Here is a 57,148-nt window from a genome sequence, read left to right on the forward strand (position 1 = left end):
AGGTACTCCCGGCCGCGCACCTTCACCCCGGGCTGGATCCGCCCCGGCGTGTACACGGCCGGTTTGACCACCATGCCCTCGCCGCCCGAGGCGGTCAGCTCCTCCCACCAGCGCACCGCCGCCGCGCGGGACTCGGCCGAGTCGAGCGAGACGAACATATGCCTGGTCGGCGTGATCAGCTCCGAGTCGAGCAGGGCCAGCTTCGCCAGGTGCCAGGCGTGCGGCTCGACCGCCGTGGCCTGCCCGAGCTGGTCCCCGCCGCCGTGGGCCAGGATCTGGAACGGCGCCAGCCGTACCCCGTCGAGGCCCTGGACGGGCCAGCAGTAGCGCGCGTAGGCGGCGCGGAAGAGGGCGGCGTTGTCGTGGCGGCGGCGGGTGCGGGCGGTGAGCGCGGTCACGTCCAGGCCGCGCCCGGCCGCGCGCTCCAGCAGCGCCACGGCCTCGGGCAGCGCGGCGGAGGCGGCGGCGCCGACGGAGGCGTACTGGCTGCGGATCAGCTCGCCCGCCTTGGCCGACCAGGGCAGCAGCTCGCAGTCCAGCACCACCCAGTCGGCGCCCAGCTCGCGCCAGAGCGGCTCGCAGGCCGCGCGCAGCCGGTCGACCAGCTCGCTCCCGCGCGCGTCGTCGAAGAAGGGCCGCCCGGTGCGCGTGTACACGACGCCGGTGGCGCCGTCCGCGACCCCGAACCGCTCGGCCGCGACCTCGGGCGTCCTGGCCAGTACGGCGACCGCCCGCGACCCCATGTGCTTCTCCTCGCACACCACCTCGCCCACCCCGGCGGCGGCGAACTCCTCGAACGCCTCGTGCGGGTGCTCCAGGTAGCCGTCCAGCGAGGAGGTCTCCGGCGGCGCCATGGTCGGCGGCAGGTACACCAGCCAGCGCGGGTCCACGGTGAACCTGCTCATGATCTCCAGCGCGGCGGCGGCGTTCTCCTCCATGATCTTGACCCGGGTGCCGTACCGGGTCTCGACGTGCCTGGTGCCCTGGACGTCGCCGATGTCGAGGGTGCCGGGGTCGCGGTATCCGGGCGCGGTGAGCGGCTTGACCGGCGCGTACCAGACCTGCCGCGCCGGGACCGAGACGATCTCGCGCGACGGGTAGCGCAGCGCGGTCAGCTTCCCGCCGAACACGCAGCCGGTGTCCAGGCAGATGGTGTTGTTCACCCATTCGGGCCTGGTGGTGGGGGTGTGGCCGTAGACGACCATGGCCCGGCCCCGGTACTCCTCGGCCCAGGGGTAGCGCACCGGCAGGCCGTACTCGTCGGTCTCGCCGGTGGAGTCGCCGTACAGCGCGAAGGCGCGCACCCGGCCGGAGGCCCGGCCGTGGTAGGGCTCCTTCAGGCCCGCGTGCGCGACGACCAGCCGGCCGCCGTCGAGCTGGTAGTGGCTGATCAGGCCGTCCATGAAGGCCGTGGCCGCCTGGACGAACTCGGGCGGCTCGGCGGCGAACTGCTCCAGCGACTGCTCCAGGCCGTGCGCGACCTTGACCTTGCGGCCCTTGAGCGCCTTGACCAGCTTCTCCTCGTGGTTGCCGCGCACGCAGATCGCGGTGCCCGCCGCCACCATGCCCATCACCAGGCGGACCACGCCCGGCGAGTCGGGGCCCCGGTCGACCAGGTCGCCGACCAGCACCGCGGTACGGCCCTGCGGGTGCGCGGCGGTGACGGCCCGGCCGTCCACCCGGGTGATCTCGTAGCCGAGGGTCTCCAGCAGCGTCTCCAGCTCCGCGCGGCAGCCGTGCACGTCGCCGATGACGTCGAAGGGGCCGGTCAGCTCCCGCTTGTCGGTCCACGCCTTGGTGTAGGAGACGGTGGCGGCGTCGATCTCCTCGACGCCGCGCAGCACGTGCACCTTGCGGAAGCCGTCGCGGCCGATCTTCCCCATCGACCTGCGCAGGTCCTTGCGCTGGCGGATGACCACGCCCGCGCCGAAGTCGCGGCCCGGCCGGGTCTCGTTGCGGGCGATCGCCACCTCCTCGGGCACGTCCAGGACGATCGCGTCGGCGAGCACGTCGTGCGCCCTGGCCAGCTCGATGAGCTTCTGGCGCGGGCCGTACTGCACGCTGGTCGCGTCGACCACGGTCAGCAGGCCGCGGGCCAGCCGCATGCCGACGATGTGGTCCAGCAGCTCGAACGCGGCGGGGGTGGCCGACTGGTCGTTCTCGTCGTCGGCGACCAGACCCCGGCAGAAGTCCGAGGAGATGATCTGGGTGGGGGCGAAGTGCCTGGCGGCGAAGGTCGACTTGCCGCTGCCCGAGACGCCGACGAGCACCACCAGCGAGAGCTCGGGCAGGCTGATGTCAGTGCTCATGGGTGAAGACTCCCATCTGGGTGGGCGGGCCGAGCTCGGGGTCGGCCTCTCCGACGGGGGCGAAGGCGACGCGGTAGCCGTACTCCGCGGCGACCCTGGTGGCCCAGGCGGTGAACTCGGCGCGGGTCCACTCGAAGCGGTGGTCGTTGTGGCGCAGACCGGTGAGGAACTCGTAACGCGGGTTGTACTCCACGTTGGGAGTGGTGACCAGCACGTGCGCGGGCTTGGCGTGGCCGAACACGACGCGCTCCAGCGCGGCCAGGCGCGGCGGGTCGACGTGCTCGATCACCTCCATCAGTACGGCGGCGTCGTAGCCGGCGAACCGCTTGTCGGTGTAGGTGAGCGCGCCCTGGAAGAGGGTGAGCCTGGCCCGCTTGGTGTCGGGCATGCGGTCCAGCTTGAGCTTGCGGGCGGCGATGGCGAGCGCGAGCGGGGAGACGTCGACGCCGGTCACCCTGGTGAACCTCGGCCTGCCCAGCAGCGCGCCGACGAGCTGGCCGGAACCGCAGCCGAGGTCGATGACGGTGGCCGCGCCCAGTTCCTCCAGCTTGGCGAGCACGGCCTCGCGGCGCAGCGTGTTCAGCGGCACCGCCTTGGGCTCCTGCTGGGGCTCGGGGGCCGGCTCCTCCTCGACCGCGGGCTCCAGGGCCTCCTCGGTCTCGTCGCCCAGCTCGGCCAGCCGCGCGAACGCGGTGCGCGCCAGGGTGGGCCGCCGCCCGAGGTAGCGCCGGGTGATCAGGCCCCGCTCGGGATGCCCGCGCAGCCAGCCCTCCCCCGCCCTGATCAGCTTGTCCACCTCGTCGGGCGCGATCCAGTAGTGCTTGCCGTCGTCGAGCACCGGCAGCAGCACGTACAGGTGGTTCAGCGCGTCGGCCAGCCGGACGCCGCCGCGCAGCTCCAGCCGCACGTACCGCGAGTCACCCCACTCGGGAAACTGCTCGTCCAGCGGTACGGCCCGCGCCTCGACCTGCCAGCCGAGCGGCTCGAACAGCCGCCGGGCCAGGTCGGCGCCGCCCCGGCAGGGCATGGCCGGCAGGGTGATCTCCAGCGGCAGCGCGGCGGCGGCCAGCTCGGGCCGCGCGTTGCAGCGCCCGGCCCGCGCGGTCCGGAAGACGTCGCCGATGGCCACGGCGAGCAGGGAGGAGGCCGCGTACGGGCGGTCGTTGACGTACTGCGACAGGCTGAAGTCCGGCGAGGTCCTGCCCCGCGTCCGGACCAGCGCCACCGGGTCGACCTCGAGCATGAGCGCCGCGGTGCAGCGTTCCTCTGACGCCTCTGGATAGAACACCCGGGCAGTCCCGTAGGACTGGCCGAACTCCTGCACCCGGTCGGGGTGCTTGTGCAGCAGGAAACCCAGCTCGGTGGCGGGCCGGACGGTGGTCGAGATCGTCAGAAGCACGCCCCACAGTGTGCCGTACCCGATCAGACCACCGCCAAGCAAATATATCTCTCAGACGCGGGGCAGCACCTCGGCCGCGATCAGCTCCAGGTGCTCCCGGTCGGCCAGGTCCATCACCTGCAGGTACATCCGCTCGGCGCCCAGCCCGGCGTACCCGCCGATCCTGTCGATCACTTCCTCGGGGGTGCCCGCGAGACCCCCCTCGCGCAGCGAGCCCAGGTCCTGGCCGATCGCCGCCGCCCGGCGCTCCAGCTCCGCCTCGTCCCTGCCCACGCAGACCGTCAGCGCGACCGAGTAGACGAGGGTACGGCCGGCGGCCGCCTGCCGTACCCTCTCGAAGGCCTGCCGGGTGTCCTCCAGGCCGCGGAAGGGCACGTTGTACTCGTCGGCGTAGCGTGCCGCCAGGCGCGGCGTGCGCTTGGCGCCGACCCCGCCGATGATCAGCGGCGGCCTGGGCCGCTGGACCGGCTTGGGCAGCGCGGGCGAGTCGACGAGCCGGTAGTAGGCGCCCTCGAAGGAGTAGGACTTCTCCGCCGTCCAGAGCCCGGTGATGATCTCCAGTTGCTCCTCCCAGCGGGCGAAACGCTCGGCCTGCGGCGGGAAGGGGATGCCGTAGGCGGCGTGCTCGGCGGCGTACCAGCCGGTCCCGAAGCCCAGCTCGACCCGGCCGCCGCTCATCTGGTCCACCTGGGCGACGCTGATCGCCAGTGGCCCCGGCAGCCGGAACGTCGCGGGCGTGACCAGGGTGCCCAGCCTGATCGTGGAGGTCTCCCTGGCCAGAGCCGCCAGCGTCAGCCAGGCGTCGCTCGAACCGGCCCCCGGGTCCCCCGGGCGGATCCTGGCGTAGTGGTCCGACCTGAAGAACGCGTCGAACCCGAGCCGCTCGGCGGCCTGGGCGACGGCGAGCAGGTCGTCGTAGGTCGCGCCCTCCTGGGGCTCGGTGAAGATCCGTAGCTTCATGGCATCCATTATCCGGTCACACCGGACGTCATCCGGAGAATGCCCACGCGAGCACTCTGCCGCTTGCTAGCGTTCATCGCCTAAGCACTGTGTGTAGTCACCTTGCCACGTAAGGTGGCGTCGAGAGGGTGTGGTCACGATGCCGGTGGCCGACGACCGTCCCCCCGCCGGGCACGAGCGCGAGCCGGGCATCCCGCCGCGCCCCCTGGTCGCGCTGGCCGCGCTCGCGCTGCTGGGCACGACCGCCCTGGCGATCTGGTGGCTGCCCGCCGAGGCCACTCCCGAGTGGGCGCCGCCCTCCCCCAAGCCGCCCACCCGCTCCCCGGCCACCTCGTCCCACAGCGCCGTCCCGGTGGCCCGGACGGCCTCCACGGGCCCGGCCGGGTTCCTGACGCACGTCGACACCGCGCGCACGCCCGGCCTCGACCTGCTGGCCACCTCGGCGCGCACCGGGGTGCGCTGGTTCACCCTGGGCCACCTCACCGCCGGGGACACCCCGTGTGCCCCCCGATGGGGCGGGGTGGTCGAGCCCGGCGACAACCCGGTGGCCAACCGGATCGGCAGGCTGCGCGCCGGAGGCGGTGACGCGGGGCTCAGCTTCGGCGGGGCCGGCGGGCGGGAGCTGGCCTCCTCGTGCACCGACCAGGCCGCGCTGACCGGCGCCTACCGGCGGGCGGTAGGGGCGTTCGACGCCGCCTACGTCGACTTCGAGGTCCGTGACAGCGCCGAACCGGGCACCGTGCTGCGCAGGGCGCGGGCCGTGCGGTCGCTGCAGCGCGAGACGCGCCTGCAGGGGCGGCCGTTACGAGTCACCTACACGCTGCCGCTCGGGGCCGCCGGGCTGTCCGAGCCCGACCTGCGGATGCTGCGCACGACCAGGGCTGCGGGAGCCGACATCGGCACCGTGAACCTGCTGGCCGTGATCGAGCCGCCGAGCGCGTCCGCGGACCGGATGCGGCACCTGGCGACGGCCGTGCGGGCGGCGCACCGGCAGGTGGCCGGGGTGTTCCCGACCGCGTCCGAGGAGGAGGTGTGGCACCGCCTGGCGCTGACCGCGGTGCTGGCGGGGCGACGGGACCTGAGCGTGGCCGACGCGGGCAAGCTGTCGGCCTTCGCGGCCAGGACCGGCCTGGCCTGGCTCTCGCTGCGCGGCACGACCCCGGAGCCCGCCGCCGCCCAGGCCCTGTGGGCGAGCCGCTCCTGAGCCGGAAACGCCGAAAGCCTCGCACATCCGGAGATGTGCGAGGCTTTCGCTGTGGTGGCCGGGGCAGGATTTGAACCTACGACCTTCGGATTATGAGCCCGACGAGCTACCGAACTGCTCCACCCGGCGTTGCGGTCTTGCAGGAACAACATTACCGGACCTGGAGAGTCCTCGTGACATCGCGCGAATGGTAGCACTTTGACTACTTTGGGTAGTTGTTTGATCGTGGTGGTACGACGGGGGCTCGGCTTCGGGGGGACGCTCGTCGCCGTGCTGTTCTTCTGCGCCGCGCTCACCCCCTCCCTGCTGCCCAGGACCTGGCAGATGCAGGGGGTCATCGGCGGCATCACCGCCGCGCTCGGCTACGCGGTGGGGGCGACGCTGGCGGCGGCGCTGCCCGCCCGGTGGCAGGTCCGCAACCGGCGGGCCGCCTGGCAACTGCTGATCGCGATGTGCGCGCCGCTGACCGCCGCCGCCCTCTTGTACAGCATCGGCTGGCAGCGCGACCTGCGCAGGCTCATGGGCATGGACACCGCGATCAGCTGGTCGGCGCCGGTGATCCTGATCGTCGCGGCGGCCGTGTTCGCGGCGCTGCTGCTCTTCGCGCGGACGATCCGGCTGGGCGGACGGAAACTCGTCCACTGGCTCGACCGGTTCATCCCGGTGCCGGTGGCGCACGCGCTGGGCGTGCTGATCGTGGCCGCCCTGGTCGCCGTCTTCGCCAACAGCGTGCTGTTCAACGGCTTCATCAACGTGATGAACGACATCTCCTCGGTCACCAACCGCACCACGGCGACCGGGATCCGCAGGCCGGTCTCGCCGCACGTGTCCGGCGGGCCCGGCTCGCTGGTGCCGTGGCACTCGCTCGGCAAGGAGGGTCGCAGCTTCGTCGCGACCGCCTCCGGCCGGGAGGAGCTGGCCGCCTTCGCCGGGCCGGGCGTGACCGTCGCCGAGCCGATCAGGGTCTACGTGGGGCTGCACTCCAGCACCTCGCCCCGGGAGCAGGCGGCGCTGGCCGTACGCGAGCTGGAGCGGACGGGGGCCTTCGGGCGTCCCGTGCTGGCCGTGCTCGGCACCACGGGCACCGGGTGGGTGGACCCCGCCATCGCCGACTCCCTGGAGCTGATGTACCGGGGCGACTCGGCGGTGGTCGCCCTGCAGTACTCCTACCTGCCGAGCTGGGTGTCGTTCCTGGTCGACCGGGGCAAGGCGGCCGCGACGGGGGCGGCGCTGATCGAGGCCGTGCGCGCCAGGTACGCGACGCTGCCCGCGGACGGCAGGCCCCGGCTGCTGGTGTCAGGCGAGAGTCTCGGCAGCTACGAGCTGGAAGGCGCCTTCGAGGACCTGGCCGACCTACTGGCCGAGGTGGACGGGGCGATGCTGGTGGGGCCGCCCGACGCCAACCCGATCTGGCAGGAGGTGACCGCCGCGCGGGAGCCCGGCTCGCCGGTGTGGCGGCCGGTCTACCAGGACGGGAGGACGGTCAGGTTCGCGCAGTATCCGGCCGACCTGCGCGCCCGGCCGGGGCGCCTGCGGGTGGTGTACCTGCAGAACGCCTCCGACCCGGTGGTCTGGTGGTCGCCGACGCTGGTCTACGACAAGCCGGAATGGCTGACCGGCGAGCGCGGGCCGGACGTCAACGACCAGATGAACTGGTTCCCGCTGGTGACGTTCTGGCAGGTGCTCGGCGACCTGCCGGGCGCGATCACCGTACCGGCCGGGCACGGGCACCACTACGGGGCGATCATCGCCGACGGCTGGGCGGCGATCGCCGCGCCGCCCGGCTGGACCGCCGCCGACACCACCCGCCTGGGCTCCTACCTGGCCACCAGCAGCGCGACGCACTCCACGTGGTGAGTCATCGGGAAGGCGTCGAAAGCCCGCAGATCGGCCAGGCGGTAGCCCCGGTCGCCGAACCAGGCCAGGTCGCGGGCCAGCGTCGCGGGATCGCAGGAGACGTAGACGACGCGGGTGGCCTCCAGCGAGGCGACCCGGTCGACGACCTCGCGGCCCAGCCCCGCGCGCGGCGGGTCGACCACGACCAGGTCGGCGCGCTCGATCTGGAAGCGGTCCAGCGCGTCCTCCACCTTGCCCCGCTCCACCGTGGCCCACGGCAGGTCGCGCAGGTTGGCCCTGGCGTCGCGGACGGCCGTGGCCTCCGACTCCACGCCGAACACCGCGCCCGAGGACCCCACGGCCTCGGCCAGCCCGGCCGCGAACAGGCCCACCCCGCAGTACAGATCGAGCGCCCACTCCCCCGGCTCCGGCGCGGCGAAGGTCAGCACCGCCTCCAGCAGCGTCTCGGCCGCCCCCGGGTGCACCTGCCAGAACCCGCTGCCCGACACCTGGAACTCGCGGTCGCCGACCTGCTCGTGCAGCATGCCGGAACCGCGCCTGGCCTCCACCTTGCCCTTGCCCTGGTTGACCAGGATGGAGGCGGGCGCCTCCAGATCGGGCACGGTCACCGTACGGCGCGGCCTCGGCGTGACCACCACGGCCCGGTTGCCGCCGGAGGAGGCGATCACCTCGACGCCCGCCGCGCCCCGCCAGTTCTGCAGCTCGGCGCCCACGGCCTCGACCTCGGGGTGGGCGATCAGGCAGGCGTCCACGGGCTGCACGTCGTGCGAGCGGTGCTTGCGGAAGCCCAGCTCGCCGTCGGCGCGGGCGGCGAACTGCACGCGGGTGCGCCAGCCCAGGCCGTCCTTGGCGCCGGGCACCTCCTCGACGACCACCTCGCGCTCGATCTTGGCCAGCCGGCGCAGCTGCTCGGCGACCACCTCGGCCTTGAGCCTGCGCTGCGCCTCCAGCGTGGCGTGCTGCCAGTCGCAGCCGCCGCACATCCCCGGGCCCGCGTAGGGGCAGGGCGGGGTGACCCGGTCGGGCGAAGCCTCCAGGATTCGTACGGCGTCGGCGCGCAGGAAGCGGGCGTTCTCGGCCTTCTCCGACGGGATGATCTCCGCGATGACGCGCTCGCCTGGGAGCGCGTGCCGTACGAAGACGACTCGTCCTTCGTGCCGTGCCACACACCAGCCGCCGTGCGCGACCGGTCCTACCGTCAACTCCAGAGATCCCTGTTCCACCTGGACAGACTATGCCTTCGTACGGTCCTCTTCCGCGACCTCGTGCCACGGGCGGCGCACGGACCCGGGCGCGGAGGGCTCGGGACGGCCCTTGAGCCGGTCGGCGGAGCGCAGCTGCCAGGGCACGCTGGTCACCATCACACCCGGCTTGAACAGCAGCCGCGCCTTGAGCCGCAGCGCGCTCTGGTTGTGCAGGAGATGCTCCCACCAGTGGCCGACGACGTACTCGGGGATGAAGACGGTCACCACATCCCGCGGCGAACGGCGGCGCAGCGACTTGACGTAGTTGAGGATCGGCTCGGTGATCTCCCGGTACGGCGAGTCCAGCATCTTCAGCGGCACCGGGATGCCCCTGCGCTCCCACTCCTCCTTCAGCGCCCGCGCCTCGGCGCCCTCGACCCCGACCGTGATGGCCTCCAGGGTGGAGGGGCGGGTGGCCCGCGCGTAGGCGAGGGCGCGCAGCGTCGGCTTGTGGATCTTGGAGACGAGCACGATGGCGTGGTTGCGCGCGGGCAGCATCGACTCGTCCACCTGCTCGGTCACCTCGAGCTCGGCGGCCACGTTGTCGTAGTGGTGCCTGATCCCCTTCATCATGAGGAACAGGATCGGCATCGCGATGCACACGATCCACGCCCCGACCATGAACTTGGTCAGCAGCACGACCACCAGCACGACGGAGGTCATCACCGCGCCGAAGAAGTTGATCACCCGTGAGCGGTGCATCTGGTGCCGCGTCGACGGGGTGGTCTCGGTCTTCAGGTGACGGGTCCAGTGGATGACCATGCCGGTCTGGCTGAGGGTGAAGGACACGAACACGCCGACGATGTACAGGTTCAGCAGGCGGCTGACGTCGGCCTGGAAGCCCCACAGCAGCAGGCAGGCGCCGAGCGCCAGGATGACGATGCCGTTGGAGAAGGCCAGCCGGTCGCCGCGGGTGTGCAGCTGGCGGGGCAGGTAGCGGTCCTGGGCCAGGATCGAGCCGAGCACGGGGAAGCCGTTGAAGGCCGTGTTGGCGGCCAGGAACAGGATGAGCGCGGTCACCGCGGAGATCACCACGAACAGCAGCGAGCCGCCGCCGAACACCGCGTCGGCCACCTGGGCGATGATCGGCTGCTGGTAGTAGTCGGGCCCGGCGGGCTGGCCGTTGATCAGGATGTCCTTGCCGGGATGCTCCGACACCTTCACGCCTGAGGCCAGGCCCAGGGCGATGATGCCGCTGAACATGGTGATCGCCATCAGGCCCATCATGAGCAGCGTGGTGGCGGCGTTCTTGCTCTTGGGCTTGCGGAAGGCGGGCACGCCGTTACTGATCGCCTCGACGCCGGTGAGGGCCGCGCAGCCGGAGGAGAAGGCGCGCAGGATGAGGAAGGCCGCCGCGAACGAGGTGAGGTCGGTCTGCTCGGCCACGATGCCGTAGTCGGCGGTCGGCGCCTTCAGCTCGTCGCCCAGGACGAGCGTGCGGAAGCCGCCCCACAGGATCAGGCCGATCACCGAGAACATGAACGCGTACGTCGGGATCGCGAATGCCGCGCCGGACTCCCGGATACCGCGCAGGTTCACCACCGTGAGCAGCACCACGATGCAGATGGCGACCAGCGGCTTGTGCTCGGCCACGAACGGGATCGTGGCGCCCACGTAGTCCACGCCGTTGGCCACCGACACCGCGACCGTCAGCACGTAGTCGACCATGAGCGCGCTGGCCACCGTGAGGCCCGCGTTCTTGCCGAGGTTGACCGTGGCCACCTCGTAGTCGCCGCCGCCGCTCGGGTAGGCGTGCACGTTCTGCCGGTAGGAGGCGACCACGGTGAGCATGACGACCACGACCGCCGCCGCCACCCACGGGCTGTAGTGGTAGAAAGAGACGCCCGCCAGGGACAGGATGACCAGAATCTCCTGCGGGGCATAGGCCACCGAGGAGAGCGCGTCGCTCGCGAACACCGGCAGCGCGACGCGCTTGGGGAGCAACTGCTCGTGAAGCTGCCCGCTGCGCAGCGCACGCCCCACTAGGACGCGCTTGACGAGGTCCGTCACCTTTGACACGTCTGCAGAGCCTAGCCCTCCCTTTCCCCCTTGCCGACATGGCGCTCCACAAGCGGTCCATACTGGTGGAGAGCAACCGGCCAACCGCAAACGGCGGGGGAGTATGCATATCGTGATCATGGGGTGTGGCAGGGTCGGATCGACCATCGCCCACATCCTCGAGGACAACGGGCACTCGGTCGCGATCGTCGACCGTGACCCGCAGGCGTTCCGCCGCCTGCGCGCCGGGTTCCGCGGGCGCCGGGTGACCGGCGTCGGCTTCGACCGCGATGTGCTCATGGAGGCCGGCATCGAGTCGGCGGCCGCCTACGTCGCGGTCAGCAGCGGCGACAACTCCAACATCATCTCCGCCCGGGTGGCGCGCGAGACGTTCGGTGTGGACAACGTCGTGGCGCGCATCTACGACTCCCGGCGAGCCGAGGTCTACCAGCGCCTGGGCATCCCCACGGTGGCCACCGTGCGCTGGACCGCCGACCAGATCCTGCGCCGCATCCTGCCCGAGGGCGCCGAGCCGCTCTGGCGCGACCCGACGGGCACCGTGGTGCTGGCCGAGGTCGCGGCCAACCCCGGCTGGATCGGCACCAGGGTCCTCACCCTGGAGGCCGCCGCGGGCGTCCGGGTGGCGTTCGTCAACCGCATGGGCGAGGCGCTGGTCGTCAAGAACGACACCGTGGTGCAGGAGGGCGACATCCTGCACGTGATCGCGGCGGAGAACGACATGGACCGGATCAACAAGCTGCTGGCCGCCGTGCCGGAGGAGGAGCACTGATGCGCATCGCCATCGCCGGCGCCGGCGCCGTGGGCCGCTCCATCGCCGCCGAGCTCCTGGAGAACGGCCACGAGGTCCTGCTCATCGACATCGACCCCAAGGCCATCAAGATCGACAGTGTGCCGCGGGCCGAGTGGCTGCTGGCCGACGCCTGCGAGATCTCCTCGCTGGACGAGGCGGGCCTGGCCAACTGCCACGTGGTCGTCGCCTCCTCCGGCGACGACAAGGTCAACCTGGTGGTCTCCCTGCTGGCCAAGACCGAGTACGGCGTGCCGCGCGTGGTCGCCCGCATCAACCACCCCAACAACGAGTGGCTGTTCAACGAGTCGTGGGGCGTGGACGTCGCGGTGTCCACGCCGAGGCTGCTGAGCGCGCTGGTGGAGGAGGCGGTGAGCGTCGGCGACCTGGTGCGCCTGATGACCTTCCGCCAGGGCCAGGCCAACCTGGTCGAGCTCACCCTGCCCGAGGACGCGCCGGTGGTCGGCCAGCGGGCCGGTTCGGTGCCGTGGCCGGTCGACGCGGCCCTGGTGGCGATCCTGCGCGAGGGCCGCGTCCTGGTCCCGTCCGCCGACGACCCCCTGGAGGCGGGCGACGAGCTCCTGTTCGTCGCCAACCAGGAGGTGGAGGACGAGCTGGCCCAGCTCCTCGCCCCCCACTAGTCGGAAGGGTCCTCGACCAAGGCCGCCAAGGCCGCGGAGCCCTCACGGGCGCGGGGTTCCGTCCGGGAGGACGGCGGCGACAGCCTGGCCAGCCCCGCGGCCGCCTCGTCGTGGCCCGAGCGGGCGGCCGGGTCGCCGCGCATCAGCCCTTCGATGATCGGGCGCAGCAGGCGGGCCCGCCGCATCGGCTCGGGCGGCCCCATGAGGATGGCCGCCATCACCGCGACCGGACTCTGCCGCACGTACGGCGGCGCCCCCTCCACGGCCGTGTAGAGCGTGGCGCCGAGCGCCCACAGGTCGGAGCCGGGCGTCGCGCCGTTCCCCTCCAGCCGTTCGGGCGCCAGGTAGGCCGGTGACCCCATCAGCATCCCGGTGGCGGTCAGCGTCGGCGAGTCGGCCACCCGGGCGATCCCGAAGTCGGTCAGCACCACTCCCCCGCCGTCGAGAAGCAGCACGTTGGCCGGTTTGACGTCGCGGTGGGTGACGCCCGCCGCGTGCGCCGCCCGCAGCGCCTCCAGTACCTTCGCCCCGATGCCCGCCACCTCGGCCTCGGGCAGCGGCCCCTCCCTCTGGACCACGGCCTCCAGGGACTCGGCGGACAGGAGTTCCATCACGATCCACGGACGCCCCCGGTCCAGGACGACGTCGTGGACGGTGACCACGTGCGGATGGCGCAGCATGGCGGCCGTCCTGGCCTCCTGCAGCACCCGCCGGTAGGCCAGCTCACGTTCCCGTTCACCCACCCAGGGCGGCAGCGCGACCTCCTTGAGCGCCACGGGGCGTTGCAGCACCTGGTCGCGGGCGCGCCAGACGACGCCCATGCCGCCTCTGCCGATCTCCTCCGCCAGCAGATACCTGCCGCCGATCAGCCGTTCGGGAGAGTCGACCATGCCTCCGACACTACCCGCCGCCCGGAAGGAGCCTCAGGCGGGCGCGGGCGGGTTCAGCGGAGTACGGCCACGGCCGAGCAGCCAGGCCATCGCCGCCAGCGCGGCCACCTGCAGCGGCCACCCCATCAACACCTTGGCGATGCCGAGCGCCGCGACGGCCTCGTCACCGCCGCCGAAGGCGTAGATGGGCAGTTGCACCGCCACCCGCACCACGCAGGGGATCATCAGGATCCAGGTGAGCCTGACGCACAGCCGCACCACGGCGGGATCCTTGCGCCAGGCGGTGGGGTCGCCGGTGATGGAGCCGATCAGGAAGCCCACGACGGGCCAGCGGGTCACGATGGACAGCAGCATGGCCGCCGAATAGCCGGCGTTGTAGAGGATGCCGGGCAGGTAGACGTCCTTGGCGTCGCCGGTGCGCGAGGCGAAGAACCAGCCGATGCCGATGCCGATCAGGCTGTTGATCACGAACTGCGGCGTGGACCGCTGCACCAGCCGCACCACGAGCAGGACGGCCGCGATCGACACGCTGACGATCAGCGAGAGCTGCAGCTTGCCCATCGAGAGGCTGAAGCCGAGCCATTCCCGCAGGTTGTCGGCGGACAGAAAGCAGACCGTGAAGGCCACGGTGGGGATCGCCGCCTCGACGATGCCGCGCACGCCACCCAGCGCCTTGGACAGTTGGACGCGGACGGCGGCCTCGACGGTGTCGTGCGCGGCTGTTTCGGCCGCGTCAGTGGTACCCACCTGCTCGGTCACGTGGTCAGCTTCCTGTCAGGCGCCTGGGCGCAACTCGTAGCGCGGGTTGAACATGACCTTGCGCCCGTCCTGCATGCTGACCAGGCCTTCGGCCTTGACGATGCGGCCCGGCTCGATTCCCGCGATCTTCCGCCGGCCGAGCCACACCAGGTCGATCACGTCGGAGCCGTCGTAGAGCTCGGCCTCGAGCGCCGGGGCGCCGCCGCGCGGGCGCAGTGTCACCGTACGTAGCGTACCGGCCACGCAGAAGCGCCGCCGTCCGCCACACGAGGCGATCGGGGTCGCCCCCGACTTGTCGACGTCTTCCTGCAGTTCTTGAGCCTCCAGCTCGGACTGGGAGGAGGCCAGCCTGCTGAAGAAACCGCGCAGTCCCCCGCGTTTGTGGGGCTGCTCTGCCGTGCTACTCATGATGCATCAGCCTATGCGATGAACCGTTCAGCGTAGCTCACTGATCTCGGGACCTCTCTTGAAGGGGTTCAGCTTCGGCCCTTCGTCGTCGGCCCCGGCCGCCCTGGCCTCGCTGGGCAGGCGTAGCACGATCGCCTCCTCGGGCGCCATCGGCTCCTCGCCGCGCACGACCACCACGTCGCCGATGACCTCTTCGAGTCTGGCGGCGATGGTCTCGTCCAGGGCGGCGCGCCCGCTGATGACGGCGCGCAGGAACCAGCGCGGGCCGTCGATGCCGAGGTAGCGCACCGGCTGCGGGGTGCCGCCGTCACCGGGCACCTGCCCGAACAGCTCGGTCCCGAACGGGCCCTGCCGCTCCTCGGTGGTGCCGCCCGCGTCCTTGACGCCGGCGGCCAGCTTGGTCCTGACGTCGTCCCACAGGCCGGACCGCTTGGGCGCGGCGAAGGCGTGCAACTGCAGCGCGCTCTCCTGGTACAGGACGATCACTCCGACGGGCTGGTCGCCCGCCACGGCGAGCTGCACGTCGAGATCGGGACTGACGGTGAGCCTGAGCCCGCCCAGGTCGACCCGGTCGGCCTCGGGGTGCGCCTCCTCGGCGTCCCACGGGCCCGACTCGCGCGTCTGCGGCGCCGCGGCCTCCTCGGCGACCTGCTCGGGCTCTTCGCGCCGGCGTCGTCGGAACACTTTCCTCACGCTCCTCGAAGGTTGTCAGCGTCCGGTGGAGCCGAACCCGCCGGCGCCGCGCGCCGAACCGGGAAGCCGCTCCACCTCGTAGAAACGGGCCCGCTCCACCCGCTGGATCACCAGTTGGGCGATCCGGTCACCGCGGCGCAGCCGGAAGGGCTCCTTGGTGTCGGTGTTGAGCAGAGTGACCTTGATCTCGCCGCGGTAGCCGGCGTCGACGGTGCCCGGCGCGTTGACCAGGGTGACGCCGTGCTTGGCGGCCAGTCCCGAACGGGGGTGGACGAACGCGGCGTAGCCGTCGGGCAGCGCGATCGCCAGCCCGGTGCCGACCATCGCCCGCTCGCCCGGCAGCAGTTCCACGTCCTCGGCGGCGCACAGGTCCGCCCCCGCGTCGCCGGGGTGGGCGTAGCCGGGCATCGGCAGCTCGGGGTCGAGCCGGTGGATGAGGACCTCTACTGTCACGGATTCACCTCGTAGTCGTGGTGTTCGGCGGCGAGCACGCCCGCGTCTCCGTGTTCGGCGAAGTGCTCCATGGCGACCTCGATGAACAGCGCGGCGGCGCGGACGGCGACCGGCCCGTCGGGGGCGCCGACGCGCCCCTCAGCCTCAAGGTACGCCTTCCGGCCGGAGACGCCGTTGCACCAGGCGCGCAGGTGGAGTGTCGTGCCCACGGGAACGGGGAGGAGGTAGTCGGTTTCCAGCCGTCCCGTGACATACGGCTTGTGGAACAGCCAGATGGACATGCCGATGACCTCGTCCATGGCCGTGGCCAGCACGCCGCCGTGCGCGAGTCCGGGCGCCCCCTGGTGCGCCTCGCCCACCGTGAACTCCGCCGAGACGGTGATCCCGTCAGGGGTGACGGCCTTCAGGTGCAGCCCGGTGGGATGGTCGGCGCCGCAGCCGAAGCAGCGGCTGTAGTGCGCGCCGAGCGAGGCGCCGGCCGGCGGGGCGTCGGGGTGGGCCTTCGGCTGTTCGGCGCCGGGCGGCGGGGTGGTCACGGAGGAACGAGTCACGGAGGACGACATTACCCCTTGGGCTGCGCGGATTCGCCGTCCGGCGGCACAGCCGGGGTGGGAGGTGGCACAGGTGGAGGGATAGCCGGTGGTTTGTGCCTGAGTTCAGGTATCGCCCGGTAGATCACGGCCGCCACCGGTACGGCCACGGCCGCCCCGGCGATCCCGGCCAGGATGCCGCCCACGGCCAGCACCAGGATGATCGCCAGCGGGTGGAAGTTGAGCGCCCGCCCGACGATCAGCGGCTGCAGCACATGGTTCTCGAGCTGCTGCTCGACGATCAGCACGATGAGGAAGATCAGCGCCTTGACCGGCCCGGCGGCGCCCAGCGTGACCAGCGTGGCCACGGTCCCGGCGAAGAAGATGCCGACGATCGGGATGAAACTGGCCAGGAAGATCAGCACGGCCAGCGGCACCCACAGCGGCACGCCGAGCCCGGCGAGCACGATGCCCATGATGACGCCGTGCACGGCGGCGACGGCGACGGTGCCCTGCACATAGTGCGAGATGGTCAGCCAGGCCGTGCGTCCGGCCCGGTCGACTCTGGGCGACATCCGGCCGAACCCCTTGAGGAACCACGACCAGATCCGGTCGCCGTCCTTGAGCAGGAAGAAGGTGACGAACAGCAGCAGCACGATGGAGGCGAGCACCTCGACGGCGACCTGCCCGGCGGTGAGCACGGTGGTGGTGATCGCGGCGCGCTGCAGGTCGAGCTGTTTGAAGATCTCGTCGACCCACTGGGTGAGCTGCGTCTCCTTCAGGTGCAGCGGGCCGGTGATCAGCCACTGCTGCACGTCGCTCACGGTCTTCTGCACCTGCTCCACCAGATGCGGCCACTCGTCGTTGGCGCGCGCCCCGACGATCCAGCCGGTGCCGAAGATCGCGGCCAGCGCGACCAGCATGGTGATCCAGGTCGCGTAGATCGGCCGCAGGCCGGCGTTGCGCAGGGTCCTGGTGAGCGGGAACAGCAGGGCGGTCAGCAGCAGGGCGATCGCCACCGGCAGCGCGACGAAGCTGAGGCGGGCGATGACCTGAACGAAGAAGTAGACGACCACGCCGACGACGATCAGGCACACGCTCCAGGCGGCCACCTTTGCCAGGGTGGGCGGTACGAGCTTGGTGGATCGGTCGGAGAACACGTGTTCAAGACTGGCACGCCGCGAGCCGGAACGCGCGCGGATATCCGGCCGAGGAATGATCGGGTCAGGCGATGGCCGAGGGGCAGGGCGGGCCGTACCCCTCGGCAGGGTCAGCCGAGCAGGACGTCGACGGTGAGTTCCGCGCCCTGCTCCAGGACGAACTCCTCGACCGCGCCGGCCCCGCACAGGTCGTCCTGCGCGAGCCTGATCAGGGCGGCCTCGGGGCCGGTGACGGTCAGCCTGGAGACCTCGGCGCGCATCGACAGCCTGGCCTCCGACTTGGCCTTGCGGACGCGGCCGAGCACCTCGGAGGCGACCGTGAGCACGGCTGGGTCGCCGGGGCCGGGGTCGGCGGCGGGCCACGGCGCCAGGTGCACCGAGCCGTCCCGCCACCAGGACCAGACCTCCTCGGTGACGAACGGCAGGAACGGCGCGAACAGCCGCAGCTGGACCTCCAGCGCCTGGCGCAGGGCCGCGTGCGCCGAGGCGGCGGCCGGGCCGGACTCGTAGGCGCGGGCCTTGACCAGCTCCAGGTAGTCGTCGCAGAAGGCCCAGAAGAACCGCTCGACGGCCTCGATGGCCCTGGTGTGCTCGTAGGCCTCCAGCGCCTGGGTGGCCTCACCGACCGTGGCGCCCAGCGTGGCCAGCATCGACAGGTCGACCGGCTCGGTGACCTCCCCGCCGCCGTCGCCGAGGGCCAGGACGAACTTCGACGCGTTCAGGATCTTGATGGCCAGCCGTCGGCCGATCTTGAGCTGGCCGGCGTCGAAGGCGGTGTCCACGCCGTAGCGGCCGTTGGCCGCCCAGTAGCGGACCGCGTCGGAGCCGTGCTGCTCCAGCAGGCTCATCGGGGTGACCACGTTGCCCTTGGACTTGGACATCTTCTTGCGGTCGGGGTCGAGGATCCAGCCCGAGATGGCCACGTCGCTCCACGGCACGGTGCCGGACTCCAGGTGCGAGCGGGCCACGGTGGAGAACAGCCAGGTGCGGATGATGTCGTGCGCCTGGGAGCGCAGGTCCATCGGGTAGACCCGGCCGAACAGGTCGGGGTCGCTCTCCCAGCGCCCGGCGATCTGCGGGGTCAGCGACGAGGTGGCCCAGGTGTCCATCACGTCGGGGTCGCCGGTGAACCCGCCGGGGACGCCGCGCTGCTCCTCGGTGTAGCCGGGCGGCACGTCCGAGGACGGGTCGATCGGCAGGGTGTCCTCGGCGGGCGCGATGACCTCGTCGTATCGGATGCGTCCCGAGTCGTCCAGGCGGAACCACACCGGGATGGGCACGCCGTAGAAGCGCTGGCGGGAGATCAGCCAGTCCCCGGCCAGGCCCTCGACCCAGTTGTCGTAACGCACCCGCATGTGCGGCGGGTGCCAGACCAGCTCGCGCCCGCGCTCCAGCATCCGCTCGCGCAGCTCGCGGTCGCGGCCGCCGTTGCGGATGTACCACTGCCGGGTGGTGACGATCTCCAGTGGCTTGTCGCCGCGCTCGTAGAACTTCACCGTCCGCCGCACCGGGCGCGGGTCGCCGTCGAGGTCGCCGCTCTCCCGCAGCATCTCCACGATCCGCTCGCGCGCCGAGTGCACGGTCTTGCCGGCCAGCTCCTTGTACGGCCCCGCCTCGACGCCCGCGGGCGGCTCGGCCAGCAGCCGCCCGTCCCAGCCGAGCACCGGCCTGGTGGGCAGGTCGAGCTCACGCCACCAGGTGACGTCGGTGATGTCGCCGAAGGTGCAGATCATCGCGATGCCCGAGCCCTTGTCCATCTCGGCCAGGCGGTGCGCCAGGATCGGCACCTCGGCGCCGAACAGCGGGGTGAGCACGGAGGTGCCGAACAGCGGCTTGTAGCGCTCGTCGTCGGGGTGCGCGACCAGCGCCACGCACGCGGGGATCAGCTCGGGCCTGGTGGTCTCGATCCAGACCGGGCCCTGGTCGCCGTAGAAGGAGATCCGGTGGAAGGCGCCGGGCCACTCCCGGTCCTCCAGCTCGGCCTGGGCGACGGCGGTGCGGTCGGTGACGTCCCACAGGGTCGGGGCCTCGGCCTGGTAGGCCTCGCCGCGCGCCAGGTTGCGCAGGAAGGCCCGCTGCGAGACGGCTCTGGCCCGGTCGCTGATCGTGGTGTAGAGCAGCGACCAGTCGACCGACAGCCCGACCCGCCGCCAGACCTCCTCGAACGCCTGCTCGTCCACCTCGGTCAGCTTGTGGCACAGCTCCACGAAGTTGCGCCGCGAGACGGGGATCTCCCGCTTGCCCGGCTTGTCGGGCGGGACGAAGGCCGGGTCGTAGGGCAGCGAGGCGTCGCCGCGCACGCCGTAGACGTTCTGCACGCGGCGCTCGGTGGGCAGGCCGTTGTCGTCCCAGCCGATCGGGTAGAAGACCGTCTTGCCGGTCATCCGCCGGTAGCGGGCCATGATGTCGGTGTGGGTGTAGGAGAAGACGTGGCCGACGTGCAGCGAGCCGGAGACGGTGGGCGGCGGGGTGTCGATCGAGTAGATCTCCGCACGCGTCTTCGACCGGTCGAAGCGGTAGGTCCCCTCGGCCTCCCAGCGCGATACCCATACCGACTCCAGGCCATCGAGAGTGGGTTTCTCGGGCATGGGGGCATGAGGCGGTCGCTGCTGAGTCATGCCTCCTTATGGTACGGCTTCGCCGGGCTCGGCACGGCGAGAGACTAGGGTTCGTTACACACAGGGGAAGGGGTAACAGTCATGGCCGACGACAAGCCTGACATCGCCTGGCGCGTGATCGGTGGCCTGGTGGGCCTGGCCACGGCCTGGGCGGCCAAGAAGGTCCTCGGGTTCGTCTGGGTGAAGGCCACCGGCAAGGAGCCGCCGGTGGACGCCGAGGCGCCCGAGGTGAGCCTCGGCGAGGCCATCGGCTACGCCGTGGTGATGGGCGTGGGCATGCAGGTCGCCCAGATCGTGGTTAACCGCACCGCCAAGAAGCGTTACGACGCGTGGCGGGCCGTCAAGCAGGTGACTCCAAAGCCGTGAGGAACTCGCTGGCCCAGCGGTCCACGTCGTAGGTGGAGACCCGGCGCCGCATCGTGCGCATGCGCCGGGCGATATCGTGCGGCGTGGCCCGCATCGCGGTCAGCATGGTCCGCTTGAGCCCCTCCACGTCGTAGGGGTTGACCAGCCACGACGCGCGCAGTTCGTCGGCGGCGCCGGCGAACTCGCTGAGCACCAGTGAGCCGCGCAGGTCGTGGTGGCAGGAGACGTACTCCTTGGCCACCAGGTTCATCCCGTCGCGCAGCGGCGTCACCACCATCACGTCGGCCGCCAGGTAGAGCGCGGCCAGTTCCCTGCGGCCGTAGGACTGGTGGAAGTACTGGATGGGCTGCAGGCCGAGCGTGGAGTGCTCGCCGTTGATCCGGCCCACCTGCAGTTCGATGTCGTCGCGCAGCCTGCGGTACTCGTCCACGCGTTCCCGGCTGGGCGTGGCGATCTGCACGAAGACGGCCTCTCCCGGGGACAGGCGGCCCTCGTCGAGGAGTTCGCCGAAGGCCTCCAGGCGCTGGCCGATGCCCTTGGTGTAGTCGAGCCGGTCGACGCCGAGCAGCACATGCTCGGGGTCGCCGAGCTCGGCGCGTATCTCCTTGGCACGTGCCACGATGGCGGGCTCGCGCACGAGGCTGTCGAGCTCGCCGAAGTCGACCGAGATGGGGAAGGCCTGCGCCTTGATCACGCGGTCCTCGCTGTAGACCTCGCTGCCCTTGTAGGACAGGCCGAGCAGCCTGCGGCACAGCCGCATGAAGTTCGCGGCGCCGCCAGGGCGCTGGAAGCCGACCAGGTCGGCGCCGAGCAGTCCTTCGACCAGCTCCTTGCGCCAGGGCAGCCGCCAGAACAGCTCGTCCGGCGGGAACGGGATGTGCAGGAAGAAGCCGATGCGCAGGTCGGGGCGGAGCTCCCGGAGCATCGCGGGCACGAGCTGGAGCTGGTAGTCCTGCACCCAGACGACCGCGCCCTGTTCGGCGGCGTCGGCGGCGGCCTGCGCGAAGCGCTCGTTGACCTCGCGGTAGCACTCCCACATCCGGCGCTCGAAGACCGGCGGGGCGACCACGTCGTGGTAGAGCGGCCACAGGGTGGCGTTGGAGAAGCCCTCGTAGTAGAGCTCGACCTCCTGGGACGACAGCGGAATCGGGATGAGGTTCATGCCGTCCTGGTCGAAGGGCTTGAAGTCCTCGTCGGGCGCGCCCGACCAGCCCAGCCAGGCGCCGTCGCGGCGCTGCATCACGGGAGCTATCGCGGTGACGAGTCCACCGGGACTTCTGCGCCATGAGGCCGTTCCGTCGGGTTCCACCGTCCTGTCCACCGGCAAGCGGTTGGCGACGATCAGAAACGAACTGCGGCCAGTCACGCGTGTCCTCCTAGGATCCCACCTCAGGAAAGCCGCAGGCGCGGCTTACGGCAGCCGCCACCGACTCGGCCCCCGCCCGGGGGACGATCGCGGCGATGTGCGCGTCGGGCCTGATCACCCAGGCTTCGCCCGGCCCGACCCCCAGTGCTTCGGCCAGGCGCCCGGACGCGTCGATCTCCGCGAGCTCGCGTACGGCGAGCGGCGCCGACTTCTCCCTACCCCAAAACTGCTTAAACAAACCGGAATCGCACATTTCCCCCAGGAGCACGAGGAAGCCGTCCCGGCACATCTGCCGCAACCGCCCGCCCGGTACCGGCACATCGGGCAGGATCACCCCCGGCGCCGGCGGGCAGAGCGCCCCTTTGGCCGGCCGCCCGGCGAACGGCCGCGACGGCTCCGCCGTGGTCAGCGGCGAGTCCACGTACCAGTACGGCTCGGCGAACCGCCCGGAGTCCACCTCCGCGACCGCGCCCCGCTCCAGCACGTCGAGCCGGTGCCGCCGCTCCGGCTCCGAGCGCGGCACCAGGAAGCGCATGGTGGCCGCGGTGATCTCCAGGTTCTCCAGCGCGGCGGCGTGCCGCTCGGCGTGGTAGCTCTCCAGCAGTTCCCCGCCCGCCCAGCCGTTGAGCACGAAGGCGAGCTTCCAGGCGGCGTTCTCCGCGTCCGGCACACCCGAGTTGAGGCCGCGCGCCCCGAACGGGGCCACCAGGTGCGCGCAGTCGCCCGCCAGCAGCACCCGGCCCGCCCGCATCCGGGAGGCGACCCTGGAGTGGAAGCGGTAGACCGAGCGCCAGAGCAGCTCGTAGGGCCGGTCGCCGATGATCTGCCGGATCCGGGCGTCGGCATCCTCCGGCGTCGCCTCGAACCCCGGCGGCACCTGCCAGTCGATGCGGTACGTCGAGTCGGGGCACGGGTGGATGAGGACCTGGCGGCCCGGGTTCCACTCCGGGTCGAAGTAGAAGCGCCGCTCGTGCTCCCAGCCGGGCAGGTCGGCCCTGATGTCGCAGATGAGGAACCGCTCGTCGAAGGTCTCGCCGTCGAAGGAGACGCCCAGCGCCCGCCGTACCGCGTCGGCGTGGCCGCCCGCGCAGGCCAGGACGTAGGGGGCGCGCAGCAGCCGGTCGCCGCAGTGGACCGTGACACCCGAGGCGTCCTGGGTCAGGTCCGTGACCTCGTGGTCCCAGCGGACCTCGATCAGCGGAGTGGCCGCGATGGCGGCGTCCAGCAGTTCCTCGGTGCGCGACTGGGAGATGTTGACGAACGGCGGCAGCGGGCCCTGCGCCTCGAAGCTCCAGGAGAACAGCTCCGAGCCGCGGAAGTAGGTGCGCGCGGTCGTCCAGGTCAGGCCCTCCTCGGCGATCCCGGGCGCGCCCGCGGCCGCCCAGATGTCCAGGACGTCGCGCTGCTGGCAGATGGAGCGGGAGCCCTCGGCGTCGCGGCGCGGGCGGCGGTCGAGCAGCAGCACCTCGACGCCCCAGCGGGCCAGCAGCAGCGCCGCGGTCTGCCCGACCGGCCCCGCGCCGACGACGATCACGCTCATGACTGCAGCCGCGCCCACACGTCCCGGTCGCGTTCGGCGGTCCAGATGACCGGGCGCTCGACGCCGTCGAGCTCGTCCCACAGGCGCGAGACGTCGAAGGGCAGGCAGTGCTCGAAGATGGGCCAGCCGCCGAACCTCGGCGCGAGCGCGGCGTGGGCGTTGCCGAAGGCCTCCTTGAGCGTTCCGCCGCGGCCGTGCACGGCGCCGACCTCGCGCAGCATGACGTTCAGGAACTCGCGGGTCTGCGCGATCGCCGCGGCGACCTGCGCGCCGCCCCTGGCCACCGCTCCCCGGCCGCCGACGAGCGTCTCGGCGCCGAATTCCGCGACCCGGTCGAGGGTGGTCGTCGCCCACTCGGTGTGGAAGGCGTCGCCGGTGTACAGGGCGGCCTGCGACTCCACCAGGTCCCCGGCGAACAGCACCCGCCGCTCGGGCAGCCAGGCGACCAGGTCGCCCTCGGTGTGGCCGCGCCCGCAGTACTGCAGGACCAGGTCGCCCCTGCCGCCGCCGAGGTCGATGGTGAGGCGGTCGGAGAAGGTGGTGGTGGGCCAGGTCAGGCCGGGGATGGAGGCGGGTTCCCGGAACAGGCGGGGCATTCTGCCGTACTCGCTGGCCCAGTCCTGTTCGCCGCGTTCGGCGATCAGCTCGCGGGTCTTCTCGTGCGCGACGATCACCGGCGCGCCGAAGGCGGAGGCGCCCAGCACCCGGACCGCGTGGTAGTGCGACAGCACCAGGTAGCGCACCGGCTTGGCGGTGTGCTCGCGCAGCCGGGCCAGCCAGGCGCGGGCGGCCACGGGCGTGGCCAGCGCCTCGAAGCAGACCAGGAAGTCCTCGCCCTCGATCGCGCCGACGTTGGGGTCGCCCTCGGCGGTGAGCGCGTAGACGCCCTCCGCCAGCACCTCCAGGGTCTGCTCCTTCTCCCCCAGGTCGGCCGAGGAGGCGAACGGCCTCACGCGTGCCGCCGGGACTGGACGATGTGGAAGCGCCCGGCGACGTAGCCGGGGTCGGTGAGCGAGGCGGTGGCCGCCGGGTTGGCGCCGGTGCCGTGGTAGTCGCTGAAGGCGGCCGACTGGTTGACGAACACGCCGCCGGTGAGGTTGCAGGACAGGTTCACGCCCGCCTCCAGCGCCGCCCGTTCGGCCTTGGCCAGCACCTGCTCGGAGGTGGAGTAGACGGACGCGGTGAGCGCGCCCCTGCGCGAGATGGTCCGGCGCAGCACCTCCAGGCTGTCGTCGGTGGAGGCGGTGGGGACGAGGAACGAGATCGGCCCGAAGTGCTCGTGCCCGTAGACGTCCTCGCGGGCGGCGTCCACCTTCACGATCATCGGCGTCCTGACCGTCGCGTCCGGGAAGGCCGGGTGCTTGATCGCCCGCGACTCCAGCACCACCTCGCCGAGCGAGGCGGCGGCCTCCACCCGGCCGAGCACGGCGGAGTTGACGATCGCGCCGGTCAGCTCGACCGCCCGCGCGTCGTCGCCGAGCAGCCTGCCGACCGCTCCGGCCAGGTCGGCGGCCACCTCCTCGACGCTCTTGTGCCCCTGGTCGGTGTCGATGCCGTCCGCCGGGAGCAGGATGTTCTGCGGGGCGGTGCACATCTGGCCGCTGTACAGCGACAGCGAGAAGGCGATGTTGCCCAGCATGCCCCGGTAGGCGTCGGTGGAGTCGACGACGATGGTGTTGACGCCCGCCTTCTCGGTGTGCACCAGCGCCTGGGGGGCGTTGCGCTCCAGCCAGTCGCCGTACTCCGTGGAGCCGGTGAAGTCGACGATGCGCACGTCGGGGTGGGTGGCCAGGGTGGTGGCCAGGCCGGTGCCCTCCTCGGCGGCCAGCGTCACCAGGTCCGGGTCGAAACCCGCCTCGGCGAGCACCTCGCGGGCGATGCTCACGGTGATGGCCAGCGGCAGGATCGCGCCGGGGTGCGGTTTGACGATGACCGGGTTGCCGGTGACCAGGCTGGCGAACAGGCCCGGGTAGGCGTTCCAGGTCGGGAAGGTGTTGCAGCCGATGACCAGGGCGACGCCGCGCGGCACGACGACGAACTTCTTCTCCATGACCAGCGGGTCGCCCTTGCCCGGCTTCTCCCAGCGGGCGTGGGCGTTGCCGGCGGTCATCGTGGCGAAGCCGTAGGCGACCGCCTCCAGGGCGCGGTCCTGGGCGTGCGGGCCGCCCGCCTGGAAGGCCATCACGAACGCCTGGCCGGTGGTGTGCTGGACGGCGTTGGCCAGCTCGAAGCTGCGCTGGTTGACGCGGTGCAGGATCTCCAGGCAGACCAGCGCGCGCGCCTCGGGTCCCGCGTCGCGCCAGGCGGGCATCGCCGCCTTCGCGGCGGCGACGAGCCCCTCGGGCGACGCCTCGGGGTAGCTGACCCCCAGATCCAGCCCGTACGGCGAGCGCTCGGCGCCGACCCTGGCCCCGGTGCCCGGCTGGTCGAGCGGGTACGGCTTGCCGAGATGGCCCTCGAACGCCTCCTTGCCGCGTTCGGCGGCGCCCTCGCCGTACACCCTGGGGCTCGGCGACTCGGGGTAGGCGCTCCAGTAGCCGCGGCCGGTGATCGCCGAGAGGGCCTGGGCCAGGGTGTCCCGATGCTGTTCGAACATGTTCGTCCCTCTCTTGACAGGATCTGCCCGACGGTGATTGGTTTACCGAACATTCGGTCAGTAATCAAGAGAGGTCCTCGTGGACACCGCGCGCCGCAGTGTGGAGGCCATGCTGGCCGCCGATGCGGCCTCGGCCGGGCTCGGGATCGAGCTGCTGGAGGTCGGCCCAGGTCACGCCGTCTGCGGCCGGGTGGTGGCCGAGTTCCGCGGGCGCAGCCGCAGGCTGAGGGAGGATGGATGAGGCTCGGCGAAGCCCCTGACCCCGGGGAGCTGGACCCGGTCGAGCGGATCTCCCGCGACGAGCTGATCGCGCTCCAACTCGACCGGCTGCGCCGGACCCTTCACCACGTCTACGACAACGTCCCTTTCTACCGGCGCCGGTTCGACGCCCACGGCGTGCACCCCGACGACTGCCGGGAGCCGGGCGACCTGGCCGCCTTCCCGTTCACCACCAAGGACGACCTGCGGGACAACTACCCGTTCGGACTGTTCGCGGTCCCGCGCGAGCGGGTGGCGCGGCTGCACGCCTCCAGCGGCACCACGGGCAAGCCGACCGTGGTCGGCCACACCCTGGAGGATCTGGATCTCTGGGCGGGCCTGATGGCCAGGTCGATCCGGGCCGCGGGCGGGCGGCCGGGGCAGATGGTGCACGTGGCCTACGGCTACGGCCTGTTCACCGGCGGCCTGGGCGCCCACTACGGCGCCGAGCGGCTCGGCTGCACGGTCGTGCCCGTCTCGGGCGGCATGACCGCGCGCCAGGTCCAGCTCATCCAGGACTTCAGGCCGGACGTCATCATGGTGACCCCGTCGTACATGCTGGCGCTGCTCGACGAGTTCGAGGCGCGCGGGCTCGACCCGCGCCGGACGTCGCTGAAGACGGGTGTCTTCGGGGCCGAGCCGTGGACCGAGGAGATGCGCGCGGAGATCGAGGAGCGCTTCGACCTGCACGCCGTGGACGTCTACGGCCTGTCGGAGGTCATGGGGCCCGGCGTGGCGAACGAGTGCGTGGAGACCAAGGACGGCCTGCACGTCTGGGAGGACCACTTCTACCCCGAGACCGTCGACCCGCTCACCGGGGCTCCCGCGGCCGCAGGTGAGCTGGTGCTCACCACGCTGACCAGGACCGCGATGCCGGTGATCCGCTACCGCACCCGCGACCTGACCCGCCTGCTGCCCGGGACGGCGAGGCCCGCCTTCCGCCGCATGGAGAAGGTCACCGGCCGCAGCGACGACATGATCATCCTGCGCGGCGTGAACCTGTTCCCCACCCAGATCGAGGAGGCCGTGCTGCGCACGCCCGGCCTGGCGCCGCACTTCCAGCTCCACCTGACCCGGCCGGCCAGGCTCGACGTGCTGACCGTGCGGGTCGAGGCGCGCCCCGGCTGCACCGCCCGCGGCGAGGCGGGCGCGGCGCTGGCCAAGGCGGTCAGGGACACCGTCGGGGTCGGCGTCGAGGTGCAGGTCGTGGACCCCGAGACGCTGGAGCGGTCGGCCGGCAAGCTCAATCGAGTCCTGGATCATCGGGATAATTGACGCTATGACCACCAGCACGACAAGCCGGCGCCGACGCGGACACGATCCGGAGTCCGTACTGCACACGGCCGTGGGGGTGTTCATCGAGCGCGGCTACGACGGCACCAGCATGGAGGACCTGGCCCGCGCCCTCGGCACCACCAAGTCCGCCATCTACTATCACGTGCCGGGCAAGGAGCAGTTGCTCGGGCGGGCCCTGGACCGGGCGCTGGACGGGCTGTCGGAGCTGATGGCCGACGAGCGCGCCGCCTCTGGCCCGGCGTTCGACCGGCTCCAGTGGGTGGTCCGGCAGAGCGTGGCGATCCTCGTCGACCGCCTGCCGTACGTCACGCTGCTGTTGCGGGTGCGCGGCAACAGCGTGACCGAGCTGCGGGCGCTGGAACGGCGGCGGGAGTTCGACCGGTTCGTCAGCGCGCTGGTGAAGGAGGCGGCGGCCGAGGGGCGGATCAGGCCCGACATCGAGCCCGCGCTGGTGACCAGGCTGCTGTTCGGCACGGTCAACTCGATCGCCGACTGGTACCAGCCGGCGCGCGGCGGCTCGGCGGGCGACCTCGCGGACACCATCCTCAAGATCACCTTCGAGGGCCTGCGCGTCCGCTGACCCGTGAGCCGGTCAGCTACCGAGTTCGGGACGGCCGGGGGCGCCTTCGACGGTGGGCCGGACCTCGTGGGGCTGCTTGATGCGCAGATCGCGGCGGATGGCCTCGCCCAGCTTCTTGGTGGCCGCCCGGTTGAGCGCGCCGCCCGCGACCGCGCCGGTGAGGAACGGGCCGAGGGTCGTCAGGTGCCGCCCGAGCGTGCGCATGAGCCTGTTGCGCAGGGCGGCCTTGGTCGCCGCGCCGAGCGCCATGGTGACCGAGGCGGGCGCGAGCGGGTCGATGCCGCGCTGCTTGGACCAGGCGGCGGTGAAGGCGACGGCCCGCTGGGTGCCGGTGCCCTCCACATGCACCCCGTAGACCTCGTGCAGTTCAGCTAGTAGCTTGACCTCGACGGCCGCCACCACGATGGTCTCGGCGACCAGCTGGGCGGGGGCCGACAGCAGCAGGGGAGGCGCGGCGAACTCGGCCGCCGCGAGGGCGCCGCCGAGCGCGCCGACCGTCATGGTCGCCTTCTGCGCGGTGCGGACGAGGTCGTCGGCGAGCTCCTCGCCGGTCAGTCCGTGGTGGTGTTCGGAGAGGGTGGCCAGGTCCCTGATCGGGATCCTGGGCGCGATCTTCAGGAAGACGTCGGCCAGCCAGCGGCCGCGGCCGATGCCGCTCTGTCCGGCCGCCCTCGCCCCGGTGGCCAGGGCGCCGGCGAGACGGCCGACCAGCCTGCGCCGCTCGCCGCGGTCGAGCTCATCGGGGCCTGTCAGCCTGCCGACGAGCTCGCCGACCTCGTCCTCGGGGCCTTTCGCGGCGATCTCGTCAGTCCGCTCCTCGTGGGAGGGAGCGGACGACTCTGCGGTCACCGAGTCGTCCCCCTCCTCTTTCATGGATGACACGATGCGGAGCCTCCGTGTTCGTGTTCGCTGCGCCCTGCCCTCAGGCTGCGCACTCCCGGCAGACCTGCTGGCCGTTCCTCTCGGTGGCGAGCTGGCTGCGGTGATGCACAAGGAAACACCGCGAGCAGGTGAACTCATCGGCCTGACGAGGAATCACCCGAAGGGAGAGCTCCTCGTTCGACAGGTCCGCACCGGGCAGCTCGAGCGACTCGGCGAGATCGGTCTCGTCGATGTCGATGCTTCCCGAGGACTTGTCCGTGCGCCGCGCCTGGAGTTCCTGAAGGCTGTCCTCATTCAGGTCGTCGTCTGTCTTGCGCGGGCTGTCGTAGTCCGTAGCCATTGTGGTTACTCCATCCCCCTCATCTATATGGTTCGCGCTCGTCGCGCGTGTCTAACGTCCGAGAGGCCCATCTTGTGCCCGTTCCGTTCGGGAGATTTGACATCGGTACCCCACGGGAACGGCCAATGAACCTCCCTACACGTGAGGGGCATGCCGCCAACAGCCTTGGTTAGCCAAATATGGCGAAAACCACAGCATTGGCGGGATGCACCACCGCGTTCGACGGCACATCCAACCACATGTGCGGCGTGAACGAGACGCCCCCGCCGGATCAACACGCCGGATCAGCGTCCGGGTAGCCGGATGGTGACGACCAGCCCGCCGCCGTCACGAGGTACGGCCGCGACGTTTCCGCCGTGTGCCTGCACCACCGCTCTGACGATGGACAGCCCTAGACCCGATCCCTTGGCCGAATCCACGCGGTCCGCGTGCAGCCTCCGGAACGGCTCGAACAGGTTGTTCACCTCGTACGCGGGGACGTGCTGCCCCGTGTTGGCCACCTGAACAACCAGAGCGCCTTCCACCATTCCCGTCCGGAGCCAGACTTTCCCATTTTCCGGAATGTTGTACTTGACCGCGTTCTCCAGCAGGTTGCCGACCGACCGTTCGAGCAGCACCGGATCGCCTGTCGTGGGGGCCTCGCCGAGCTCGGTGGAGATGGTGACACCGTTCTCCTCGGCGAAGGGCGCCACCTGCTCGACGGCCGTCTGGGCGACCTCCCTGACGTCCACCGGCTTGCGCACGCGCAGCTCCCGCTCACTGCGGGCGAGCAGCAGCAGACCCTCGATGAGCTTCTCGTTGCGCGCGTTGACCTCCAGCAGGGTACGGCCGAGCGCCTTGAGGTCGGCGGACGCCTCCGGGTCGCCCAGGGCGATCTCCAGGACCGTCCTGTTGATGGTGAGCGGGGTGCGCAGCTCGTGCGAGGCGTTGGCGACGAACCTGCGCTGGGTGTCGAAGGCCACGTTGAGGCGGGTCAGCATGGCGTCGAAGGTGTCGGCCAGCTCCTTGAGCTCGTCGTGCGGGCCCTTGAGGTCGATGCGCTGGTGGGCGAGGTTGCTCTCGGAGAGCTTGCGCGCGGCGGCGGTCATCTGGGCCACGGGGCGCAGCGCCCGGTCGGCCACGAAGTAGCCGAGGATCAGCGCCAGGATGACCACGCCGGCCATGGCCATCACCGACTGCTGGAAGAGCCTGTTCAGCACCCTGTCGGCGGCGGAGTTGCGGACCGCCTCGGTCTGGCTGTCCAGGTAGGCGGCCAGGTCCGCCGGCACGCCCCGGGGCAGGCTCAGGCTGAAGTCGAAGCCCTGGTACAGCGCCGCGCTGATGCTGATGTACATCACCACCAGCAGCAGCGCTCCCGCGGCGAAGAACACCGCGCCGTAGGTCAGCGTCAACCGCCACCTGATGCTCATCCGGTCGCGCACAGCCCTGATCCGGGCGGCCAGCGTGTCCTCGGCCGGCGGCGGCAGCACCGGCGGCGGCCCGTCCCACGCGGGCGGCCCGGTCGGCGGCGGGGCGGACGGCCGGCCCTCGGAGCCGCCGACCTCCATCTGCTCGGTGCGCATCGCACTCCGCTCGGAATGCGGGCTGATCATCGGGTGTGTCGGAATCGCCGGCTGGTCCGGCGGCTCGAACGCTGGCCGTTCTGTCACAACTTGTATCCCACTCCGGGCACCGTCTCGATCACCTGCGGATCGCCCAGCTTCTTGCGCAGCGTCATCATCGTGACGCGTACCACGTTGGTGAACGGGTCGATGTTCTCGTCCCACGCCTTGTCCAGCAGGTCCTCCTGGCTGACGACGGCGCCCTCGGCGCGCATCAGCTCCTCCAGGACCGCGAACTCCTTCTTGGTCAGCACCACTTCCCGGCCCTCGCGCTCGACCAGCCGCTTGCCCGGGTCAAGGCGGATCCCGCCGCGCTCCAGGACCGGCGGCAGCGCGGGCGCCGACCGCCGCCCGAGCGCGCGCACCCTGGCCACCAGCTCGATGAAGACGAACGGCTTGGCCAGGTAGTCGTCGGCGCCGAGACCGAGCCCCTCGACCTTGTCGTCGACGTCGCCCGCCGCGGTCAGCATGAGGATGCGCGAGGCGCTGCGCTCCTGCACCAGACGCCTGCAGACCTCGTCCCCGTGCACCACGGGCAGGTCGCGGTCGAGCACGATCACGTCGTAGTCGATGTACGAGGTGCGCTCCAGCGCGCCGCCACCGTCGTAGGCCACGTCGACGGCCATCGCCTCGCGCCTGAGCCCGGTCGCGATCGCGTCGGCGAGTACCTTCTCGTCCTCCACCACAAGCACGCGCACGCCCTGCCCCCTCCCGGATCCGGGTCCCATTCTGACCACATCTTCAATAAGCGCACGGTAAGGCATGTGCCACAGGTCCGTGACACACGGCACAGACGATTCGATGTTTCGCCAAGGCGACTATGTGGGTAGACCCCGCAAACACCCACTGCCGCGTGCCGGGAAAGTCATGTGCGCACCGGGTGGGCAGAGCAAGCCCTTCTGTCCCAACGAACGACGAACCCCTGAGAGAGAAGGTGAGATGGGCGAGTTCACGCACACGATCGAGCGCCGCCTCGACCAGGCATACAAGGGTCTCGACCAGGCCCGGTCCACCGGCGACGACTACCTCGCCGACACGCTGAACGCCGAGATCGAGGACCTGCGCCGCCTCGCCGTCGACCACGGCATCCCTTTGCCTCGCTGACCAGGAGAGAAGGACGGCCGGAACCTGTGGGGTTCCGGCCGTCCTGTTGTCCGGGGGGCGATGGAGCGCGCGTTCAGGCGTCGCGGGCCGGGTCGAGGGGCGCGAGCAGGTCGTGCAGTTCCTCGAACAGGCCGGGCGCCGCGCAGAGCGCGAACTCGGTTCCGGGCGGGGCGCCGTGCAGCCCGCCGATCCTGGCCCCCGCCTCGGTGGCCACCAGGCCGGCCGCGGCGAAGTCCCAGTGGTTGACGCCGCGCTCGTAGTAGGCGTCGACCCGCCCGGCGGCGACCGAGCAGAGGTCGATCGCGCACGACCCGCCGCGCCTGATGTCGCGCACCCTGGGCAGGACGGCGGCCACCACCTCGGCCTGGACGGCCCGCCGCGCCGCCGAGTAGCCGAACCCGGTCGCGACCAGCGCCCGGTCGAGCGGCACCCCGTCGTTGCAGCGCAGCCGCTCCACGGCCAGGCCGTCCTTCTTGAGTACGGCGCCGCGCCCGAGCGAGGCGGTGAACAGCTCGCCGCGCGGCACCACGTTGACGGCTCCGGCGACGACCTGGCCGTCCACCTCGACGGCGATGCTGACCGCCCACTCCGGCAGGCCGTACAGGAAGTTGACGGTGCCGTCGATCGGGTCGACGATCCAGCGGACGGAGGAGGTGCCGGGGGCCTCGCCGCCCTCCTCGCCGAGGATCCGGTCGCCGGGGCGGGCCTGCCCGATCCTGGCGCGGATCAGCTCCTCGGCGGCCCGGTCGAGCGCGGTGACCACGTCCGTGGGGCTGGACTTGGTCTCCAGCACCTCCGGGTTGGACGGGCGCTTGGCCAGCAGCATGTCGCCCGCCTCGCGGGCGATGTCCTCGGCCAGTGCGGCGAAGTCCGTCACGAGAGCGACTCCGGGCGCTTCCACTCCTGCCCGAGCACGTGCTGGGCGAGGAAGGCCAGCACCGTCTCGTACCAGACGACGGCGTTGCCGGGCTTGAGCACCCAGTGGTTCTCGTCGGGGAAGTAGAGGAACTTGGACTCGACGTCGGAGCGCTGCAGGTCCCACCACAGGCGCAGGCCCTCGCCAATCGGCACCCGGTAGTCCTTGTCGCCGTGGATGACCAGCATGGGCGTGCGGATCTCGCCGAGCGCGTGGTGCGGGGACAGCTTGGCGTAGCGCTCGGAGCCGGGCTCGCCGAACTCGCGCTGCCAGTACATGGAGGCGTCGGTGGTGCCCGCGAACTGGTCGAGGTTCCACAGCGAGGCGTGCGTGACGATGGCCCGGTAGCGGTCGCTGTGCCCGGCGACCCAGTTGGCCATGTAGCCGCCGTAGGAGCCGCCCATCGCGCCGATCCGCTCGGCGTCGATCTCCGGCCTGGCGAGCGCCACGTCCACGATCGCGTCGAGGTCGGCCAGCGTGCGCGGGCCCCAGTCGCCCCAGCCGCGGTCGATCATCTCCTGCCCGTAGCCGGTGGACAGGCACGGGTCGGGCAGCAGGACGGCGTAGCCGTGCTGGGCCATGATCCACGGGTTCCAGCGCCACGACCAGTCGTTCCAGGACGCGACGGGCCCGCCGTGGATCCACAGCAGGAACGGCGCCGGGTCGTCGGCGGAGGCGCCCTCGGGCAGCACCAGCCAGCCGCGGACGGTGGTGCCGTCGTCGGCGACCGCGCTGATCTCGGTGAGCGTGCCCGGGACCTCGGGGCTCGGCACGGGCGAGGGCAGCTCGGCGATCTCGCCGGTGGCGGCGTCGATCCTGACCGGGGCGGCGGCGGCGTCGACGGCGCTGCGCAGCGCGTAGACGAACCGGCCGTCGGGTGAGGCGCTGAGCGCCAGGTAGGAGCCGTCGTCGGCGGTCAGCCGGGCGGGCTCGCCGTCGAGCGGCACGGTGAAGACCGGGCGGCGGCCCTGGTGGTCGGCGGCGATGTGCACGGCCGAGGAGTCGGGCGCCCAGGCCACGTCGGCGGGGAACAGCTCGGGGGCGTAGGCCCGGCCGTCGCCGGTGGCCAGCTCGCCGATCCACAGCTCGACCCTGACCGAGACGTCGAGGGAGGTGACGCGCTCGCGGGTGCAGGCGACCAGCCGCCCGTCGGGCGAGATCGCGATCGGGCCGCCGTGGTCGAAGCCCTCGGCCGAGAACAGGGTGCGCCGCTCGCCGGTGGCGACGTCGACGGCCACCACGTCGACGCGGTGCTCCCCGCCGGGCAGCGGGACCCGCCAGGTGGTGACCGCGGTCGAGCCGTCCGGGCTGAGCGCGTAGGCGCTCTCGCGCAGCGCCTCGCCCGCGTCGGGGGTCAGGTCGCGCACGTCCGTCAGGCCCTCGCCGGACAGCGTGCCGGCGAACAGCCTGGGGCGGCCGGGGCCGAGGTCCTGGTCCCAGTAGCGGACGGGGTAGCCCTCGTGCAGGATCGCGCTGATCCCGGCGTCCTTGCGGGCCTTGCGGCGCTCCTCCTCGGTCGACTCCTCGCCGTCGAGGACGTCGGAGCCGAACAGCACGACGCCGGACTCGCCGACGGCTCCGCCGACACCGCCGGGGCGTTCCGCGATCTGGCGGGCTTCGCCGCCGGCGCGCGGCAGCAGCCACAGCGCGGGCACCTCGTCGTCGGAGTCCTTCACGGTCGGGTCGGGCCGGCGCGAGGTGAACAGCACGTCGCCGGTCGCGGTGAAGTCCGCGCCGCTTTCGCCCTTGGCGGACCTGGTCAGCCGGTACGGCTCGCCGTCGAGGGGGATCGCCCACAGCGCGGTGCCGTACGACTTGCCGTCGGGGTTGAGCGACTGGACCACGGAGACCAGGCGCGATCCGTCGGGGGAGAGCTTGAGCGCGACGAGCCGTGGGATGGCCACGTAGTCACGAATATCCTTGAATGCGGTCACCTGATCGAACCTACCCCCCACGTGCCCGTGGAGATACCTGTCGTCCCCTCCGCATAGGGTGTGATCGTGGGAAGCTACGACGCGCTGCTCGTCCTGTCCTTCGGCGGTCCCGAAGGCCCTGAGGACGTGCTGCCGTTCCTGGAGAACGTGGTGCGCGGCCGGGGTGTGCCGCGCGAGCGGCTGCTGGAGGTCGAGGCGCACTACCAGCGCTTCGGCGGGGTCAGCCCGATCAACGGGCAGTGCCGGGACCTGGTCGCCGCGCTGGAGCGGGTGCTCGACGTGCCGGTCTACTGGGGCAACCGCAACTGGCACCCGTTCGTCGAGGAGACCGTGCGGCGGATGCGCGACGACGGGATCGGCAGGGCGGCGGTCTTCGCCACCTCCGCCTACGGCGGCTATTCGAGCTGCCGCCAGTACTTCCAGGACCTGGCCAGGGCCACCGAGGCGGTCGAGAACGCGCCGCGGTTGGTCAAGCTGCGGCACTTCAACGACCACCCGGGGTTCGTCGCCGCGATGGCCGACCACACCCGCGAGGCGCTCGACCGGCTGCCCGCCGAGGTGCGCGAGGAGGCCAGGCTGGTCTTCACCGCGCACAGCATCCCGCTGTCCGCGGCCCGTACGGCGGGCCCGCGCGGCGGCCTCTACGAGCAGCAGCTGCGCCAGACGGCCGCGCTGGTGCACGCCAAGCTCGGCCGCCGTGAGCCGTGGGAGCTGGTCTGGCAGAGCCGCAGCGGCCCGCCCGAGGTGCCGTGGCTGGAGCCGGACGTCTGCGACCATCTGCGCAAGAGCGACGCCAAGGCGGTCGTGCTGGTGCCGATCGGGTTCGTCTCCGATCACATGGAGGTCGTCTACGACCTCGACACCGAGGCCGCCGGGGTGGCCGAGGAGCTCGGGCTGCCGATGTCCAGGGCGGCCACGGCGGGCACGCATCCGAGGTTCGTCAGGATGGTGCGCGAGCTGATGGCCGAGCCCGCGCTGATGGCCTGCCCCGCCACCTGCTGCGCGCCGCCGCCGCGTCAGGCGTAGCCGCGGGCGTAGGCGTCGGCCAGCCCCATCACCTTGTTCACGTACTCCCACGAGTGGTTGTAGAACCAGATGGCCTTGCGCAGCTTCTCCCCGCCTTTGCCCGCGCCGTTGGCGCACAGGTAGTTGGCCGCGCCCGGCACCGCGTCGTACGGGCTCCAGATGTCGCGCTTGCCGTCGCCGTCGCCGTCGACCCCGTAGGCCTTCCAGGTGGCGGGCATGAACTGCATCGGGCCGAGCGCGCCCGCGCTGGAGGGGCCGTTGTTGCGGCCGTGGGAGCTCTCCACGTGCCCGATGGCCGCCAGGACCGTCCAGGACAGGCCGGGGCAGCGGGTGGCGGAGAGCTTGTAGAGCTCCAGGTAGCTGCCCGGCCTGGTGACCGCCTTGGCCGGCGCCGGGTCCTTGGGGCTCTCGGCGCCGAGTGCGACCACCTGCGAGCCCTTGCCCAGCAGCTTCTTGACGCCCTTGGCGCTGATCGTGCCCGCCTTGCCGTGCAGCAGGACGGCCACGCCCGGCATCAGGCCGAGTGAGCGGCCCGTCTCGGCGCTCACGATGCCGTCCACTCCGGTCAGGCCGAGGGTCGCCGAGGCGGCCACCCGGAGCCTCGGCCCGCCGTCGATCTGGTAGGCGGCGCCGAGCCGCAGCCCCAGGCGCTTGACCGCGGCACTGTCGGCCACCAGCTCGCCCCTGGCCAGCGCGCTCCACAGTTCGGGCTGGTCGGCGACCGGCTTGGGCGTCCACGAGCGGAAGTCCTGCGGCTCCACGGCCAGCAGGTTGATGGCGGTCCCGGAGACCTTCACCGAGCCGGCGTCGACCACCGCGACCTTCTCCACGTGCTTGAGCGCGGCCAGCGCGAAGCGGGTCTGCTTGGGTACGACGGCGGGCGCGATGGCCAGCATCTTGGGCGGCGTCGGGGTGATGCCGGGCCCGCCCTGCCCGAACTCCTGAACCGGCTGGGCCGTCGGGACGAGCGTGTCGAGTCTGGGAGTCTCCGGCCGCGGGTCGCCGTCCTGAGCGGCGGCGGCGGTGAGGTCCTGCTCGTGCAGGACGACGGCCAGCCCTCCTCCGACCAGCGTCAACGCGGCCACCACGACGATCAGCAGGACGGCCGAGCGGGCCGCGGGAAGCGGTGACACCAGGCTCACGTTAGCCCAAAGGAACGAAAAATCACTTGCTGTCCGGGCAGACGGTGCGTCAAGGTTGGTCGCTGACATGTAGGGGGAAGCGTGGTCGGGCAGTACCGGGGGTTGTTCAAGACGCCTGGGGTCAAGGGCTTCGTCGTCGCCGGGTTCATCGGGCGGATGCCCATGTCCATGCTCGGCATCGGGGTCGTCCTGCTCATCTCCGCGATCACCGGCTCCTACGCCATGGCCGGCGCCGTCGCCGCGACCACCAACGTCTCCTTCGCGATCGCCGCCCCGCTGTCGGGCCGCCTGGTCGACCGGTTCGGCCAGCACCGGGTGATCTTCCCCCTGGCCACCCTCAACGCCCTGTCGCTGGCCTCGCTGATGGTCAGCGCGCGCCTCGGCCTGCCCGACTGGACCCTGTTCGCGAGCGGCTTCGCGGTGGGCGCCACCTCGCTCTCGCTCGGCTCGATGGTCCGGGCTCGGTGGTCCGCCCTGCACGGCGGCTCTGCCAAGCTGCACACCGCGTTCGCGTTCGAGTCGGTGGCCGACGAGGTCATCTTCGTCACCGGACCGGCTCTGGTCACCGTGCTGGCCACGATGGTCAACCCCTATGCCGGGCTCATGGTGGCTCTGGTGTGCATGCTCGGCGGGAGTGTCGCGTTCGCGGTGCAGCGCCGTACCGAACCGCCGGTCCAGCGTGTGCGGGCCGGTCGGGGTTCGCCGATCACCATTCCTGGGATAGCCCTGCTGTCCTGCGTCTACCTGGCGCTCGGCGCGGTGTTCGGGTCGGTCGACCTGATCACCGTCGCCTTCGCCGACGAGCACGGCGTCAAGGGCGCCTCCGGGTTCCTGCTGGCGGCCTTCGCGGGCGGTTCGATGGTGTCGGGGCTCTGGTTCGGCTCGCGGACCTGGCGGATCTCGCTGCGCAGCAGGTTCGTCCGGGCGCTCGGCGTGTTCGTGGTGGGGCTGCTGCCGATCGCGTTCATCAGCGACGTCGGGGTGCTGGCGGTGATGCTGTTCCTGGCCGGGCTGGCGATCTCGCCCACGCTCATCACCGGTTTCTCGCTCACCGAGCGGCTGGTGCCGCCGTCGCTGCTCACCGAGGGCATGGCGTGGATCTCGACGTCCATCGGGTTCGGGGTGGCGCTGGGCGCGTGGGCGGGCGGGCGGCTCACCGAGTCGTTCGGGGCCTCCAGCGCCTACGCGCTGTCGCTGGCCTGCGCCGTCCTCGCCGCCGTCGTGGGCGTCGGAGGTTCGGGTTTGCTGAGACTTCCGGAAGCGCCTTCGCCTGCGAAGAGCTGATCCGCTACGTTCGGGACATCCCTCGCAACAACCTCAACAACTGAAAGCTTAGTTATGTCCCGACATTTCACAGCACTCCTGACACTTGTCTGCGCAGCGGTCACGCTCGCGCCCGCGTCCGCCTCGGCGACGGCCAAGCCGCCGGCCGAGGTGGACTGCACCCAGGTCAAGTGCATCGCCCTGACCTTCGACGACGGACCCGGAAAGTACGCGGGCGCGCTGCTGGACACCCTCAAGAAGTACGACGCCAAGGCGACGTTCTTCCTGGAGGGCCAGTACGTGAAGTCCCGTCCCGCCTTCGCCAAGCGCATGGCGCAGGAGGGGCACGAGCTCGGCAACCACAGCTACAAGCACCCCAACTTCACCGATCTCGAGGCGGGGGCCATCCGGAGCGAGATCAAGAAGACGCAGGACATCATCAAGCAGGTCACCGGCGTCGAGCCGAAGCTGCTGCGCCCGCCGTACGGGCTCAGCGACGTGCCGACCACGGAGGCGGCCACCGAGTTCGGCCTGCCGATCGTCCTGTGGACGGCGGGGTCGCGCGACTGGGCGACCAAGAACGAGGCGGCGATCAAGAAGCAGACGCTGGAGGTCGCCAAGCAGGACGGCATCATCCTGATGCACGACTGGGTGAAGCAGACCGTGGACGCGATGCCGTCCATCGTCAAGACGCTGCAGAGCCGCGGCTACCATCTGGTGACCGTCTCCACCCTGATCAAGCAGCACAACCTGCAGCCGGGCGACGTGTTCCCTGTACCTGACGGCTGGACGTGAGTATCGTTCATGTTTAACTGAACGAACTCCGTAGAAGGGGGCGGCCATGGTCTTCACCAACTGGGCGCGCAACCAGACAGCCACCCCCGCCGAGGTGCGCACGCCCTCCTCCGTCGAGGAGGTCGTGCGCGCCGTCCAGGACGCCGCCCGCGACGGGCGCCGCGTCCGCATGGTCGGCACGGGTCACTCCTTCACCGGGGTGGCCCTCACCGACGGCCTCATGCTCCGCCCCGAAGGGCTCACCGGGATCCGCGACCTCGGCGAGGACACGGTCACCGTGCTCGCGGGCACCCCGCTGCACGTGCTCAACGAGGAACTCGACCGGCGCGGCCTGGCCCTGGCCAACATGGGCGACATCACCGCGCAGACCATCGCCGGGGCGATCCAGACCGGCACCCACGGCACCGGCCGCGACACCGGCGGGCTGGCCGACCAGGTGACCGCCCTCGAACTGGTGCTCGCCGACGGCTCCGTCGCCACCGCCGTCCCCGGCCAGGACCTGTTCGACGCGGCCCGGGTCGGGCTCGGCGCGCTCGGCGTGCTGACCGCCGTGACGCTCCGCGTGGAACCCGCGTTCCTGCTGCACAACGAGCGCAGGACCATGCCGCTGAGCACGATCCTCGACTCGCTCGACGCGATGACCTCGGCCAGCGAGCACCTCGACTTCTTCTGGCTGCCGCACACCGACACCTGCCTGGTCAAACGGAACAACCGGCATCCGGGACCGGCCAGCCCGCCCAGCGCGTTCAAGCACTGGCTGGACAACGTCTTCCTGGAGAACACCGTGTTCGGCGCGGCGTGCGCGCTCGGCGGGCGGTTCCCCGGGATGGTGCCGCGGATCAACGCGGTCTCGGCGATGGCGCTGGGCGAGTCGGCGTCCGTGGACACCTCCTACAAGATCTTCACCTCCGTGCGGGACGTCCGCTTCCTGGAGATGGAGTACGCGGTGCCGCGCGAGCGGCTGGGGCAGGCGCTGCGGGAGACGCGGGATCTCATCGACCGGACAGGATGGATGATCACGTTCCCGGTCGAGGTGCGGGTGACGCCGCCGAGCACCGCCTGGCTGTCGACGGCCTACGGGCGGGACTCCGCCTACATCGCCTGCCACATCTACCGGCCCACCCCCAATCCGGCGTACTTCGAGGGGGTGGAGGAGATCATGACCCGGCTGGACGGGCGCCCACACTGGGGCAAACTGCACACCAGGGACGCGTCCTACCTGTCGAAGGTGTACCCCCGCTGGGAGGACTTCCTGTCCCTCCGCAACCGCCTCGACCCCGGCCGCGTCTTCACCAACGACTACCTCGCCACCGTCCTGGGCCCCTGACTCCCGTACGGCAAGCCAAGGCAGGGCTCCCCCGCGGTCACCGGCTGACGCCCGCCCGCGCCGACGCCACTCGGGCGCGACGGCGGACCGTCACTCTGTGGGAGCGGCGCCCGTCGGCGTGTCAGGCTGAGCCTCGTCGGCCACCTCGGGGTCCACACCGTGCTCCTCCGTCGGCGGCGTGGACGGCTCGGTCGAGGGATCGACCGAGGTGGTCTCCTCCGGCGTGGGCGTCGGGGTCGGCTCCGGCTCCCGGGACGTGGTGGGCGTGGGGGTGGGAGTCGGGGTCGTCGGCGGAGGCGTGACCGGGGCGTCGGTGGTCGGCGCGACGGGAGTCTCGTCGCGGGGCTTCTCGTCCTTCTGCGCGGGCTCGTGCTTCCGCGGCTCCACCTGGCGCGTCTCCGGGTGCCAGGTCTGCGCGACCGTGCGTCCCGCCAGCGCCTCGTACGCCAGGATGCCCCCCATGCTGATCGCGAACACCAGTGCCGTGGCCAGCCCCACCTTGCCCCACGGCAGCCTGCGCGACGGCTCGATCGGCGCCATCACCAGCGTGTCGGACGCCTCGTCCGCGGACTCCTCGCGCACGGTCGCCCGCGCCGCCGTGGCCAGCTCGCCCTCGCCCTCCACCTTGACCGGCGGGTCGGCCCGGTCCCGCCAGGCGATCACGGCGTGCTGCTTGAGCTGCTCGCCCGTCCGCTTCAGGTAGTGGGTGTAGATCGCGTTCCCCACGGTGCTGGCGACGCTCGCCACCGCGGCGCCGATCACCGTTCCCGCCACTCCGAGGTACGACGCGGCGACCGCGGCGGTCACCGCGGCCAGCGCGCCCCCTGCTATCTGCGGCACGCTCAGCTCGAACTTGCGCGGCTCGCCGCTCATCCCCCGGATCAGTCCTCTCTTGTCACGCGGTCGGTAAAGAGCTTCCTCGTGAATAGACGCGACTGCGTGTCCTGTTGTTCCTGTGAGCTGTGCGACAGGCAGATTCGTGGCTCGTGTCCCGCCGATTCGGCCTGCCCGCCGTCTACACCGCCGCGGCCCTGGCCACTGCCGTGACCACCGTGGCCTCTCTCGCCCTCACGCCCGCCTCGGGCATCGCCGCGCGCGCCGATCCCGACGAGCCGGTCAGGCCGTACATCGTCACCGCGAAGAGCCGCGCCGACGCCCGCCTGCTGGTGCGTGAGGCGCGCTGGCGGGTGCGGCGCTACTACACCGCGGCGCTCCCCGGCTTCGCCTCCTGGCTCACCGCGCGCGAGGCCGCCGAACTGCGCACCGACGCCAGGGTCCGCTCCCTCGAACCCGACCGGCGGGTACACCCCCAGCGCGCCTGGGGCCCGGCCCGCCTCGACGCGCGCGTCCTCCCCCTCGACGGCCGCGTCCGCGCCTCCGCCACCGGCAGGGGCGTCACCGTGTACGTCGTGGACAGCGGCGTCGAGGCCGGGCACGCCGAGTTCGGCGACCGGGCGTGGCGCGCGTTCGACGCGACCGGCGGCGACGGCTCCGACTGCACCGGCCACGGAACCCAGGTGGCGGGCATCGCCGCGGGCGGCACACACGGCGTGGCGCCGGGCGCGCGGGTCGCCTCCGTGCGGGTACTGGGCTGCCAGGGCTGGGGCAGCCTGTCGGACGTGATCGCCGGCGTCGACTGGGTGCGCGGGCACGCGCGCGGCCCCGCCGTCGCGAACCTGTCCATCGGCGGCGACGACTCCCCCGCCCTGGACCGAGCTGTCCGGAACCTGGCCCGCGCGGGCGTGTTCGTGGTGGCCGCCGCGGGCAACGACGGCACCGACGCCTGCCTGACCTCCCCCGCCGGAGCGCGCGGGGTCTTCACCGTGGCCGCCCCCCACGCGTCCGGGGCCGCCGCCCTCTATCTGGAGTCCCATGTGGGCGCCAGACCATCAACTCTCGCGTCTTGGCTGAAGTCCACCGCGACGCGTGGCGAGATTCGTCAGAATCCGTCGAGGACCTCTAACCTCCTGCAGCACACCGGCAGGCTCTGAATCAGGATGGAATCGACAAATGTGACCGGCGTCACATCGCCCCGGGGCTATCCCATGAAGGCGATGTTCGGACATGCCGGGTACGGTGCTGGCAGGCAACCGGCACACGCGAGAGACTCAAGGGTCCGGGGGAAGATTGAGCACGCTGACGAAGGGACTCGCATGCAGGAGCTCCGACTCGTCGCGGTGAGTGAGGACGGCACCTACCTCGTGCTGGCGACTGCCGGACGGGGTACGCGCTTCACACTCCCCGTGGACGACCGGCTCCGTGCTGCCGTCCGCGGCAACTTCTCCCGTCTCGGCCAGTACGAGATCGAAGTGGAGAGTCCGTTGCGCCCCAAGGAGATCCAGGCTCGCATACGCGCTGGAGAGACCGCGGAGGAGATCGCCGCTACCGCGGGAATTCCAGTCGAGCGGGTCCGCTGGTTCGAGGGCCCCGTGCTCCAGGAACGGGAGTACGTGGCCCAGCAGGCGCAGCGCGTCGCCGTGCGCATGCCCGGCGAGTCCTCTCCCGGGCCGACCCTGGGCGAGCTGGTCGCCGAGCGGCTGACCAGGCGCGGCGTCCCCGCCGACGAGATCGACTGGGACTCCGCCAAGCGCGACGACGGCCTGTGGCGGGTCAAGCTCGGCTACGTGTGGAACGGTCATACGCGACACGCCGAATGGCTGTTCGATCCGCGCCGCCGCCACGTCACCCCGCACGACGACGAGTCCATGCGCCTGTCGGCGGCCGACTTCGACCCCGCACCACCGGTCGAGGACACCATCGTGACCCCGTTCGCCCCCCGGGTGGCCAAGCTCCAGCCGGTCCCCCCGCTGGTCAGCGAGCCTCTGATGCAGCCCCCGGTCCCATTCCCTTCCGTACGGCAGGAGCCCGACTACCCCGCCGCCCGCGACTACCCCCGCACCACCGACCAGCCGTCCCGCGACCAGCCGTCCCGCGAGCCCGGCGCGCCCGCCGCATGGTCGCCGGAGCCCGGGGGGTCGCGGTCGTTCGAGGGGGGAGCGCCGCGTTCGTTCGACGGCGGGCCGCCCCGGTCGTTCGAGCCCGGGGGGGCACCTCGGTCGTTCGAGCCCGGCGGGTCCAGGTCGTTCGACGGGTCCCGGCGCGGGCTTGACACTCCACCCTCCCGCACGGACGGCTTCCCGCGCACCGCGGACAGCCAGCCACGCACCTCCGACGGCCACTCTCGGGCTGCGGACAGCACCCACCAGCGCACCCAGGACGGCCCCTACCGAGCGCCGGAGAACCAGCCGCGTGTGGCGGACGGGTCTTACCGCCCTGGGGACAACCCGTCGCGTGCGGCAGACGGTCCCTACCGGGCGGCGGACGACGCGCCGCGCGACACGAACGCGCCCTACCGTCCTGCGACGGACACCACTCACACAACGGACGCCGGTCGCGGGACGGACGCCAGTCGAGAGGTGGATGCGGGTCGCGACCTGGGCGGCAGTCGGGAAGTGGATGCCGGTCGTGGGGCTGCGACGTGGGCGGCAGAGGGGGATCGGGCGACCGAGTCCGGACAGCCCTCCTCCGCGTGGACTCCCGACTTCGACTCCTCACGGACTGCCGAGTCTCCAGTCGGTGCGGCTTCGGAGTCCGCCAGCGCTGTGGACAAGCCCGCTGGTGCGGAAGCCGGTGCTCCGGGTACGTCCCCCCTTGGGACGGCCCCCGTGGAGGCGGCTAAGGATGCGGCGGGAGCCGTACAGCGTGGTGAGGACGGCACCAGCGAGGCTTCCACCTCAGCCGTCACCGAGGTGTCCGCCTCAGCTACCACTGAGGCTTCCACCTCGGCCGCGCCCGCGCCTCTCACAACCTCAGCCGAAACCTCCACACCTACCGCTCTCCCAGCTCCAGCCGGGACCGCCGCACCCCATGCAACCGCGCCCCTGAGTGAGGCTCCCGCGCCCAACGCGCCCGCGCCCGCGAACGAGGCCCCCACACTCAGCGCGACCACGCTCGCGACGGAAGCTCCCGCGAACGAGGCTCAAACACCCCCTGGTGCGCCCTCGGCCGCCGCCGCCGCCGCGCCCGCCGCTGGCGGGCCTGCACCTGCGGCTGAGGTTCCCGTGCCCGCTGCCTCGTCTACGCCCGCCGTGCCTGCGACGGTGGAGGCGCTGGTCAGCGAGTCGGGCAAGGCTGTGCAAGGCGACGGGACCTCAGAGGTGCCCCAGGCTTCGCCTGGAGACGAGCCCCCGAAGGCGGACAAGGCCGCAGTGGAGGCATCGGCGGCCGACGGAACGCCTCTGGCCGACAAGCCGCAGGCAGCCAGCCCGCAGGAGCCTGCCCCAACGCCAGTCCAGGCGGCCAACGAGGTCGCCACCTCCGCCGAGGCGACAGCCCCCGCAGCCCAGTCGGCCACCCCCGGAACCGAGTCGGCCACCCTGGCGGCCCCTGCGACTCAGCCTGTCGTGACCACACCCGCCGCGCCCGCGAACGCGTCGACCGCCTCGGCAGCCGAAGCGGCACCGCCCGCTGGCGAAGCGGCCACAGCCTCGACCGAGGCTGCACCACATGCGGACGGGGTGGCTGCCACCTCCGCCGACGCTGCATCGTCTTCAGACGAGGCGGCTGCTGCCTCAACCGGAGAAGCGGCATCTGTGGTCGCCGCCTCCTCACCCGAGGCGACTGCACCCGTCCAGGAAGCCGCCGTCGCCTCAACGGGGGCGACAGCGCCCGGGGTTGAAGCGGCTGCCGCCTCAACCTCGGCGGCACCCGCGAACGAAACGGTCCCGACTCCCACCGAGGCGGCAACGCCTGGGGGCGAAACGACCGACTCTTCCGCTTCGGCGGCCACGCTTGCGAGCGAACCAACTGGCGCCTCCGCCTCAGCGGCACCCGCGAAGGAAACGGCCGCGGCCGGGGCGGCAGTGCCTGCGGCTGAGGCGGACGTCGCCTCGGCTGCGGCGGCTTCTGCGAAGGAGGCGGCCGTTGGGTCGGCTGAGGTGGTAGCGCCTGTGGGCGAAGGAGTGGTTCCGGCAGACGAGGCGGCATCCCCCACCGCCGCGCCTCCCGCGCCCGAAGCGGAGGCCCCCGTGGCCGAGGCGGCGGTTCCTGCGGCGAGGGTCAGTGCGGAAGAAGGTGGAAAGGACGATGACAAGGGGACGAAGGATGCTGAGCCGGTGAACGAGACGCCCGTACAGGAACCGAAGAAGACACCCGAGCCCCCCTCCCCTGTCCCCGTCCCGTCGCCGCCTCCGGCCCCGGCGGCCCGGCAGGCCAAGAAGGGTGCCAGGGGTCGCCGCGCCTCGGTGCCCACCTGGGACGAGATCATGTTCGGCGCCCGCCGCCAGGACTGACGCCGTAACCGGCAATGAGGGGCGGCTCCCACCGGGGCCGCCCCTCTCGCCTTCCCGGACCCACTACGCCTCAGCACGCACCGCCAACCCAGCACACGCCAATGCCCAGAGGCCAGCACCAGTTCGATCAGCGTGCGCCCCGCCTGCTCGGCGCCTTCAGACGACGCACGGCTGCGTCGGATGTCGGCGGATCAGCTGCGGAACGGGGTCAGCCAGTGGGGGTGACCTCAGCGGGAAAGGCGACGGACTGATCAGGTGCGGAACGGGGTGAGCCAGTCGGGGGTGACCTCGGTGGGGAAGGCGACGGACTGGTCTTCGGAGACGTCGATGGCCTCGTAACCGCCCTTGCCCGCGCCGACGCCCACGATCAGCGTGAGCACCCCGGCGCGGCGCTGGAACCAGGTCTGGCGGAGGCGCCAGCCCACCACCGCGCGCCTCTCGATGACGGCCTGGGCCCGGCGGACGGAACCGGACCGCACGGACAGGCGGCGGCCGTCGTAGCCGTGCCCGAGGGAGCGGTAGCGGTCGAGGCCGAGCGGTACGCCCAGTCCCGCCAGGATGAGCGCGGCGATCGCGGGGATCCACCAGAGGGGTTGCGCCGTGACCCAGGCGGCCAGGGCGGCGGCGAGCGCGAGGACGAGCCACGGGACGATCGCCCGGAAGAGCCTGCGGTTGCGCGCGACGGGCGGGTGGGGGCGCAGGGGTGCGGTGAACGGCCCCACGGCGTTGTCGGTGACCTCGTGGGCCACGGGCCTGGGCACGACGGGCAGGAGTTGTCCACGGGTCTCGGAGTCGCCCAGTCCGGTCACGATGGCCCAGGTCCTGGCGACGCCCTTCCAGCGTTCGGCCAGGGAGTCGACGATCTCGTAGCCGCGTACCCGTCTGGCTTCCAGGGAGACGCTGCGTCTGGTGACGAGGCCGCGTTCGGCGACCAGGTAGCCGCCGCGCTCCTTGAGGGTGAAGTCCCAGTTGAACACGGCGTACATGACGACGCCGACGAACGGCATCGCGACGACCAGCAGGACCGCGGCCACCAGCAGCAGGTAGGGCCGTTCCCAGAGCCACTGGCCGGCACTCACCGCCAGGTCCCCGCCGAGGCCGAGCTCGTTGCCCCACTGGAACGACAGCCCGATGGCGCCCCCGGCGAGCGCGAAGGGGGTGAGCAGGTAGGCGCCGGAGAGCGGCCCGTAGGCGAGCCAGGTCCGCGGCACCTTGAAGATCACCCGCTCCTCGGGCTCCTCGCCACCCGGAACATCGCCCACACCCGCCGAGGCGGCGGAAGGCCCGGCACCCGATGTGACCGCACCCGACTCGGCGCCCGGCGAAGGCGTGCCGGGTGAGGCGGTCGGGTCACCGGGCGGTGCCGTACCAAGGGCCGTTGGGAGCGGAGTGTGGGCGGCGCGGGCGCGGCGGAGGAGGACGGATTTGAGGCGTTCGGCCTCCTGGACGGTGACGCCGTCGAGTTCGCCCTCCTCGGTCCCTTTTCCGCCGGCCCCCGTGTCGATCTTCACCACCGACAGGCCGAGCAGGCGGTGCATCGGCGGGGTGGACACGTCGACGCCCCTGATGCGTTCCAGCGGGATCGTCCGCACGGACCTGCTGACCAGCGAGCGCCGGATCTCCAGCCGGTCCCCCACGATCTCGTAGTTGAACGTCGCCCACCGCAGCACCGCGAACACGACCGTCGCGAGCACCCCGAACGCCGCGAAGGCGTAGGACCGCACCGAGAACCCGCCCACCAGCAGCACGCCCACGAGCGGCACGATGAGCGAGGGCAGCATCTTCACGGGGGCGATGAGCAGCACCTTGGGGTGCAGTTTCCGCGGCGCGGACGTGGCGATCTCCGGGACCTCGCTCATGTGGCGTCGTCTCTGAGCTCCTCGGCGCGGCGGGCGAGTCTCTCGGCCAGTTCCGCGGCCACCAGGTAGTCGAGCCCCTTGATCGTGGACGATCCGGAGTGCGAGGCGGTACGGATCTCCAGCGTGGCCAGCCCGAGCATCCGCTCGAACCACCCCTGCGCCTTGTCCACGGTCTGGATGCGGCTCACCGGGACGAACACCCACTCCCTGGTCAGAAAGCCCGAACGAGCGAACACCACATCCGCCGAAAGCTCCCACCGATGGACGGCGTACCGCACGAACGGCTCGGCCACCAGCGGCGGCGTGGCCAGCACGAGCACCCCGGCGACCAGCAGCCAGGAGTTGCCCGACAGCCACTCCGGCAGCCACGACCAGCTCGGAATCCACCTCGCCAGCAGCACGGCCCCACTCACCAGCAGGACGAAGCCGACCAGCGCCTCCAGCAGCCACAGCTTGACGGCCTTGGGCGAGACGCGGTTCTCCGGGTCGCGTAGCGGGCCGGTGGCCACGGCCGGGGGCGCGGTGTTGCTTGGCTCGCTCACATGCCCAGCTTAGAAGCCCGGGGAGGGCGCCGTGTCAGCGAGCTGTCAGCGGCATCCGTTCGCGTGTGCGAAAACTGTCAGTGCCGTACGCCAAGGTGGGGGAAAACACGAAGGGACAAGGGCATGCACAATGCGATCCAGGCAGAGGGCCTGGTCAAACGCTATGGCGAGACGAAGGCCCTGGACGGGGTCGACCTGGTGGTGCCGCAGGGGCGCCTGCTCGGCGTGCTGGGGCCCAACGGGGCAGGGAAGACGACGGCGGTGCGCATCCTGGCCACGCTGCTCCGCCCGGACGCGGGCCGCGCCACCGTCAACGGCTTCGACGTGCAGCGCCAGGCGCATCAGGTGCGCACGCTGATCGGGCTGACGGGGCAGTACGCGGCGGTCGACGAGATGCTCACCGGCGTGGAGAACCTGCTGATGATCGGCAGGCTGCTGGGCCTGTCCAGGAGCGCGGCGCGGGCGCGGGCGGATGAGCTGCTGAGGCGGTTCGACCTGGCCGACGCGGGCGGCCGGGCCACCAAGACCTACTCGGGCGGCATGCGCAGGCGTCTCGACCTGGCGGCGAGCCTGGTGGGCCGGCCGCAGGTGCTGTTCCTGGACGAGCCGACGACGGGCCTGGACCCGCGCAGCCGTACCGAGCTGTGGGGTGTGGTGCGCGGGCTGATGGCCGACGGGGTGACGGTGCTGCTGACCACCCAGTATCTGGAGGAGGCGGACCAGCTCGCCGACGACATCGTGGTGTTCGACCACGGCAGGGTGATCGCCTCGGGCACCTCCGACCAGCTCAAGTCGACCACGGGCGCGCAGGTGCTCGAGGTCAGGCCGCTGCAGGAGGGGCATCTCGACCTGGTGGTGCAGGTGGTCACCGACGTGGTCGGCGAGGCGCCGGAGGTGTCGGGCGGCCGGGCCACGGCGGCGGTGCGCGACCCGGCGGTGGTTCCGGCGATCGTGCGGCGTCTCGACGACCTCGGGGTGGTCGCCTCGGAGCTGACGCTGCGCAAGTCGAGCCTCGACGAGGTGTTCCTGGCGCTCACCGGCCACCGGGCCGAGGACGAGCCGAGCGACGAGAAGCAGGAGGTGCTCGTATGACCGCGCTGACGACCGTGACCGCGCCGGTGGCCAGGCGGCCGACCGCGGGCGCCACCGTGCGGCAGACGATGACGCTGGCCTGGCGCAGCCTGGTGCAGATCAAGCACAACCCGTGGGAGCTGCTCGACCTGAGCATCCAGCCCATCATGTTCCTGGTGCTGTTCACCTATGTGTTCGGCGGCGCGATCTCGGGCTCGACCGGCGACTACCTGCAGTTCGCGCTGCCGGGCCTGCTGGTGCAGAACGCCCTGTTCTACACGCTGTCCACGGCGATCGGCCTCAACACCGACATCACCAAGGGCGTGTTCGACCGGCTGCGCAGCCTGCCGATCGCGCGTACGGCGCCGCTGTCGGGGCGGATCATCGCCGACACCTTCAAGCAGATGTGGGCGTTCGCGCTGCTGGTCGGGTTCGGCATGATCCTGGGCTTCAGGGTGACGACCAGTGTGGTGGGCCTGCTGGGGGCGCTGGCGCTGCTGGTGGTCGTGGCGCTGGCCATGTCCTGGATGTCGGTCCTGATCGGGCTCAAGGCGTCCAGCCCGGAGAAGGTGCAGATGATCGCCTTCTCCACGATGATGCCGCTGACCTTCACCAGCAGCGCGCTGGTGCCCTCGGCGACCTTCCCCGGCTGGCTGCAGGCCTGGTCCGACGTCAACCCGGTGACCCACCTGGCCGACGCGATCCGCGGCCTGATGATCGGCGGCGAGGTGGCCGGGCCCGTGCTCGTGTCGCTGCTGTGGGCGGCCGGATTCATGATCGTGTTCGCCCCGCTGGCGATCAGGGTCTTCCGCAGCCGCGCCTGACCCCGGCCGTGCGCGACAGGGACCGGTCAGGCGGGGGCGTGACCGAGCAGGGCGGGGCGGGTGAGGGCGTGAGCGAGCTGGGCTGGTCAGGCGGGGGCCTGGCCCAGCTGGGCGCGGGCCAGGGCGAGCACCTCCGGGCAGGTGAGGTGGCGGCCCGCGTCGAGGTGGCGGGCGAACTCGCCGGGGCCGAGCGCGGACAGCGCGGCCTCTGTGGCCCGCACATGGTCCCACTCGACCACCACGGCGACCCCGCGGAATGTCTCGGCCCCGCCGAGCAGCGTCGCCGCCTCCCCGGCCCGGCCCTCGGCCAGGCACACCGCGGCGCAGGCGATCAGCATCGCCCCGATGAGCTGGGAGTCCTTGGTCTCCAGCGCCTGGTCCATAGCCAGCAGGATCAGCGGCCTGGCCTGCTCCGGATCCCCTTCCTGCACGGCGAGCAGCCCGAGGGAGGAGTTGAGGGCGCACAGCATGTGCGACGGCACACCCGTGGTGTCCTCCAGCAGGCCCACCGCCTCCGCGTAGAGCCTGCGGGCCTCGGCCAGGTCGCCGTCGTGCCGGGCGAACTCGCCCCTGGCGCCGATCACCCCGGCCTCGCCGATCCGGTCGCCGGTGCCGGTGACGATCTCCGCGATCTCCCGCAGAATCCCCTCGGCCTCCTCCCGATGCCCGGCCAGGTCCAGGCCGAGAGCGAGGCGGGCGCGCAGGTAGGGGGTGTCCTCCAGCGAGCCGAGGTCCTCGATCACGCCCAGCGCCTCGCGCATCACCTCGATGGCCTGCTTGGACTCGCCCCTGAGGAAGTAGGCGTCGGCGAGCGTGCTGAGGGAGGTGCCGATGCCCCACCGGTCCCCCACCGCCCGGAACCCCTCGGCCGCCGCGAGCGCGGCCCGCTCCGACTCGCCGATCAGGCCGTCGTTGTAGTCCATCAGCGACCGGAACAGGTGGCCCGCGGCGACCACCCAGGGGTCGGCGTGGGTGAGCATCTCCTCCGGGAACACCTCGCCGTCCAGCGCCTGCTCCCCGCCGAACAGCACGAGCATCGGCCGGGCGATCGCGACCAGGGGATGCCGATCGGCACCCGGTTCCCCCGCCAGCAGCGCCCCCAGGGACACCGTCGCCTGGCGGGCCCGCTCCAGCGAGGCGATCGCGTCGTCGTTCGGCAGCGCCGCCCCGATCGCGGTGATCGCGTAGACGGCCTGCGCGAGCGCGACCCGCGCGGAGTCCGCGCCGGGATCCGTCGTGGTGAGGACCTCGTGGGTGCGGGCGGCTCCTTCGAGGCGGTTGCCGCGCAGCCACCAGTACCAGCCGAGCGCGCCGACCAGCCGCAGCGCCAGGTCGGTGGCGCGGGTGTCGGTCGCCCAGCGCAACGCGGACGACAGGTTGTCGTGCTCGGCGGCCATCGCGGCCAGCACGCCGAGCTGCTCGCCGCGGCGCAGCCCCGGGTCGGCGGCCTCGGCCAGCTCGGTGAAGTAGAGGGCGTGCGCGTGCCGGACGACCTGGTCCTCGGCAGCTTCGGAAAGGCGTTCGGTGGCGTAGGCGCGGATGGTGTCGAGCATCCGGTAGCGCCCGGCGTCGAAGACGACGAGGGATTTGTCCACCAGCCTGGCCAGGACGTCGAGCACGTCGGCCGGCGCGAGTTCGCGTGCCTCGGTGTCCGGGAGGGCCGCGAGGGAGCAGACGCGTTCGGCGGCGGCGAGGGTGGCGCCGTCCGAGAACGCCGCCAGCCGTCTGGCCAGCGCCCTCTCGTCCTCCTCCAGCAGATCCCAGCTCCACTCGACGACCGCGCGCAGCGTCTGGTGGCGGGGCAGCGCCGTACGGCTGCCGCCGGTCAGCAGTCGGAAGCGGTCGTTCAGCCGGTCGGCGATCTGCTGTGTGGACAGCGAGCGCAGCCTGGCGGCGGCCAGCTCGATGGCCAGCGGCATGCCGTCGAGTTCGCGGCAGATCCTGGCCACGGCCGCTGCCTCTCCCTCGACCTGGTAGCCGGGCCGGGCGGCGGCGGCGCGGTCGGCGAACAGCCGTACCGCCGGGGAGGCGGTCAGTTCGCGTGGATCGGCTCCGGCGGGTGGCAGCGCGAGCGGGGGCAGGGTCCAGGTGATCTCGCCGGTGATGCCCAGGGGTTCGCGACTGGTGGCCAGGACGCGTACGCCGGGGCAGTCGGCCAGGATGCGGTCGACCAGGCGGGCGGCGTGCTCGACGACGTGCTCGCAGTTGTCCAGCACGAGCAGCAGCCGCCGCCCGGCCAGTGCTCTGACCAGGCGGTCGACCGGGTCCTGCGGCAGGCTTCCGCCGATCGGGCTGGGCAGGTTGTCGCGTACGTCCAGCGCGTTGACGACCGCCTGCGTCACCCCCGCCGCGTCACTCGTGGGCGCGAGTTCGGCCAGCCACGCCCCGCCGGCGGGGCCGTCCATGAGCGCGGCCGACTCCACGGCGAGGCGCGTCTTTCCCGCGCCGCCCGCGCCGAGCAGGGTGACCAGGCGGTGGCGTTCGAGCAGGGTGGTGGTGCGGGCGACGTCCTCCTCGCGGCCGACGAAGCTGGTCAGCCTGGCCCGCAGGTTGCCCTTGGCCGGGGCGGGCTCGCGGCGCAGCATGGACAGGTGCAGCTCGGCCAGCTCGGGCGAGGGGTCGGCGCCGAGTTCCTCGGCGAAGATCGCGCGGGCCTGCTCGTAGGCGGCGAGCGCCTCGACCTGGCGGCCCGTGCCGTACAGCGCCCTCATGTGCTGGCCGTGCAGGCGTTCGCGCAGCGGGTGCCCGGCGAGCAGCGCCGGCAGCTCGGCCAGGACCTCGGCGTGGCGGCCGAGGCGCAGGTCGGCCTCGACCCGGTCCTCGGTGGCGGCCAGCCGCAGCCCGGCCAGCCGGGTGATCTCGGGGGCGACGACCGGGATGTCGCCCAGCTCGCCCGGCCCACGCCACAGCGCCAGCGCCTCCCGGAGGGTGCCGGCCGCGGTCTCCGCGTCACCGGCCGCGAGCGCGGCCCTGCCTTCCGCGGCGAGTACGGCGAAGCGGCGCGCGTCCACCTGCTCCGGCCCGGCGCACAACCGGTAGCCCGAAGGGTCGGCGACGACCAGTTGGCGTACAGGATTGTTTCCGCCCGCCGCGAGGGCCGCGCGCAATCGGGAGACGAGGGCCTGCAGCGCGTTGCCGACGGCGCCGGGCGGGCGGTCGTCCCAGATTCCGGCGGTCAGCGTCTCGAAGGGGACGGTCCGGCCGGCATCGAGTATCAGCAGGCTGAGCAAGGTGCGCACGCGGTGCCCGGGGATCTCGACGGGGCGGCCGTCTCGGCGGACTTCGAGGGGGCCGAGAATCGCGAAGGTCATGCTTGTGTCCAACCTCACCCCCTCCATGTCTAGATTCTGCCGGATTTCGGGTCGTTTCCGAGCCACCGAACCTCCCGAACCGGTCGGCGCACCGCCGATACCCGCGTAGCATCATCCGGCATGGGGCAGCTGACCACGTCAACGCGCGCAGGGCGCGTCGCCGTCATGATGACGGCGGCAGCGCTGACGTTCGGCGTGGCCGGCTGCGGGTTCGCCTCCTCGGAGGCGACGGTGATCGCGGAGATCAATGTCTCCAGCCCGCAACTGCGTGACGAGGCGCCTCTGCCCGCCGACTACTCCTGCAAGAAGCCGCCGGGTGTGAGCCCGCCGCTGCGTTGGTCGAGCGAACCCCTGCCCAGGGCCAAGTCGATCGCGATCGTGGCCGACAACAGCGCTCCCTCCGAATCCGCCGTGCACTGGGTGCTGTACAACATCGACCCGCGTACGACGGAGCTGGGCGAGGACGCGGCGTCGAGTCCGCCTGACGACAGCGGTCAGGCCCGCGTCACCGGCGGGAAGGCCGGCTACGAAGCACCGTGCTCGCCGACGGGCAACTACCGTTTCACCGTCTACGCGCTGAGCGGCAGGGTCGATGTCAAGGAGGGCGCCCCCCTCCCCGAGATCCTCAAGAAGATCGCTGACCAGACCATCGCGCGCGGGCGTCTCACGGCGGTGCACATCGAGTGATGATGTGATCGCTGCACGTAGTGGTACTTACCAAATCTTCACTTAGGGTGTGACAACGCTCGTAGTGGTCCGACACAATCAGATCCAATTGTTGTGCGTTGGTGATCAAAGGGGGCAGATCGCGTCGATGGCCGCGCGATCTCACCGGCGCCGCTGGCAGGCCATGGCCTTGAGGGTGGTGCAATGACTGCGGTCGTATTGAGCCTCGTCGCCGTCGTGCTCCTCGTGCTCGTTGTCGTGGCACTGGGCATGCGGTCGATGAACAATCGGGAGAGCTCCCTTGATCCGGAGCGACTCAAGGCGCTGGCCGAGCGCGATGAGCAGACGCAGACCAGATCCACGGACCAGTTCGCGGCTGCCGAGCCGCGGATGAACAGCTTCAGCCCCGACTTCAGCCCGATCGACGAGCATCGGCAGCCCAAGCCCGTACGCACCGGCCAGCGCGGCAAACGCGGCGTGGACGAGTGGGGCACCCCGTCGGGCGAAGACGACGACGAGGCGTTCTGGGCGAACATCCGCAACGACGCCGAAGAGGGCGGTTTCGGCGCCGGCGGCACGGTCGCCGCCAGGAAGGGCGCGAGCCGTCCGGTGGCCTCCGAGCCGGCCGCCGCCACGGGCGACCCGCACGCCACGACCGTCCAGGCCGCCCTGCCGCCGCGCCCCGCCGCGCCCCCCGTGCCCGCTCCCGCCGCCGCCTCGGCGGGCCTCGCCGACCTCATGGAACCCGCCAAGCGGCCCGCGCCCGCCACCTCCGAGCTGGCCGACCAGCGCACGGTGACCTTCGCCGCGCCGACACCCGACGTGCTGAGCATCCTGAGCGGCGGCGCCCAGACGACGCCGCAGCAGCGGCCCGCCAGCACGGTGAGCTCCTTCCCCGCCGCGCAACCCGGCAGCGGATCCTTCCCCGCGGTGAACGCCGCGGGCAGCGGATCCTTCCCCGCCGTCAGCCCCACCCCGATCCACGGCGCGCCCACCAGTGACCCGTTCCCCGCCGCCTACACGAACGCGGCCGACCCGCTGGAGTCCACCTGGCAGGCCCAGCCGCCCGCCGCCCCGGCCACCGCCTCCGGCTCCTGGCCGGCCTCCCCGTCCCCCGACATACTGGATGATCCGGGCCCCTCGACGGGCTCCTCCTGGCCCGCCTTCGAGGCCCCCGTCCGCGAGCCCGCCTACCCCGCCTCCTACGAGGTGCGCTCGGGCTGGGCGGCGATCGACGACTCCGACGCGCTGACCGGCCCGACGCCGGCGAGCTCCACGCCGACCGCTCCCACCAGGGCGGTGCCGGCCTACGACGACCTGCTGTCGGCGCCGAGCGAGGCGTACTCCTATGGCCCCCCGGCCACTCCTGCGGCTCCCGCCGCCTGGCCCGAGCCCCCCGCGGCCAACGCGAGCTGGCCGTCGTACGGCGAGATGTACGGCACCCCCGAGGCGGGCGCCCAGAACGGCCAGCGCGGCGGTCACCACCGGCCGACTCCCGAGCAGGAGTACCCCGACTACTACCGGTGATGATGATCTGGTAAAAGCCTCAGAAATCGCCTAAGAGAGTGGTCCAGACGTCGTAGAGTCTGGCATATGACGCCGGACACTCAGAGTAGCGGCGCCAGTACACGGCGTCGCCTCCCCTCGGTTCTCAAACACGACCTGCTCGCCTCGCTGGTCGTCTTCCTCGTGGCCGTCCCGCTGTCCCTGGGGGTCGCGGTCGCCTCCGGAGCCCCGCTGGTGTCGGGGCTGATCGCCGCGGTGGTCGGCGGAATCGTGGCAGGGCTGCTGGGCGGCTCGGCCGTCCAGGTGAGTGGGCCCGCGGCCGGGTTGACGCTGGTCGTCGCGGACCTCGTGCACACCTACGGCTGGCGCGCGACCTGCATGATCACCCTGTTCGCCGGAGTCGTGCAGCTCTTCCTCGGCGCGTTCCGGGCGGCCAGGGCGGCGCTCGCCGTCTCCCCCGCCGTGGTGCACGGCATGCTGGCCGGCGTCGGCGTGGTGATCGCGCTGTCCCAGCTCCACGTGGTGCTCGGCGGCACGCCGCAGCGCTCGGCCGTCGACAACCTGCTCGAACTGCCCGGCCAGATCATCGGCCATCAGGGCCACGCCACCCTCACCGGCTTGCTGACCATCGCCGTCCTGGTGATCTGGACCCGCCTGCCGAAGAAGGTCAAGACGGTGCCCGCCCCGCTCGTCGCGCTGCTGACCGCCTCCCTCGCCGCCGCCGCCCTCGACTGGGACGTCACCTATGTCGACCTGAGCGTCAGTTTCACCGACTGGGCGCCGCCGATCCTGCCCTCCGGTGACTGGCACGGCATCGTGAGCGCGGTCCTGCTGGTCGCCCTGCTGGCCGGCGTCGAGTCGCTGCTCTGCTCGGTGGCCGTGGACGGGCAGCACGACGGCCCGCGCGCGGACCTGGACCGGGAGCTGACCGGCCAGGGCACGGCCAACGTGATCAGCGGCCTGCTCGGCGGCCTGCCGGTCGCCGGGGTGATCGTGCGCAGCACCGCGAACGTCAAGGCGGGCGCGCGCAGCCGCTGGTCGACCGTCCTGCACGGGGTGTGGGTGCTGCTCTTCGCGCTCTGCTTCGGCTGGGCGATCATGCTGGTGCCGATGGAGGCGCTGGCCGCGCTGCTGGTGTTCATCGGCGTCCAGATGGTCAACCTGGGTCACATCAGGAAGGTGCACGGCCACGGTGATGTGCCGATCTACCTCGTCACGATGGCGGGCGTGGTGCTGCTGGGCCTGGCCGAGGGGGTGCTGTTCGGGCTGGGCCTGGCCGTACTGTTCGCGTTGCGCCGGCTGACCCGGGTCACCGTGCACGCGCGTCAGGAGCCGGACGGCCGCACGCACGTGACCGTCACCGGTTCGCTCACCTTCCTCGGCGTGCCCCGGCTCACCGACGAGCTGCGCACCATCCCGCCGGGCGTCCCCGTGGACCTCGACCTGAACATCGACTTCATGGACAACGCCGCCTTCGAGGCCCTGCACTCCTGGCGGCTGCGGCACGAGCAGAGCGGCGGCAGCGTCGACATCGACGAGATCCACGACGAGTGGTACGCGATGGCGGCCAGCGGCGTCCGCATGTTCCCCGCCAAGTCGCCGCCGAAGACGCCCGACCGCTGGTGGCTGCCGTGGGCGCACCGCAGGCACCGCCGACGGCCGGCTCGTGAGCTGGTGCCCGCGCAGGGCGGGCCGGCCGCAATCGAATGCCAGCTCACCACGGGCGCGCGCGAGTTCCACCGGCGTACGGCCCCGCTGGTGCGGCCCATCTTCACCGAGCTGGCGAACAAGCAGCAGCCCACCCACCTGTTCATC

The 57,148-nt window shown here is 71.8% G+C and carries 48 protein-coding genes and 1 tRNA gene (2 of these 49 cut by a window edge); 20 read left to right on the top strand and 29 right to left on the bottom strand.

Annotated elements, in window-relative coordinates; translation table 11 throughout:
* The 3 genes in view from ABZ911_RS19650 to ABZ911_RS19660 are tightly spaced (at most 51 nt apart) and all read right to left on the bottom strand, a layout consistent with a single transcriptional unit that may run on beyond the window.
* A protein-coding gene (locus ABZ911_RS19650; protein ID WP_358057205.1) for a polynucleotide kinase-phosphatase crosses the window boundary here: on the bottom strand, positions 1 to 2,309 show its 5' portion. It extends 211 nt beyond the left edge of the window; 2,309 of the gene's 2,520 nt are visible here — the first part of the coding sequence; its start codon is at positions 2,307 to 2,309; its stop codon lies beyond the left edge, outside the window.
* Positions 2,299 to 3,708, bottom strand: a complete 1,410-nt coding sequence (locus tag ABZ911_RS19655) for a 3' terminal RNA ribose 2'-O-methyltransferase Hen1 (protein ID WP_358057208.1) — start codon at positions 3,706 to 3,708, stop codon at positions 2,299 to 2,301. The genes ABZ911_RS19650 and ABZ911_RS19655 overlap by 11 nt, the downstream gene beginning before the upstream one ends.
* A 51-nt stretch (positions 3,709 to 3,759) precedes the next feature.
* Complete coding sequence (locus tag ABZ911_RS19660) at positions 3,760 to 4,668, bottom strand: LLM class F420-dependent oxidoreductase (protein ID WP_358057211.1); 909 nt, start codon at positions 4,666 to 4,668, stop codon at positions 3,760 to 3,762.
* 139 nt (positions 4,669 to 4,807) lie between these two features.
* Here ABZ911_RS19660 and ABZ911_RS19665 point away from each other — a divergent pair, with 139 nt between their 5' ends.
* Complete coding sequence (locus ABZ911_RS19665) at positions 4,808 to 5,872, top strand: hypothetical protein (protein WP_358057214.1); 1,065 nt, start codon at positions 4,808 to 4,810, stop codon at positions 5,870 to 5,872.
* Between the two features lie 52 nt (positions 5,873 to 5,924).
* Here the strand turns inward: ABZ911_RS19665 and ABZ911_RS19670 are convergent.
* A tRNA-Met gene (locus ABZ911_RS19670) sits at positions 5,925 to 6,001 on the bottom strand.
* A 96-nt stretch (positions 6,002 to 6,097) separates the two neighbouring features.
* On the opposite strand from ABZ911_RS19670, the gene ABZ911_RS19675 reads away from it, so the two are divergent.
* Entirely contained in the window at positions 6,098 to 7,729 is a 1,632-nt protein-coding gene (locus ABZ911_RS19675; RefSeq protein WP_358057217.1) for an alpha/beta-hydrolase family protein, read from the top strand.
* On the opposite strand, the gene ABZ911_RS19680 is transcribed toward ABZ911_RS19675, so the two are convergent.
* Complete coding sequence (locus tag ABZ911_RS19680; protein WP_358057220.1) at positions 7,690 to 8,952, bottom strand: class I SAM-dependent RNA methyltransferase; 1,263 nt, start codon at positions 8,950 to 8,952, stop codon at positions 7,690 to 7,692. The two genes, ABZ911_RS19675 and ABZ911_RS19680, sit on opposite strands and share 40 nt — an antisense overlap.
* A gap of 9 nt (positions 8,953 to 8,961) precedes the next feature.
* On the bottom strand, positions 8,962 to 10,992 hold the full coding sequence (locus tag ABZ911_RS19685; RefSeq protein ID WP_358057223.1) for an APC family permease: 2,031 nt from the start codon (positions 10,990 to 10,992) through the stop codon (positions 8,962 to 8,964).
* A 103-nt stretch (positions 10,993 to 11,095) separates the two neighbouring features.
* Between ABZ911_RS19685 and ABZ911_RS19690 the strand changes: the two genes are divergently transcribed.
* Together ABZ911_RS19690 and ABZ911_RS19695 are read left to right on the top strand one after the other, a co-directional pair.
* A complete protein-coding gene (locus ABZ911_RS19690) occupies positions 11,096 to 11,761 on the top strand; it encodes a TrkA family potassium uptake protein (protein ID WP_358057226.1) in 666 nt (221 codons plus the stop codon).
* Complete coding sequence (locus ABZ911_RS19695; protein WP_358057229.1) at positions 11,761 to 12,420, top strand: TrkA family potassium uptake protein; 660 nt, start codon at positions 11,761 to 11,763, stop codon at positions 12,418 to 12,420. Before ABZ911_RS19690 ends, ABZ911_RS19695 begins: the two co-directional genes overlap by 1 nt.
* On the opposite strand, the gene ABZ911_RS19700 is transcribed toward ABZ911_RS19695, so the two are convergent.
* From ABZ911_RS19700 to valS, 8 genes are all read right to left on the bottom strand, one after another.
* Entirely contained in the window at positions 12,417 to 13,310 is an 894-nt protein-coding gene (locus ABZ911_RS19700; protein WP_358057232.1) for a serine/threonine-protein kinase, read from the bottom strand. The genes ABZ911_RS19695 and ABZ911_RS19700 overlap by 4 nt on opposite strands.
* 33 nt (positions 13,311 to 13,343) lie before the next feature.
* Positions 13,344 to 14,069, bottom strand: coding sequence for a DUF3159 domain-containing protein (locus ABZ911_RS19705; RefSeq protein WP_358057235.1), 726 nt, complete (start codon positions 14,067 to 14,069; stop codon positions 13,344 to 13,346).
* Between the two features lie 15 nt (positions 14,070 to 14,084).
* Complete coding sequence (locus ABZ911_RS19710; protein ID WP_358057238.1) at positions 14,085 to 14,477, bottom strand: OB-fold nucleic acid binding domain-containing protein; 393 nt, start codon at positions 14,475 to 14,477, stop codon at positions 14,085 to 14,087.
* A gap of 27 nt (positions 14,478 to 14,504) precedes the next feature.
* Positions 14,505 to 15,161 (bottom strand): DUF3710 domain-containing protein, encoded by a 657-nt coding sequence (locus ABZ911_RS19715; protein WP_358057241.1) that lies wholly within the window; start codon positions 15,159 to 15,161, stop codon positions 14,505 to 14,507.
* Between the two features lie 24 nt (positions 15,162 to 15,185).
* A complete protein-coding gene (dut, locus tag ABZ911_RS19720) occupies positions 15,186 to 15,623 on the bottom strand; it encodes a dUTP diphosphatase (protein WP_358057244.1) in 438 nt (145 codons plus the stop codon).
* Positions 15,620 to 16,174 (bottom strand): PaaI family thioesterase, encoded by a 555-nt coding sequence (locus ABZ911_RS19725; RefSeq protein WP_358057247.1) that lies wholly within the window; start codon positions 16,172 to 16,174, stop codon positions 15,620 to 15,622. Before ABZ911_RS19725 ends, dut begins: the two co-directional genes overlap by 4 nt.
* 11 nt (positions 16,175 to 16,185) lie before the next feature.
* Positions 16,186 to 17,313, bottom strand: a complete 1,128-nt coding sequence (locus ABZ911_RS19730) for an AI-2E family transporter (RefSeq protein WP_358057250.1) — start codon at positions 17,311 to 17,313, stop codon at positions 16,186 to 16,188.
* Between the two features lie 110 nt (positions 17,314 to 17,423).
* Positions 17,424 to 19,931, bottom strand: coding sequence for a valine--tRNA ligase (gene valS / locus ABZ911_RS19735; protein ID WP_358057253.1), 2,508 nt, complete (start codon positions 19,929 to 19,931; stop codon positions 17,424 to 17,426).
* An 81-nt stretch (positions 19,932 to 20,012) separates the two neighbouring features.
* On the opposite strand from valS, the gene ABZ911_RS19740 reads away from it, so the two are divergent.
* Entirely contained in the window at positions 20,013 to 20,297 is a 285-nt protein-coding gene (locus ABZ911_RS19740) for a DUF4235 domain-containing protein (protein WP_358057256.1), read from the top strand.
* Here ABZ911_RS19740 and ABZ911_RS19745 read toward each other — a convergent pair.
* From ABZ911_RS19745 to paaN, 4 genes are read right to left on the bottom strand one after another with little or no spacing between them, the layout of a single operon-like run.
* Positions 20,272 to 21,663 (bottom strand): trehalose-6-phosphate synthase, encoded by a 1,392-nt coding sequence (locus ABZ911_RS19745; RefSeq protein WP_358057259.1) that lies wholly within the window; start codon positions 21,661 to 21,663, stop codon positions 20,272 to 20,274. The two genes, ABZ911_RS19740 and ABZ911_RS19745, sit on opposite strands and share 26 nt — an antisense overlap.
* A 10-nt stretch (positions 21,664 to 21,673) precedes the next feature.
* Entirely contained in the window at positions 21,674 to 23,203 is a 1,530-nt protein-coding gene (locus ABZ911_RS19750) for an FAD-dependent monooxygenase (protein WP_358057262.1), read from the bottom strand.
* Entirely contained in the window at positions 23,200 to 24,156 is a 957-nt protein-coding gene (locus tag ABZ911_RS19755) for an MBL fold metallo-hydrolase (protein WP_358057265.1), read from the bottom strand. Before ABZ911_RS19755 ends, ABZ911_RS19750 begins: the two co-directional genes overlap by 4 nt.
* The gene (gene paaN, locus ABZ911_RS19760; RefSeq protein WP_358057268.1) at positions 24,153 to 25,799 is read right to left on the bottom strand and encodes a phenylacetic acid degradation protein PaaN; all 1,647 of its coding nucleotides are present in this window, start codon (positions 25,797 to 25,799) and stop codon (positions 24,153 to 24,155) included. Before paaN ends, ABZ911_RS19755 begins: the two co-directional genes overlap by 4 nt.
* A 79-nt stretch (positions 25,800 to 25,878) precedes the next feature.
* Here paaN and ABZ911_RS19765 point away from each other — a divergent pair, with 79 nt between their 5' ends.
* The 3 genes from ABZ911_RS19765 to ABZ911_RS19775 are packed head-to-tail and all read left to right on the top strand — an operon-like array spanning position 25,879 to position 27,933.
* On the top strand, positions 25,879 to 26,040 hold the full coding sequence (locus tag ABZ911_RS19765) for a hypothetical protein (RefSeq protein WP_358057271.1): 162 nt from the start codon (positions 25,879 to 25,881) through the stop codon (positions 26,038 to 26,040).
* Positions 26,037 to 27,332: a phenylacetate--CoA ligase PaaK gene (gene paaK, locus ABZ911_RS19770; protein WP_358057274.1), complete on the top strand. Its 1,296-nt coding sequence runs from the start codon at positions 26,037 to 26,039 to the stop codon at positions 27,330 to 27,332. Before ABZ911_RS19765 ends, paaK begins: the two co-directional genes overlap by 4 nt.
* A 4-nt stretch (positions 27,333 to 27,336) precedes the next feature.
* Positions 27,337 to 27,933, top strand: a complete 597-nt coding sequence (locus ABZ911_RS19775) for a TetR/AcrR family transcriptional regulator (protein WP_358057277.1) — start codon at positions 27,337 to 27,339, stop codon at positions 27,931 to 27,933.
* 12 nt (positions 27,934 to 27,945) lie between these two features.
* Here ABZ911_RS19775 and ABZ911_RS19780 read toward each other — a convergent pair whose 3' ends face one another.
* The 4 genes from ABZ911_RS19780 to ABZ911_RS19795 all read right to left on the bottom strand — a co-directional run bounded on the left by ABZ911_RS19780 (position 27,946) and on the right by ABZ911_RS19795 (position 31,454).
* Positions 27,946 to 28,806 carry a hypothetical protein gene (locus tag ABZ911_RS19780; protein ID WP_358057280.1) on the bottom strand — a complete coding sequence of 287 codons (861 nt, stop codon included), beginning with the start codon at positions 28,804 to 28,806 and terminating at the stop codon, positions 27,946 to 27,948.
* A 49-nt stretch (positions 28,807 to 28,855) separates the two neighbouring features.
* Entirely contained in the window at positions 28,856 to 29,155 is a 300-nt protein-coding gene (locus tag ABZ911_RS19785; RefSeq protein ID WP_358057283.1) for a DUF4193 domain-containing protein, read from the bottom strand.
* Positions 29,156 to 29,439: 284 nt separating this feature from the next.
* A complete protein-coding gene (locus ABZ911_RS19790; RefSeq protein ID WP_358057286.1) occupies positions 29,440 to 30,717 on the bottom strand; it encodes a HAMP domain-containing sensor histidine kinase in 1,278 nt (425 codons plus the stop codon).
* An 83-nt stretch (positions 30,718 to 30,800) separates the two neighbouring features.
* Entirely contained in the window at positions 30,801 to 31,454 is a 654-nt protein-coding gene (locus ABZ911_RS19795; RefSeq protein WP_358057289.1) for a response regulator transcription factor, read from the bottom strand.
* 241 nt (positions 31,455 to 31,695) lie between these two features.
* Here ABZ911_RS19795 and ABZ911_RS19800 point away from each other — a divergent pair, with 241 nt between their 5' ends.
* Complete coding sequence (locus ABZ911_RS19800) at positions 31,696 to 31,860, top strand: hypothetical protein (protein ID WP_358057292.1); 165 nt, start codon at positions 31,696 to 31,698, stop codon at positions 31,858 to 31,860.
* A gap of 73 nt (positions 31,861 to 31,933) precedes the next feature.
* Here ABZ911_RS19800 and ABZ911_RS19805 read toward each other — a convergent pair whose 3' ends face one another.
* Together ABZ911_RS19805 and ABZ911_RS19810 are read right to left on the bottom strand one after the other, a co-directional pair.
* The gene (locus ABZ911_RS19805; RefSeq protein ID WP_358057295.1) at positions 31,934 to 32,737 is read right to left on the bottom strand and encodes an inositol monophosphatase family protein; all 804 of its coding nucleotides are present in this window, start codon (positions 32,735 to 32,737) and stop codon (positions 31,934 to 31,936) included.
* On the bottom strand, positions 32,734 to 34,710 hold the full coding sequence (locus ABZ911_RS19810) for a prolyl oligopeptidase family serine peptidase (RefSeq protein WP_358057298.1): 1,977 nt from the start codon (positions 34,708 to 34,710) through the stop codon (positions 32,734 to 32,736). Before ABZ911_RS19810 ends, ABZ911_RS19805 begins: the two co-directional genes overlap by 4 nt.
* Positions 34,711 to 34,776: 66 nt before the next feature.
* On the opposite strand from ABZ911_RS19810, the gene ABZ911_RS19815 reads away from it, so the two are divergent.
* Positions 34,777 to 35,736 carry a ferrochelatase gene (locus ABZ911_RS19815; RefSeq protein WP_358057301.1) on the top strand — a complete coding sequence of 320 codons (960 nt, stop codon included), beginning with the start codon at positions 34,777 to 34,779 and terminating at the stop codon, positions 35,734 to 35,736.
* Here ABZ911_RS19815 and ABZ911_RS19820 read toward each other — a convergent pair.
* Entirely contained in the window at positions 35,727 to 36,869 is a 1,143-nt protein-coding gene (locus ABZ911_RS19820; protein WP_358057304.1) for a lytic murein transglycosylase, read from the bottom strand. The two genes, ABZ911_RS19815 and ABZ911_RS19820, sit on opposite strands and share 10 nt — an antisense overlap.
* Positions 36,870 to 36,959: 90 nt before the next feature.
* Here ABZ911_RS19820 and ABZ911_RS19825 point away from each other — a divergent pair, with 90 nt between their 5' ends.
* From ABZ911_RS19825 to ABZ911_RS19835, 3 genes are read left to right on the top strand one after another with little or no spacing between them, the layout of a single operon-like run.
* The gene (locus ABZ911_RS19825; protein WP_358057307.1) at positions 36,960 to 38,162 is read left to right on the top strand and encodes an MFS transporter; all 1,203 of its coding nucleotides are present in this window, start codon (positions 36,960 to 36,962) and stop codon (positions 38,160 to 38,162) included.
* A 54-nt stretch (positions 38,163 to 38,216) separates the two neighbouring features.
* Positions 38,217 to 38,936, top strand: a complete 720-nt coding sequence (locus tag ABZ911_RS19830) for a polysaccharide deacetylase family protein (RefSeq protein ID WP_358057310.1) — start codon at positions 38,217 to 38,219, stop codon at positions 38,934 to 38,936.
* Positions 38,937 to 38,982: 46 nt separating this feature from the next.
* Positions 38,983 to 40,263, top strand: coding sequence for a D-arabinono-1,4-lactone oxidase (locus ABZ911_RS19835; protein ID WP_358057313.1), 1,281 nt, complete (start codon positions 38,983 to 38,985; stop codon positions 40,261 to 40,263).
* A 90-nt stretch (positions 40,264 to 40,353) separates the two neighbouring features.
* On the opposite strand, the gene ABZ911_RS19840 is transcribed toward ABZ911_RS19835, so the two are convergent.
* Positions 40,354 to 41,136, bottom strand: coding sequence for a hypothetical protein (locus ABZ911_RS19840; protein ID WP_358057316.1), 783 nt, complete (start codon positions 41,134 to 41,136; stop codon positions 40,354 to 40,356).
* 113 nt (positions 41,137 to 41,249) lie between these two features.
* On the opposite strand from ABZ911_RS19840, the gene ABZ911_RS19845 reads away from it, so the two are divergent.
* Positions 41,250 to 42,254, top strand: coding sequence for a S8 family serine peptidase (locus ABZ911_RS19845; RefSeq protein WP_358057319.1), 1,005 nt, complete (start codon positions 41,250 to 41,252; stop codon positions 42,252 to 42,254).
* A gap of 162 nt (positions 42,255 to 42,416) precedes the next feature.
* Positions 42,417 to 45,554, top strand: a complete 3,138-nt coding sequence (gene sepH / locus ABZ911_RS19850; protein ID WP_358057322.1) for a septation protein SepH — start codon at positions 42,417 to 42,419, stop codon at positions 45,552 to 45,554.
* A 251-nt stretch (positions 45,555 to 45,805) separates the two neighbouring features.
* On the opposite strand, the gene ABZ911_RS19855 is transcribed toward sepH, so the two are convergent.
* Positions 45,806 to 47,413 (bottom strand): PH domain-containing protein, encoded by a 1,608-nt coding sequence (locus ABZ911_RS19855; protein WP_358057325.1) that lies wholly within the window; start codon positions 47,411 to 47,413, stop codon positions 45,806 to 45,808.
* A complete protein-coding gene (locus tag ABZ911_RS19860; protein ID WP_358057328.1) occupies positions 47,410 to 47,955 on the bottom strand; it encodes a PH domain-containing protein in 546 nt (181 codons plus the stop codon). Before ABZ911_RS19860 ends, ABZ911_RS19855 begins: the two co-directional genes overlap by 4 nt.
* 123 nt (positions 47,956 to 48,078) lie before the next feature.
* On the opposite strand from ABZ911_RS19860, the gene ABZ911_RS19865 reads away from it, so the two are divergent.
* Both ABZ911_RS19865 and ABZ911_RS19870 read left to right on the top strand, forming a co-directional pair.
* Positions 48,079 to 49,047 (top strand): ATP-binding cassette domain-containing protein, encoded by a 969-nt coding sequence (locus tag ABZ911_RS19865; RefSeq protein WP_358057331.1) that lies wholly within the window; start codon positions 48,079 to 48,081, stop codon positions 49,045 to 49,047.
* Positions 49,044 to 49,850, top strand: coding sequence for an ABC transporter permease (locus ABZ911_RS19870; protein ID WP_358057334.1), 807 nt, complete (start codon positions 49,044 to 49,046; stop codon positions 49,848 to 49,850). The genes ABZ911_RS19865 and ABZ911_RS19870 overlap by 4 nt, the downstream gene beginning before the upstream one ends.
* A gap of 86 nt (positions 49,851 to 49,936) precedes the next feature.
* Here ABZ911_RS19870 and ABZ911_RS19875 read toward each other — a convergent pair whose 3' ends face one another.
* Entirely contained in the window at positions 49,937 to 53,161 is a 3,225-nt protein-coding gene (locus tag ABZ911_RS19875) for a BTAD domain-containing putative transcriptional regulator (protein ID WP_358057336.1), read from the bottom strand.
* Between the two features lie 120 nt (positions 53,162 to 53,281).
* Here ABZ911_RS19875 and ABZ911_RS19880 point away from each other — a divergent pair, with 120 nt between their 5' ends.
* The 3 genes from ABZ911_RS19880 to ABZ911_RS19890 form a co-directional block, all read left to right on the top strand.
* Positions 53,282 to 53,848: a YbhB/YbcL family Raf kinase inhibitor-like protein gene (locus ABZ911_RS19880; protein WP_358057339.1), complete on the top strand. Its 567-nt coding sequence runs from the start codon at positions 53,282 to 53,284 to the stop codon at positions 53,846 to 53,848.
* Positions 53,849 to 54,031: 183 nt separating this feature from the next.
* Positions 54,032 to 55,354, top strand: a complete 1,323-nt coding sequence (locus ABZ911_RS19885) for a hypothetical protein (RefSeq protein WP_358057346.1) — start codon at positions 54,032 to 54,034, stop codon at positions 55,352 to 55,354.
* 66 nt (positions 55,355 to 55,420) lie between these two features.
* Positions 55,421 to 57,148, top strand: partial view of a bifunctional SulP family inorganic anion transporter/carbonic anhydrase gene (locus tag ABZ911_RS19890; protein ID WP_358057349.1) — the 5' portion only. Its footprint extends 507 nt past the window's final position; the window shows 1,728 of its 2,235 coding nt (coding positions 1-1,728); the start codon lies at positions 55,421 to 55,423; its stop codon lies beyond the right edge, outside the window.

Origin of the sequence: Nonomuraea sp. NPDC046570, from assembly GCF_040645915.1 — a bacterium.
Classification (GTDB): domain Bacteria; phylum Actinomycetota; class Actinomycetes; order Streptosporangiales; family Streptosporangiaceae; genus Nonomuraea.

What these genes read in the sequence shown, in the direction of transcription:
- ABZ911_RS19660 (WP_358057211.1), bottom strand. Translation starts at nt 4,668, where the DNA reads ATGAAGCTACGGATCTTCACCGAGCCCCAGGAGGGCGCGACCTACGAC.
- ABZ911_RS19665 (WP_358057214.1), top strand. Translation starts at nt 4,808, where the DNA reads ATGCCGGTGGCCGACGACCGTCCCCCCGCCGGGCACGAGCGCGAGCCG.
- ABZ911_RS19690 (WP_358057226.1), top strand. Translation starts at nt 11,096, where the DNA reads ATGCATATCGTGATCATGGGGTGTGGCAGGGTCGGATCGACCATCGCC.
- ABZ911_RS19695 (WP_358057229.1), top strand. Translation starts at nt 11,761, where the DNA reads ATGCGCATCGCCATCGCCGGCGCCGGCGCCGTGGGCCGCTCCATCGCC.
- ABZ911_RS19700 (WP_358057232.1), bottom strand. Translation starts at nt 13,310, where the DNA reads ATGGTCGACTCTCCCGAACGGCTGATCGGCGGCAGGTATCTGCTGGCG.
- ABZ911_RS19710 (WP_358057238.1), bottom strand. Translation starts at nt 14,477, where the DNA reads ATGAGTAGCACGGCAGAGCAGCCCCACAAACGCGGGGGACTGCGCGGT.
- valS (WP_358057253.1), bottom strand. Translation starts at nt 19,931, where the DNA reads ATGACTCAGCAGCGACCGCCTCATGCCCCCATGCCCGAGAAACCCACT.
- ABZ911_RS19740 (WP_358057256.1), top strand. Translation starts at nt 20,013, where the DNA reads ATGGCCGACGACAAGCCTGACATCGCCTGGCGCGTGATCGGTGGCCTG.
- ABZ911_RS19750 (WP_358057262.1), bottom strand. Translation starts at nt 23,203, where the DNA reads ATGAGCGTGATCGTCGTCGGCGCGGGGCCGGTCGGGCAGACCGCGGCG.
- paaN (WP_358057268.1), bottom strand. Translation starts at nt 25,799, where the DNA reads ATGTTCGAACAGCATCGGGACACCCTGGCCCAGGCCCTCTCGGCGATC.
- paaK (WP_358057274.1), top strand. Translation starts at nt 26,037, where the DNA reads ATGAGGCTCGGCGAAGCCCCTGACCCCGGGGAGCTGGACCCGGTCGAG.
- ABZ911_RS19775 (WP_358057277.1), top strand. Translation starts at nt 27,337, where the DNA reads ATGACCACCAGCACGACAAGCCGGCGCCGACGCGGACACGATCCGGAG.
- ABZ911_RS19780 (WP_358057280.1), bottom strand. Translation starts at nt 28,806, where the DNA reads ATGAAAGAGGAGGGGGACGACTCGGTGACCGCAGAGTCGTCCGCTCCC.
- ABZ911_RS19785 (WP_358057283.1), bottom strand. Translation starts at nt 29,155, where the DNA reads ATGGCTACGGACTACGACAGCCCGCGCAAGACAGACGACGACCTGAAT.
- ABZ911_RS19790 (WP_358057286.1), bottom strand. Translation starts at nt 30,717, where the DNA reads ATGCGCACCGAGCAGATGGAGGTCGGCGGCTCCGAGGGCCGGCCGTCC.
- ABZ911_RS19800 (WP_358057292.1), top strand. Translation starts at nt 31,696, where the DNA reads ATGGGCGAGTTCACGCACACGATCGAGCGCCGCCTCGACCAGGCATAC.
- ABZ911_RS19830 (WP_358057310.1), top strand. Translation starts at nt 38,217, where the DNA reads ATGTCCCGACATTTCACAGCACTCCTGACACTTGTCTGCGCAGCGGTC.
- ABZ911_RS19835 (WP_358057313.1), top strand. Translation starts at nt 38,983, where the DNA reads ATGGTCTTCACCAACTGGGCGCGCAACCAGACAGCCACCCCCGCCGAG.
- ABZ911_RS19840 (WP_358057316.1), bottom strand. Translation starts at nt 41,136, where the DNA reads ATGAGCGGCGAGCCGCGCAAGTTCGAGCTGAGCGTGCCGCAGATAGCA.
- sepH (WP_358057322.1), top strand. Translation starts at nt 42,417, where the DNA reads ATGCAGGAGCTCCGACTCGTCGCGGTGAGTGAGGACGGCACCTACCTC.
- ABZ911_RS19855 (WP_358057325.1), bottom strand. Translation starts at nt 47,413, where the DNA reads ATGAGCGAGGTCCCGGAGATCGCCACGTCCGCGCCGCGGAAACTGCAC.
- ABZ911_RS19865 (WP_358057331.1), top strand. Translation starts at nt 48,079, where the DNA reads ATGCACAATGCGATCCAGGCAGAGGGCCTGGTCAAACGCTATGGCGAG.
- ABZ911_RS19870 (WP_358057334.1), top strand. Translation starts at nt 49,044, where the DNA reads ATGACCGCGCTGACGACCGTGACCGCGCCGGTGGCCAGGCGGCCGACC.
- ABZ911_RS19875 (WP_358057336.1), bottom strand. Translation starts at nt 53,161, where the DNA reads ATGACCTTCGCGATTCTCGGCCCCCTCGAAGTCCGCCGAGACGGCCGC.
- ABZ911_RS19880 (WP_358057339.1), top strand. Translation starts at nt 53,282, where the DNA reads ATGGGGCAGCTGACCACGTCAACGCGCGCAGGGCGCGTCGCCGTCATG.
- ABZ911_RS19885 (WP_358057346.1), top strand. Translation starts at nt 54,032, where the DNA reads ATGACTGCGGTCGTATTGAGCCTCGTCGCCGTCGTGCTCCTCGTGCTC.